The sequence below is a fragment of the Streptococcus mitis genome, assembly GCF_005144795.1.
Classification (GTDB): Bacteria; Bacillota; Bacilli; order Lactobacillales; family Streptococcaceae; genus Streptococcus; species Streptococcus mitis_BB.
This window is the reverse complement of record NZ_SWFJ01000013.1, coordinates 1-46,013: the sequence shown is the minus strand read 5'-3', so window position 1 is coordinate 46,013 and position 46,013 is coordinate 1. Positions and strand designations below refer to the sequence as shown.

Sequence of the window (46,013 nt, the reverse complement as noted above, 5' to 3'; positions counted from 1 at the left end):
ATATGATTCTTTCTAATGAGTTGTTTAGTCGCTTTTCATTATAGGTCATATGGGACTTTTTTTCTACACAAAAATAGGCTCCATAATATCTATAGGGGATTTACCCACTACGAATATTATAGAGCCTAAAAAGAAAGCCTAGGAATACCTAGGTTTTTCTTTTTATTCTAGTATCCAACTCTTCGAAAAAGCGTTATAATGATAGTAAAGAGTGACTTGTTTATAAGAAAGAGAGAAGGACGATGGCTTATATTGAAATGAAACACAGCTACAAGCGTTACCAGGTTGGGGATACGGAGATTGTGGCTAATCGCGATGTGAATTTTGAAATTGAAAAAGGGGAGCTGGTCATTATTCTTGGCGCTTCAGGTGCTGGAAAATCAACCGTTCTCAATCTCCTAGGAGGTATGGATACCAATGACGAGGGGGAAATCTGGATTGATGGTGCCAATATTGCAGACTACAATTCCCACCAGAGAACCAATTACCGCCGCAATGATGTCGGTTTTGTTTTTCAGTTTTATAATCTAGTTTCCAATCTGACAGCTAAGGAAAATGTGGAGTTGGCTTCAGAAATCGTGACAGATGCCTTGAATCCCGAGCAAGTTCTGACAGATGTGGGTCTTGCTCATCGGATGAATAATTTTCCAGCCCAGCTTTCTGGAGGGGAGCAACAGCGAGTCTCCATTGCACGCGCAGTAGCCAAAAATCCTAAAATTCTCCTTTGTGATGAACCAACTGGAGCCTTGGATTATCAGACAGGCAAGCAAGTCTTGAAGATTCTCCAAGACATGTCTCGTCAAAAGGGAGCGACGGTGATTATCGTGACTCACAATAGCTCGCTAGCTCCTATCGCAGATCGGGTGATTCACATGCGTGATGCCACTGTTATGAGAGTAACAATCAATGAGCATCCACAGGCTATCGATACATTGGAGTATTAGCATGAAAAAAACATACCGAAAAGACTTGCTCCAGTCGGTGACTGCTTCCAAGGGACGCTTTTTATCTATCTTGACCTTGATGATGCTGGGGTCTTTAGCTCTAGTAGGTCTCAAAGTGACTAGCCCAAATATGGAACGTACAGCTGAGGATTATCTCCGTAAAGCAAATACCTTGGATCTGGCAGTGATAGCTGATTATGGATTGGATAAAAAGGATCAAGACGAACTAAAGACCCTTCAAGGAGCAAGTGTTGAGTTTGGCTATATGGCAGACCTAACCGTTGAAAATAGTGAAGAAGCGGTTCGACTTTATTCCAAGCCGGAGGGAATTTCAACCTTCCAAGTGACAGAAGGGCGACTTCCAGAGGCTGATGGGGAAATTTCCTTGGCAGATTTCTGGAAAGACCGCTATCAGATTGGGCAGACAATTACCTTTAGCAAGAAAGAAGAAGGGAAGACCGTCATAAAATCCCAATCTTTCACCATTACTGGATTTGTTCAGTCGGGTGAGATACTTTCTCAAGAAGACTTGGGAGGGGCTAGTAGTGGAAATGGAAGCTTGGCTGGCTATGGAGTGATTTTACCCAGTCAGTTTGCCTCAGATGTTTATAGCATTGCGCGTGTGCGCTATGACGATTTTAAAAATTTGGATGCCTTTTCATCAGACTATAGAAGCAAACGAGATCAACATCAGGAAGCATTGCAAGACTTGCTAGCTGATAATGGTCAAAAACGATTAGAAAGTATCAAAACAAATGGGCAAAAGAGCTTGGAAGATGGAAAAGAACAGCTCCAAACAGCTGAAAGTAACCTTCAAAAAGGCAAGAGTCAGTTAGAACAGGCTGAAAGTCGATTGAAAACTCAAGAAGAACAAGTGACCGCTTTGCCTGAGCCTCAAAAGAGTCAAGCCAAGGAGCAATGGACAAAAGCTAAGGAAGAATTGGCTACAGAAAAAGAAAAAATGGCTCAGACAGAGAGTAATCTAGCCAAGGAAAAAGAGAAGCTTGAACAACACCAGAAAGAGCTTGATGAACTGGCAGAGCCTACTTACCATGTATACAACCGCCAAACCATGCCAGGCGGTCAAGGCTATCTCATGTACAGTAACGCTTCAGCAAGTATTCGTTCTGTCGGGAATATCTTTCCCGTGGTGCTTTTTATGGTTGCTGCAATGGTAACCTTTACAACTATGACTCGCTTTGTGGATGAAGAGCGCACCAATGCTGGTATTTTCAAGGCTCTAGGTTATAAGAATAAAGATATTGTTGCCAAGTTTGTCCTCTATGGTTTTCTTGCAGGAACTGTAGGAACCGTTTTAGGAACGCTTTTAGGACATTATCTCCTTGCAGGCGTGATTTCGGATGTTATAACAGCTGGAATGGTCGTTGGGAAAAGTCAGGAGTATTTCTACTGGTCTTATAGCCTTCTTGCCCTGGCCTTAAGTTGGGTATCCAGTGTCTTGCCAGCTTATCTAGTGGCACGGAGGGAATTGCACGATGAAGCAGCCAAACTTTTGCTGCCCAAACCTCCCGTTAAAGGATCAAAGATTTTGCTGGAACGCCTGAGTTTTATTTGGAGTCGTTTGAGCTTCACTCATAAGGTTACGGCGCGAAATATTTTCCGTTATAAGCAACGGATGTTGATGACCATTTTTGGAGTTGCGGGTTCGGTTGCTCTCCTATTTGCAGGTCTTGGCATTCAGTCTTCTGTGGAAGGAGTTGTCAATCGTCAATTTGAACAAATCCAGCAATATCAGATGATTGTAGCGGAAAAGAGCAGTGTAACGGAGCAAGAAAAAGCAGCCCTAGAAAGTGCCTTGCAATCTGAGCCTATCCATGCTTACCAAAAAATCTACTCTAAATCCATTGAAAAAGATTTCAAAGGAAAAGCAGGACTTCAGACTATTACCATAATGGTTACAAGCCGAGAAAATTTCAAACCCTTTATCGCATTAGAGGAAAATGGCCAAGAGGTGGAGATCAGTGATGGAGCAGTCGTAAGTCAAAAACTAGCTCAACTAGCAGATGTTACGGTTGGAGACAAGCTGGAGCTTGATGGGAAAGAAATCAAGGTATCGGCTATTTCTGAAAACTATGTTGGACACTTTGTTTATCTCAACCGAGCGACATACGAACAAGTCTACGGTACCAGTCCGAAAGACAATACCTACCTAGTAAAATTAAAAGAGCCAACACCATCCAATACGGAGAAAGAAGCTGCGGCCTTTATGAAAAAAACTGCTGTTTCTGGGGTGGTCCAAAATGCAACGGCTATCCACCTCTTTGAATCTGTAGCCAATTCTCTCAATAAAACCATGGCAATCCTTATCCTTGTTTCCGTCTTGCTAGCCATTGTCATTCTTTACAATCTCACCAATATTAATGTGGCAGAACGTATCCGTGAACTTTCGACCATAAAGGTTCTCGGTTTCCATAATAAAGAAGTGACCCTCTATATCTACCGCGAAACCATGGTGCTGTCCTTTGTGGGGATTGTTCTCGGTTTGGTAGCCGGCTACTATTTACATCAATTTTTGATTCAAATGATCTCACCTGCCACCATACTTTTTTATCCACGAGTCAGCTGGGAAGTCTATGCTCTTCCAATCGTCGCAGTGACTGTGATCTTAGCCTTACTGGGTCTCTTTGTCAATCACTACTTGAGAAAGGTGGATATGCTTGAAGCCCTGAAATCAGTAGAGTAGGTCAAGTTTTTAAAAAGTAAATCAGTTGACAAAGTCCCTGCTTCTTGGTAGAATAAGAACTGTCGTAAAGACAAATAACTTCTTCTTGGTTACAGGCATGCCAACCTGTCACTCGGATGAAGCCAAATAAAAAGGAGAAACATCATGGCAATCTCAAAAGAGAAAAAAAATGAAATCATCGCACAATATGCACGTCACGAAGGTGATACAGGTTCAGTAGAGGTTCAAGTTGCTGTCCTTACTTGGGAAATCAACCACCTTAACGAACACATCAAACAACACAAAAAAGACCACGCTACTTACCGTGGATTGATGAAAAAAATCGGTCGCCGTCGTAACTTGCTTGCATACTTGCGTAAAAACGACGTTAACCGTTACCGTGAGTTAATCAACTCTCTAGGACTTCGTCGTTAATCTTGCGTCTAAACCGTTTCTATACTTCGTTGGCTTCGGCTCGATGTACCATTAGTACAACCTTCGCCTCGTCGCCTAGTCTATAAACGGTTTATACAGCAAGACTGGAGCTCTCTGATTTTCAGAGGGCTTTTTTATTGAGGTTTTATCGGTCACAATTTTGGAGACTACAAAAACCTCAAATGGTATCAGCTAATTACACCATAAAGGTGCGCAGCTACTCGGCTTGAAAAGCCGAGTAGCTGTCTGCAAGCCCCCTCGGAGAGCCCACACTTTACGAAGTAAAGTATAGTATGTTATACTTTACATGGAAGTAGTCACCGAATTCCAGTTAGAAATTACTTTGTAACTACATTTTGAGGAGGAGTAAAATGCTTTCCTACGTTCGACATTACCCACTAGCGATAGCTAAATTAATGTGTCTGTGCTTCCCTAAAATCTGCTGATTTATTACTGACTAATACAGGAGTTTTTTTATGGTACAGACAATCATATCTGCTATTGGTGTTTATATTTCTACCAGTATCGATTATTTAATTATTTTAATTATTTTATTTGCACAGCTATCACAGAATAAACAAAAATGGCATATTTATGCGGGGCAATATCTAGGCACAGGTTTACTTGTAGGGGCGAGTTTAGTTGCTGCTTATGTCGTTAATTTCGTGCCTGAAGAATGGATGGTTGGATTGCTTGGTTTAATCCCTATCTATTTAGGGATTCGCTTTGCAATTGTTGGAGAAGGTGAGGAAGAAGAGGAAGAAATTATTGAAAGATTAGAACAAAGCAAGGCAAATCAACTGTTTTGGACAGTTACATTGCTGACAATTGCGTCTGGCGGAGATAATTTAGGTATCTATATACCTTATTTTGCTTCGTTAGATTGGTCACAGACCCTCGTGGCGTTGCTTGTGTTTGTAATCGGCATAATTATCTTATGCGAGATTAGTCGGGTGTTATCCTCTATTCCGTTAATATTCGAGACAATTGAAAAATACGAGCGAATCATTGTGCCCTTAGTATTCATTCTACTTGGACTATACATCATGTATGAAAATGGCACGATAGAGACTTTTCTGACCGTGTAGATTTTTTTGTTTCACTAGGATTTTAGCCCGAGCTCAAATCAGCTCTCTGATTTTCAGAGGGCTTTTTACGTTGTCACCTTACCTCGATATACTCAAGTATTATCTTTACTTACGGTTCCTAGCACTATAAAACCAACTATATTCATTTGTTCTCATCTTGTTCCATTGTTGAAAATATGGTATACTTTTCATGAGAATTTTCTAAATTTTTAAGATTCTATCAAAGGAGGTTTGCATGCTTTCCAAATTTTCTGGAAGCCGACAAGACCAGCAATTTGTGTTACTTTTAGTTGTTTTGCTAGGTATTTTAGGGATTTCTCTCTTTCTAGCAGTTTCAATGGGATCTGTTGCGATTGATCTAGGAGATACCTATCGGATTGTTTTGAGCAGGTTGGGATTTCCTCTTGAGATAGGAGAGGTTTCCAAGTCTACTCTTGCCATTGTATGGAACATGAGATTCCCCCGAGTATTGTTAGGTTTGATAGTGGGGGCTGGTCTTTCTATGTGTGGTAGCGTGATGCAGTCTACAGTGAACAATCCCATCGCAGAGCCTTATGTCTTAGGAATATCTGCGGGTGCAACTCTAGGGGCAACCTTGAGCATCATTCTTGGTTTAAAAGTGATGATTAGCCTTGGAGCTTTTCTTGGCGCTACTTTGGCAACAATTGCTGTCCTCATCATTGCCTCTATGCAGGGAAGGATGACGACTTCTAGTCTAATCTTATCGGGAACGGTGGTCAACGCTTTCTTTCTGGCTTTTTCCAACTTTATTATCTCAGTTGGAGCTAATGCGGATAGTGTGATGACCATTAAGTTTTGGACCATGGGCTCGCTCGCTGGGACTTCCTGGTCTGACTTGGTCCTGCCAACTATAGTGGTAGGAATAGCCTTTCTATTTTTCTCTACCCAGTATCGTGTTTTCAATGCGATGATGATGGGAGATGAGGCTGCTTTAACTTTGGGGATTCCCTTACGCTTTTATTGGTATCTTTATGTGACAATGGTGGCTGTGCTGACAGCAGTCTTAGTGGCAACCTGTGGGATTATTGGATTTGTCGGTCTGATTACTCCACATTTAGCTCGAGGGTTAGTAGGAACGAATTACAAGAGGCTTTTCCCCGTTGCAACCTTGCTGGGTGCCCTCTTTGTCATTTGGGCAGACGTATTCTCTCGTATCATCATTCCAAACGCAGAGCTTCCTATTGGTATTTTCACAGCCTTAGTAGGTGCTCCCTTCTTTATCTATATTGTTGGAGGTAGGCGAAGGGAGGTGAGGGTCTGATATGGACTTGATTTGTCAGGATATCCATTTTGGACTAGGAGAGAAAAAAATCCTCAAAGGAGTCTCTCTTAAGGTTGAAGGGCATCAATTTCACACGATATTAGGACCAAATGGAAGTGGAAAAACCAGCCTACTTAAACTCCTCTATCGTCAGGAAAAGGCGGACAAAGGCTTGATAAGCCTAGATGGAAAGCCTCTGGAACAATGGACGCTCAAAGAAACAGCCAAGCAAATGGCAGTTGTGACCCAGTTTAACCAGCTACAGTTTGATTGTACAGTTGAAGAAATTGTCTTGCTGGGAAGAACCCCCCACCTCTCTTTTTTACAGAAGGAAAGGGAAAGGGATTATGCCCTCGTTCAAGATGCCCTCGTTAAGGTGGATATGCTTGAGAAGAAAACTCGTCTCTATTCGTCTCTATCAGGGGGGGAGAAGCAGCGAGTTTTGTTAGCCCGCGCCTTGGCGCAAGAACCGACTCTCTTGCTCCTTGACGAACCAACCAATCACCTGGATATCAGGTATCAGCTAGACTTGTTAGCCATTGTAAAGGAGCTCAATATCAATGTTCTAGCTGTCCTGCATGATATTCAACTTGCTTGTCGCTATTCGGATTATCTCTATCTGATGAAAGAGGGAGAAATCCTTTACCAAGGGACTCCAAAGGAGACCATCACCCCTGAGTCATTGCAAACTGTATATGGAGTTCAAAGTCAGGTGACTTGGACCGAGGATCAGCAAGCCATGATTCACTATTTATAAAAATGAAAAGGAAAATAAGATGAAAAAAACACTAAGCATTTTACTGGTAACAGTAGCTACCTTAACCATGGTAGCTTGTGGTAACACTACTACAGAAAAAGCTACCACACAATCTAGCACAGAAACAAGTCAAAAGGCGAGCACAGAGACGACTTATCCACTAACGATTAAGACCTATGATGCTAAAGGGAATGAAGTTGAACAAGTTTTTGACAAGGCACCTGAAAAAGTTATCACCAACAATCTTTCAACCACTGAAATCTTATTGGAGTTAGGCTTGAAGGATAAAATTGCTGGTATGCTCAACCCTGATAATGCTGTGACGGACAAATACAAGGAGGCGATTGCGACTATTCCTCAAATTGGGGATAAAAAAACAGTCTCACAAGAGACAGTCCTTTCTTATGAGTCAGACGCTGTGATGGGTCGAAACATGATGTTTTCTGAAAAATCCTTGGGGACAGTTAGCACTTGGAATGAAAACAAAATCCCAGTTTATACACAAAAAGCTTCTCTCTCAACAATTCAGCAAGATTTGGGGAATATCGTAGAAGATGTCAAAAATCTTGGAATGATTTTTAATGTGCAGGACAAGGCCAATGAATACGCAACCCAATTACAAACTAAAATTGACGCTGTTAAGAAAGCAAATCCAGCAAGCCAAGGTGAAAAGAAAAAGGCTTTGGTTATGGTTGCTTATAATGATGAAACCTTCGGTGCCTACAAGTCTGCTTTGCAAGAAAGTTTGCTGAACCAACTTGGTTATACAAACGTTGCTACGGGGACGTCAGGCTTGACCTTGGAAAATCTCGTGTCAATGGATCCTGAATTGATTATCTATGTAACCAGCGATCGCAATAAAAAATTGGATGAAAAAGCAGTAGAGTTGATGAAGGCAAATGCTGTTTTGGAAAGCGTTCCTGCTATTAAGAATCAAAAAATCATGACCATCTCTTACGATGAGTTGATGGATTATGGTCCAGCAGTGATTGATTCCCTTGAGAAAATCAATGACTTTATCAATAAATAATGAGTTTGATTGGGAAGGAATCCAAGTTAAGGTCAGCCTTCCTTCGATCTATGATCCCAATCAAACCTATCCAGTTATTCTCTTGAATGATGGAAACTTGGATTTTCTATCTTCCCTTTCCGAATCTGTGATTTTAGTGGGCTTGACCTCTAAAAATCGCCTAGACGACTACACTCCCTGGAAGGCATCTGCTCTGAGAGATAGGGCTCCAAATTTTGGTGGTCAGGCAAATGCCTATCATGGTCATTTATTTGGTGATCTTTTAGAAAGGTTGCAGTCGCTTTATCGCCTGGACAAAAATCGCCTTGCCTATGGGGGTTACTCACTAGGTGGATTGGCTGCTGTATACAGTCTTTTCCGTTTTGATAAGGTCTCCTGTATCTTCTCTATCTGTGGTTCCTTTTGGTATCCTGATTTTGTGACTTACTGCAAGGAAGAAAATGTGAAAAATTTGGACTGTTTGCTGTATTTACAGAACGGTCAAACAGAAGGAGTCAATCATAGCAATCGCTTGGCTCAAGCACCAGTCTATGCTGAGCAGATCCATACCGGTCTTCAGAAATGCTATCCGAACGGCCAGTTTGTCTTTGATCCTTATGGACACCATGAACAAGTAGCTGAACGATTTCTAGCTTTTTCTAGCTGGTTGGCCCAAGAATGGGGAATCAAATAAAAGAAATATCCCTTGGTAAAAGCCAAGGGATAATTGTATTTTTTAACCAAGAGACTCTCTCTTCTTATCTGGATTCCAGATAAAGCTTGCGATAAAGCTAAAGATGATGGTTAGGATAGCGAGGATAATGGCAAGGATGAGGGCAGGAATGCGGATAAACCACCAGAGTGGATTTGGTTTTTTATCATTGTGCCATTGTTTCGTTTCTTGGTCCAGACGTTGGAATTCTGTTTGGATACGATTGGCGACTGTTTCAATGCCTTCATCATTCATTTTCTTGATATCTGAGATATCGACTGGATTCCCAAAGTTCATATCGACACGCTCGCGGCTAACCAAGCCCTTCAAGGTCATGGGACCTGTATAGGTAACCGGCATGATACGAACCTTGGCCATTTTGGCAATCAGAGCTACGCCCCCCTTGACATCGTTTGAGTGACGGCTCCCACTTGGAAACATGATGAGAGAGCGGTCGCTTTTTTTGAGAACATTGATAGGGTATTTGATGGCTGAGGCGCTAGGATTTTCACGGTCAATAGGAAAAGCCCCACACATACGAATCCACCAGCCAAAGATACGGTTGGTAAAGAGCTCTTTTTTGGCCATAAAGATAAACTGTTTTGGCTTGGTCGCAAAAGCCATGTAAACTGGATCCCACCAGGTGCGGTGAGGTGCAACCAGAATATAATTTTCATCTTGATTAGGAATTTTATCAGTATTATGATAGTGGGCATTGCCATTGATGGACCATAGGAGCAAGACAACCAATCCACGTAAATAAGTATAAAACATGCGGTCTCCTTCGATTATTTTCTTGTTATTATTATACCTTATCAAAGGAGGGCTGGCAAACTTTTCCCTTAACTAGGTGTATATTTGGGATGAGATTAGAATTCTTTTAGAAAAAATGATATGATAGAATTTATGGATAAAAATAAGATTATGGGATTAACCCAAAGAGAAGTCAAGGAAAGACAGGCTAAGGGCTTGGTCAATGATTTTACTGCATCGGCCAGTACCAGCACTTGGCAAATCGTTAAACGAAATGTCTTTACCCTTTTTAACGCTTTGAACTTTGCCATTGCTTTGGCCCTTGCCTTTGTGCAGGCTTGGAGCAATCTGGTCTTCTTTGCCGTTATCTGCTTTAACGCTTTTTCTGGAATTGTGACTGAGCTACGGGCTAAACACATGGTGGACAAGCTTAATCTCATGACCAAGGAAAAGGTCAAGACTATTCGTGATGGTCAGGAAGTTGCTCTTAATCCTGAAGAATTAGTTCTAGGAGATGTCATTCGTCTGTCTGCTGGAGAGCAGATTCCCAGTGATGCCTTGGTTTTGGAAGGCTTTGCGGAAGTCAATGAAGCCATGTTGACGGGGGAAAGTGATTTGGTGCAAAAGGAAGTGGATGCCTTGCTTTTGTCAGGAAGTTTCTTGGCTAGTGGGTCAGTTTTAGCTCGTGTCCATCATGTCGGTGCAGACAACTATGCTGCCAAACTTATGCTGGAAGCCAAGACCGTTAAACCAATCAACTCTCGTATCATGAAATCGCTGGACAAGTTAGCTGGTTTTACTGGGAAGATTATCATTCCTTTTGGTCTAGCTCTCTTGCTAGAAGCCTTGCTTTTAAAAGGCCTGCCTCTCAAGTCATCCGTTGTAAATTCGTCAACAGCTCTTTTGGGAATGTTGCCCAAGGGAATCGCCCTGTTGACCATCACCTCTCTCTTAACTGCTGTTATCAAGCTTGGGTTGAAAAAGGTTTTGGTGCAGGAGATGTATTCTGTTGAGACCTTGGCGCGCGTGGATATGCTCTGTCTGGACAAGACGGGTACCATCACCCAAGGAAAGATGCAGGTGGAGGCTGTTCTTCCTTTGACCGAAGAGTATGGAGAGTCAGCACTTGCTAGCATCTTGGCCAGCTATATGGCCCATAGTGAGGATAAGAATCCAACAGCCCAAGCTATTCGAAAGCGTTTTGTGGGAGAAGTTACTTATCCTATGATCTCGAATCTGCCTTTCTCTAGCGACCGTAAGTGGGGAGCCATGGAATTGGAAGGTCTGGGGACAGTTTTCTTAGGGGCGCCTGAGATGTTGCTGGACTCTGAAGTCCCAGAAGCCAGAGAGGCCTTGGAGAGAGGGTCACGTGTCTTGGTCTTGGCCCTCAGTCAGGAAAAACTAGACCATCACAAACCACAAAAACCTTCTGACATTAAGGCTCTGGCTTTGCTGGAGATTTTGGACCCCATTCGAGAAGGAGCAGCTGAGACGCTGGACTATCTCCGTTCTCAGGAAGTGGGACTCAAGATTATATCTGGTGACAATCCAGTTACGGTGTCCAGCATTGCCCAAAAGGCTGGTTTTGCAGACTATCACAGCTATGTCGATTGCTCAAAAATCACGGATGAGGAATTGGTTGCTATGGCTGAGGAGACAGCTATTTTCGGACGTGTTTCCCCTCATCAAAAGAAACTCATCATCCAAACGCTGAAAAAAGCGGGTCATACAACAGCTATGACTGGGGATGGAGTTAATGATATCCTGGCTCTTCGTGAGGCGGATTGTTCTATCGTGATGGCTGAAGGAGACCCTGCGACTCGTCAGATTGCCAATCTGGTTCTCTTGAACTCAGACTTTAATGATGTTCCTGAGATTCTCTTTGAAGGTCGTCGTGTGGTCAATAACATTGCCCACATCGCCCCGATTTTCTTGATAAAGACCATCTATTCTTTCTTGCTCGCAGTTATCTGTATTGCCAGTGCTTTACTAGGTCGGTCTGAGTGGATCTTGATTTTCCCATTCATTCCAATCCAGATTACCATGATTGACCAGTTCGTGGAAGGTTTCCCGCCATTCGTTCTGACTTTTGAGCGAAATATCAAGCCTGTCGAGCCAAACTTCCTCAGAAGATCCATGCTTCGTGCTCTACCAAGTGCACTCATGGTCGTCTTCAGCGTTCTCTTTGTGAAAATATTTGGCGCGAGTCAAGGTTGGTCTGAAATAGAAATCTCAACCCTCCTCTATTATCTCCTTGGGTCAATTGGTTTCTTATCCGTATTTAGAGCCTGCATGCCATTTACCCTATGGCGTGTCCTCTTGATTGTTTGGTCGGTAGGAGGCTTCCTAGCCACAGCTCTCTTCCCAAGAATTCAAAAACTGCTTGAAATTTCAACCTTAACAGGACAAACTTTACCTGTTTATGGTGTCATGATGTTGGTCTTTACCGTGATTTTCATCCTGACTAGTCGCTATCAAGCCAGAAAATAAAGAAAGGCTGCAATCTGTGGATTGCGGTCTTTTTAGGTACAAGATTGCCAGCTGAAATGTGGTATAATAAGAGGTAATAGAGTTTTGAAAGTGAGAGAAGATGATTTCAAAGAGATTAGAATTAGTGGCTTCCTTTGTGCCCCAAGGGTCCATTTTACTAGATGTGGGGAGTGATCATGCTTATCTGCCTATCGAGTTAGTCGAAAGAGGCCATATTGAAGGTGCCATTGCAGGTGAGGTCGTAGAAGGCCCCTACCAGTCCGCGGTTAAAAATGTTGAAAGTCACGGGTTAAAGGAGAAAATTCAAGTCCGTTTAGCAAATGGCTTGGCAGCCTTTGAAGAGACAGACCAAGTGTCTGTCATTACCATTGCTGGTATGGGTGGTCGTTTGATTACTAGGATTTTAGAAGAAGGCTTGGACAAGTTAGCTAATGTAGAACGATTGATCCTCCAGCCCAATAATCGTGAAGACGACTTGCGTATTTGGTTGCAAGACAATGGTTTTCAGATTGTGGCAGAAAGCATTCTAGAAGAAGCTGGTAAGTTTTATGAGATTTTGGTGGTGGAAGCGGGACAAATGAAGTTATCAGCCAGTGATGTTCGCTTTGGACCTATCTTGTCTAAAGAAGTCAGTCCGTTTTTTGTACAAAAATGGCAAAAAGAAGCTGTTAAGCTAGAGTTTGCCCTCGGACAAATCCCAGAAAAAAATCTGGAGGAACGTCAAGTTCTAGTAGATAAAATTCAAGCCATCAAGGAGGTTCTCCATGCTAGCAAGTGAAGTAATTAACGCATATGAAGCCTTTTGCCCTCAGGAATTTTCAATGGAGGGAGACAGTCGTGGCCTGCAAATTGGAACTTTGGCCAAGGATATCCAAAGGGTCATGGTTGCTCTGGATATTCGTGAAGAAACGGTGGCTGAAGCTATTGAAAAGGGTGTGAATTTGATTATCGTCAAGCATGCGCCTATTTTCCGTCCCATCAAGGACTTGGTAGCTAGCCGTCCACAAAATCAGATTTACATTGATCTCATTAAGCATGACATCGCAGTTTATGTCAGCCATACCAATATTGACATCGTTGAAAATGGCCTCAATGACTGGTTCTGCCAGATGCTAGGAATCGAGGAGACGACTTATCTACAGGAGACAGGTCCAGAACGTGGAATTGGTCGTATTGGAAATGTTCAGCCTCAGACATTTGGGGAATTGGCCCAGAATGTCAAGCAAGTCTTTGGTTTAGATAGCCTTCGATTGATGCATTATCAAGAGAGTGATTTGCAGAAGCCTATCTCAAGAGTGGCCATCTGTGGTGGTAGCGGGCAGTCTTTCTATAAGGATGCTTTAGCTAAAGGAGCGGATGTCTATATCACTGGTGATATTTACTACCATACTGCTCAGGATATGCTGTCTGATGGTTTGTTGGCATTGGACCCAGGCCACTATATTGAAGTGCTTTTCGTGGAAAAAATTGCAGAGCTTCTTAATCAATGGAAAGAGGAAAAAGGCTGGACAATCGATATTGTACCTAGTCAAGCATCGACCAATCCTTTCCACCATATCTAGTTAGAAAGTGAAAACAATGAAAAAAGTTGCCATTATCGGAGCAGGGATTGTAGGTGCAACAGCTGCCTACTACCTCTCTAAAGAAAGTGACCTAGAAGTAACCGTCTTTGACCATGGACAAGGTCAGGCTACCAAGGCCGCAGCAGGAATTATCAGTCCTTGGTTTTCCAAACGCCGCAATAAGGCCTGGTATAAGATGGCACGCTTGGGGGCTGATTTTTATGTGGATTTGTTGGCTGATTTAGAGAAATCAGGGCAGGAAGTTGACTTTTACCAGCGTTCGGGAGTCTTTCTCCTGAAAAAGGATGAAACTAAGTTGGAAGAACTCTATCAACTAGCCCACCAGCGCAGGGAAGAATCTCCTTTGATAGGGCAATTAGCCATTCTGGATCAAGCATCAGCTAATGAATTATTCTCTGGCTTGCAGGGATTTGATCGCTTGCTCTATGCTTCTGGTGGAGCGAGAGTAGATGGTCAACTCTTAGTGACTCGTTTGTTAGAAGCTAGTCAGGTAAAGCTGGTCAAAGAAAAAGTAACTCTGATACCTTTAGCATTAGGTTACCAGATTGACGAAGAGGTATTTGATCAGGTTATTTTAGCGACGGGAGCTTGGTTGGGTCACATATTAGAACCCTTGGGTTATGATGTAGATGTTCGTCCTCAGAAAGGGCAATTACGAGATTATCAGCTTGCCCAAGATATGGAATCATACCCTGTTGTTATGCCAGAAGGGGAGTGGGATTTGATTCCTTTTGCAGGTGGTAAATTGTCCCTAGGAGCTACTCATGAAAATGACATGGGATTTGATTTGACGGTAGATGAAACCTTGCTCCAACAAATGGAGGAGGACGCCTTGCCTCACTACCCAACCTTGGCTAAGGCGATTTCTAGAGCTGAGCGTGTGGGAATCCGTGCTTATACCAGTGATTTCTCTCCTTTTTTTGGGCAGGTGCCAGAATTGGCAGGCGTCTATGCTGCTAGTGGACTAGGTTCATCAGGCCTCACAACTGGTCCTATCATTGGTTACCATCTAGCTCAACTGATCCAAGGCAAGGAGTTGACCTTGGACCCTCTAAACTATCCAATTGAAAACTATGTCAAACGAGTAAAAAGCGAATAAAAATTTTACTGAAATTTTAGCTTCTCCTCTAGGATGGCAAATGACATTCCCTATCAAAAATGATAAAATAAGAAAAAATAATCCGAGAATCGAGGAAAAAAGATGCAAGAAAAGATTTTGGTAACGGGTGGAGCAGGTTTTATCGGGACCCACACAGTTATTGAGTTAATCCAAGCAGGTCATCAAGTTGTTGTGGTGGATAACCTTGTTAATAGTAACAGAAAAAGTTTAGAAGTTGTTGAGAGAATTACAGGAGTTGAAGTGCCTTTCTATGAGGCAGATATCCGTGATACAGATACTCTTCGTGACATTTTCAAACAAGAAGAACCAACAGGGGTCATTCACTTTGCTGGTTTGAAGGCTGTTGGCGAATCAACACGTATCCCTCTTGCCTACTATGATAACAATATCGCTGGAACTGTTAGTCTTTTGAAGGTCATGGAAGAAAACAACTGTAAAAACATCATTTTCAGTTCTTCTGCGACAGTTTACGGAGATCCGCACACAGTACCCATCTTGGAAGATTTCCCACTTTCAGTGACCAATCCATATGGCCGCACTAAACTCATGTTAGAGGAAATTTTGACGGATATCTACAAGGCAGACTCAGAATGGAATGTGGTCTTGTTGCGTTACTTTAACCCAATCGGAGCTCATGAGAGCGGAGATTTGGGAGAAAATCCAAACGGTATTCCAAATAACCTTTTGCCATATGTGACTCAAGTAGCCGTTGGGAAATTAGAGCAAGTGCAAGTGTTTGGAGACGATTACGATACGGAAGATGGAACTGGTGTTCGTGACTATATCCATGTTGTCGATTTGGCCAAAGGTCACGTTGCAGCTCTGAAAAAAATCCAAAAGGCTTCAGGACTAAACGTTTATAACCTTGGAACAGGTAAAGGTTACTCAGTTCTTGAAATTATCCAAAATATGGAAAAAGCAGTGGGACGTCCAATTCCTTACCGCATCGTAGACCGTCGCCCAGGGGATATCGCAGCCTGCTATTCAGATCCTGCAAAAGCCAAAGCAGAACTGGGCTGGGAAGCAGAATTAGGTATCACCCAAATGTGTGAAGACGCATGGCGTTGGCAAAGTAAGCATCCAAATGGATTTGAAGACTAAGATGGTGATGTCAATCATTGTCCCCTGTTTAAACGAAGAGGAAGTACTTCCTCTTTTTTATCAGGCTTTGGAAGCTTTACTTCCAGATTTGGAAACAGAAATCGAGTATGTATTTGTCGACGATGGATCAAGTGATGGGACCTTGGAACTCTTAAAGACCTATCGGGAGCAAAATCCGGCAATTCATTATATTTCTTTCTCGCGAAATTTTGGCAAAGAAGCAGCTCTGTATGCAGGATTGCAATATGCGACAGGGGATTTGGTGGTGGTGATGGATGCAGACCTCCAAGATCCTCCTAGTATGTTGCTTGAGATGAAAGCCTTACTAGACCAGAATACAGACTTGGACTGTGTTGGGACCAGGAGAATTAGTCGAGAGGGGGAACCCTTCTTTCGCAGTTTTTGTGCTAATCTCTTTTATGGCTTCATGAAAAAAATTAGTCCAGTAGCCTTGCCGTCAGGTGTCCGTGATTTTCGCATGATGAGAAGATCTGTAGTGGATGCCATTTTAAGCCTGACCGAGTCCAATCGTTTTTCAAAGGGGCTCTTTGCCTGGGTAGGCTTTAAAACTCACTATCTGGACTATCCAAATGTCGAAAGGCAGGCTGGCAAGACCAGTTGGAGTTTTAGGCAACTCTTTTTCTACTCTATTGAAGGGATTGTTAACTTTTCAGATTTTCCCTTGATTATCGCCTTTGTGGCTGGTCTCCTATCTTGTTTTATTTCTCTGCTTATGACCTTTTTTGTTGTGGTTCGGACCCTTATTTTGGGCAATCCGACATCAGGTTGGACCTCTTTGATGGCTGTTATTCTCTTCCTTGGAGGCATTCAACTTTTGACCATTGGGATTCTCGGCAAGTATATCAGTAAGATTTATCTGGAGACTAAAAAAAGACCACTTTATCTCGTCAAAGAAAAAAGTGACCTTACTGATTTTACAGAAAAAAATAAAGAGAAAAGACTATAATTTTGCATGGAAATATGCTAAACTATAAGGAGTGGAACGTTCTTGTTGATATTAGAGTTAATCTTTAATCAAGGCACGAGTTGGACAGTTTCTAACAGCTTCTACGACGTCCTGACTAGGAGAGATTTCTTTTTCTAGTTGGTCAGGGTCATCGTAAAAACGCACGATTCCATTATCGTGGTAATCAAATAATTCAGAATAAGTTTGGCAAAGCCCACAGGCGATGCAACGTTCAGGTATAAGTGTGATTTTCATATTTATATTGTAATAAGAAAAGTAAAAAAAAACAAGGAGTAAGGTATGGCAAAAGAACTGTGGCAAGAAGATATTTATGAGAATCAGGAAGAACAGACGAGAACGGAACGACGTCAACGTAATCAAAAAGGTACAGGCGTTGTTGCAAATCGTGTTTTGACGATTCTAGCTAGTCTCTTTTTCGTGATTGTTGTAGCAATGATAATAGTATTGATTTACCTCTCAAGCGGAGGGAGTAATCGCACAGCAGCCTTGAAAGATTTTTATGACTCATCTGCCCCTGCTTCAACATCTGTAACAGAAGAATCGTCTTCTTCATCTAGCAAGACTGAAGAAGCAACTTCTACAGAGAGCTCCTCTAGTGAGAGTCATTCTGAAGAACATGCTGCTAGTGAAGGAACAATTACAGTTCAGGCTGGTGAGGGTGAAGCTGTCTTGGCGCAACGTGCAGGTATTTCAATTGCTCAATTAGAAGCATTGAATCCTGGACATATGGCTACAGGATCTTGGTTTGCAAATCCTGGAGATGTGATTAAGACTAGATAGGAGTCATAAATGAAGACGATTCAAATTGCTATCGATGGTCCAGCTTCAAGCGGTAAGAGTACGGTTGCTAAGATTATTGCTAAAAATTTTGGGTATACCTATCTAGATACAGGTGCCATGTATCGTGCGGCGACCTATATGGCTCTGAAACACCAGTTAGGAGTGGAAGAGATTGAGGAACTTTTAGCCTTATTGGACCAGCATCCAATCAGCTTTGGGCGTTCAGAAACTGGAGAACAGCTTGTCTTTGTAGGAGATGTGGATATTACCCATCCTATTCGTGAAAATCAAGTGACCAATCATGTTTCTGCTATTGCGGCAATTCCTGAAGTACGTGAGAAACTAGTTTCTCTTCAACAAGAGATTGCCCAGCAAGGTGGGATTGTCATGGACGGTCGCGATATTGGGACTGTTGTATTGCCACAAGCAGAATTGAAAATTTTTCTAGTAGCTTCTGTTGATGAAAGAGCAGAGCGTCGTTACAAAGAAAATATTGCCAAGGGAATTGAAACAGACCTTGAAACCCTAAAAGAGGAAATTGCTGCGCGTGACTACAAGGATAGCCATCGTGAGACTTCTCCTCTCAAACAAGCAGAGGATGCAGTTTACCTTGATACAACTGGACTAAGTATTCAAGAAGTAGTTGAAAAAATTGAATCAGAAGCAAAAGAACGCATGTCCTAGGGACCGGAGAAGCAGGCTAAAGCTAGCCTGCTTCTTTTTTATCAAACTGAACGCATTCCAAACCAGTCTTTTTTTGAGTTTTTTGATAAAATAGTACTATCAGTGAAAAGGATGGAAGCATGACTAAGAAAATTGTAGCTATTTGGGCCCAGGATGAAGAGGGTGTGATTGGTAAGGACAATCGTCTGCCTTGGTATTTACCAGCAGAATTGCAACATTTCAAAGAAACAACCCTGAATCATGCTATCTTGATGGGGCGTGTGACCTTTGATGGAATGGGACGTCGTCTGCTTCCAAATCGGGAGACCTTGATTTTGACACGTAACCCGGAAGAAAAGATAGATGGTGTTGCTACTTTTCACGATATCCAGTCTGTCTTAGATTGGTATCAGGCTCAAGATAAGAATCTTTATATTATCGGTGGGAAGCAAATTTTTCAGGCTTTTGAACCCTACCTTGACGAAGTGATTGTGACTCAAATTCATGCTCGGGTGGAGGGAGATACCTATTTCCCTGAGGAGTTTGATTTGTCTCTTTTTGAGACTGTTTCAAGCAAATCCTACGCCAAAGATGAGAAAAATCCTTATGATTTTACCATCCAATACCGCAAGAGAAAGGAAGTCTAATGGAACGTAGTATATTTGGTTTTTTCACAGCCATGCTGTGTTTGGTCTGCTTGCTTGCTGGGGCACAGGCTTTTCGTAAAAAGCGCTATGGACTTTCTGTCCTGCTCTGGTTAAATGCCTTTACCAATTTGGTCAACAGTATCCATGCTTTTTACATGACCTTATTTTAGATAGAATGACAGTATAGAATAGAACGGAAGGAAATCATGCCTACAACTAGGAATAATGATATGATGGTTTATTGCTCATTTTGTGGCAAAAGCCAAGAAGAAGTACAAAAGATAATCGCAGGCAACAACGCATTTATCTGTAATGAATGTGTGGAGTTGGCCCAGGAAATCATTCGTGAGGAGTTGGCGGAAGAAGTTTTGGCCGACTTGTCTGAAGTTCCAAAACCAATCGAACTCCTTCATATCTTGAACCACTACGTAATCGGTCAAGATCGTGCCAAACGTGCCTTGGCAGTAGCTGTTTACAACCACTACAAACGCATTAATTTCCACGATACGCGTGAGGAGTCAGAAGATGTGGATTTGCAGAAGTCAAACATCTTGATGATTGGCCCTACTGGTTCAGGGAAAACTTTCCTTGCTCAGACCTTGGCTAAGAGCTTGAATGTGCCTTTTGCCATTGCGGATGCGACAGCTCTGACTGAGGCTGGTTATGTGGGTGAGGACGTGGAAAATATCCTCCTCAAACTCTTGCAGGCTGCTGACTTTAACATTGAACGTGCAGAACGTGGCATTATCTACGTAGATGAAATTGACAAGATTGCTAAGAAGAGTGAGAATGTGTCTATCACACGTGACGTTTCTGGTGAAGGGGTGCAACAAGCTCTCCTCAAGATTATCGAGGGAACTGTTGCCAGTGTACCGCCTCAAGGTGGACGTAAACATCCACAACAAGAGATGATTCAAGTGGATACTAAAAATATTCTCTTCATCGTGGGTGGTGCCTTTGATGGTATTGAAGAAATCGTCAAACAACGTCTGGGTGAAAAAGTCATCGGATTTGGTCAAAACAATAAGGCGATTGACGAAAACAGCTCTTACATGCAAGAAATTATCGCAGAAGATATTCAAAAATTTGGTATTATCCCTGAGTTGATTGGACGCTTGCCAGTCTTTGCAGCTCTTGAGCAATTGACTGTTGATGACTTGGTTCGTATTTTGAAAGAGCCAAGAAATGCCTTGGTCAAACAGTACCAAACCTTGCTATCTTATGATGATGTCGAGTTGGAATTTGACGACGAAGCCCTTCAAGAGATTGCCAATAAGGCCATTGAACGCAAAACGGGTGCGCGTGGTCTTCGCTCGATTATCGAAGAAACCATGCTAGATGTCATGTTTGAAGTACCGAGTCAGGAAAATGTGAAATTGGTTCGTATCACAAAAGAAGCTGTCGATGGAACGGATAAACCAATCCTAGAAACAGCCTAGAGGTGACTATGGAACTTAATACACATAATGCTGAAATCTTGCTCAGTGCGGCCAATAAGTCCCACTATCCGCAGGATGAACTGCCAGAAATCGCTCTTGCAGGGCGTTCAAATGTTGGCAAGTCTAGCTTTATCAATACCATGCTGAACCGTAAGAATCTGGCTCGTACATCGGGGAAACCTGGTAAAACTCAGCTTCTTAACTTCTTTAACATTGATGACAAGATGCGCTTTGTGGATGTGCCTGGTTATGGCTATGCCCGTGTTTCTAAAAAGGAACGTGAAAAGTGGGGGCGCATGATAGAGGAGTACTTAACGACTCGGGAAAATCTCCGTGCAGTGGTCAGTCTAGTTGACCTTCGTCATGACCCGTCAGCAGATGATGTGCAGATGTACGAATTTCTCAAGTATTATGAGATTCCAGTCATCATTGTGGCAACCAAGGCGGACAAGATTCCTCGTGGTAAATGGAATAAGCATGAATCAGCAATCAAAAAGAAATTAAACTTTGACCCAAGTGACGACTTCATCCTCTTTTCATCTGTCAGCAAGGCAGGGATGGATGAGGCTTGGGATGCAATCTTAGAAAAATTGTGAGGAAAAGAAAATGGCAAAAACAATTCATACAGATAAGGCCCCAAAGGCTATCGGGCCTTATGTTCAAGGAAAAATCGTTGGCAACCTTTTGTTTGCTAGCGGTCAAGTGCCCCTATCTCCTGAAACTGGGGAAATCGTTGGAGAAACGATCCAAGAACAGACAGAACAGGTCTTGAAAAACATCGGTGCTATTTTGGCAGAAGCAGGAACAGATTTTGACCATGTTGTCAAAACTACTTGCTTCTTGAGCGATATGAACGACTTTGTTCCTTTTAACGAGGTTTACCAAACGGCCTTTAAAGAGGAATTTCCAGCTCGTTCAGCTGTGGAGGTAGCTCGTCTTCCTCGTGATGTAAAAGTCGAAATTGAAGTCATCGCAGAGATTGGATAAGTTAGTTGAAGTTTGGTGTTGCCAAACTTCTTTTGATATAAGGAGAAAAAGATGACAAAGAAACAACTTCACTTGGTGATTGTAACAGGGATGAGTGGCGCAGGGAAAACAGTTGCCATTCAGTCCTTCGAGGACTTGGGATATTTCACCATTGACAATATGCCGCCAGCTCTCTTGCCTAAGTTTTTGCAGTTGGTGGAAACAAAGGAAGACGACCATAAGTTGGCCTTGGTAGTGGATATGCGTAGCCGTTCTTTCTTCTCAGAGATTCAAGCTGTTTTGGATGAGCTGGAAAATAAGGAAGAACTGGACTTTAAAATTCTCTTTTTGGACGCAGCAGATAAGGAATTGGTCGCTCGTTACAAGGAAACCAGACGGAGTCACCCACTAGCAGCAGACGGTCGTATTTTAGACGGAATCAAGTTGGAACGTGAACTCTTGGCACCTTTGAAAAATATGAGTCAAAATGTTGTGGATACGACAGAACTTACTCCACGTGAGCTGCGCAAAACCCTTGCAGAGCAGTTTTCAGATCAGGAACAAGCCCAGTCTTTCCGTATCGAAGTCATGTCTTTTGGCTTTAAATATGGAATTCCGATTGATGCAGACTTGGTTTTTGATGTCCGTTTCTTGCCAAATCCCTATTATCTACCAGAACTGCGAAACCAAACGGGTGTGGATGAACCTGTTTATGACTATGTCATGAATCATCCTGAGTCAGAAGACTTCTATCAACATTTATTGGCCTTGATTGAGCCGATTTTGCCAAGTTACCAAAAGGAAGGGAAGTCCGTTTTGACCATTGCCATGGGTTGTACGGGTGGGCAACACCGTAGTGTGGCCTTTGCTAAACGCTTGGCGCAGGACTTATCCAAGACTTGGCCTGTTAATGAAGGGCATCGCGACAAAGACCGAAGAAAGGAAACGGTAAACCGTTCATGAGAAAACCAAAGATAACGGTGATTGGTGGAGGTACTGGGATCCCTGTCATTCTTAAGAGTCTGCGGGAAAAAGATGTGGAAATCGCAGCTATCGTAACGGTGGCGGATGATGGCGGTTCTTCAGGTGAACTCCGAAAAAATATGCAGCAGTTGACACCGCCAGGCGATCTCCGCAATGTCCTTGTAGCCATGTCAGATATGCCAAAATTTTATGAAAAAGTCTTTCAATATCGCTTCTCTGAGGATGCGGGAGCCTTTGCTGGCCACCCATTGGGCAATCTCATTATCGCGGGCCTGTCAGAAATGCAGGGTTCGACTTATAATGCCATGCAGTTGCTGAGCAAATTTTTCCATACCACTGGGAAGATTTATCCTTCCAGTGACCATCCCTTGACCCTTCATGCAGTCTTTCAGGATGGGACAGAAGTGGCTGGAGAGAGCCATATTGCAGACCATCCAGGCATGATTGACCACGTCTATGTGACCAATACCCTCAATGATGATACGCCTCTGGCTAGCCGTCGAGTAGTGCAGACCATTCTTGAAAGTGACATGATTGTCCTCGGACCTGGTTCCCTCTTTACCTCGATTTTGCCCAATATCGTGATTAAGGAAATCGGGCAGGCACTTTTGGAAACCAAGGCAGAAATCGCTTATGTCTGCAATATCATGACCCAACGTGGGGAGACAGAACACTTTACAGATAGTGACCACGTGGAGGTCTTGCATCGTCACCTTGGCCGACCTTTTATTGATACTGTTTTGGTGAATATCGAAAAAGTGCCTCAGGAATATATGAATTCCAACCGTTTTGATGAATACTTGGTGCAGGTGGAACATGATTTTGCTGGTCTTAGTAAGCAGGTTCCGCGTGTGATTTCATCCAACTTCCTGCGTCTGGAAAATGGGGGTGCCTTTCACGATGGGGATTTGATCGTGGATGAGTTGATGCGGATTATACAGGTGAGAAAATGAGTTTCACAGTAGCAGTTAAAGAAGAAATCCTAGGTCAGCACCATCTGAGCCGGCATGAATTATCTGCCATTATCAAGATGTCTGGCAGTATCGGTCTCTCGACTTCGGGCTTGACATTGTCCGTCGTGACAGAAAACGCTAAGCTAGCCCGTCACCTCTATGAGTCCTTTCTCCATTTCTACGAAATCAAATCAGAAATTCGTCACCACCAGAGGAGTAATCTTCGTAAGAATCGGGTCTATACTGTCTTTACTGATGAAAAGGTGCAGGACTTGTTAAGTGATTTGCACTTGGCAGACTCCTTCTTTGGCCTAGAAACAGGTATTGATGAGGAGATTTTATCAGACGAGGAAGCAGGGCGTGCCTATCTCTGTGGTGCTTTCTTAGCGAATGGGAGCATTCGTGACCCTGAATCAGGTAAGTACCAGTTGGAAATCAGTTCTGTTTATCTGGATCACGCGCAAGGGCTTGCCTCCCTCCTCCAGCAATTTTTATTAGATGCCAAAGTACTTGAGCGCAAAAAGGGTGCTGTGACCTACCTCCAGCGTGCCGAAGATATTATGGACTTCTTGATTGTCATCGGAGCCATGCAGGCACGTGATGATTTTGAGAGAGTAAAGATTTTACGAGAAACCCGTAATGACCTCAATCGGGCCAATAATGCCGAGACAGCCAATATCGCTCGGACAGTTTCTGCCAGTATGAAGACCATCAACAATATTAGCAAAATCAAAGATATCATGGGATTAGAAAATCTGCCAGTGGACTTGCAGGAGGTAGCGCAGTTGCGGATTCAGCACCCAGACTACTCTATCCAGCAGTTGGCAGATAGCCTCAGTACTCTCCTTACCAAGAGTGGTGTTAACCACAGACTCAGAAAAATCAACAAGATAGCGGATGAACTATAAAACCACGAATCGTAGGACTCGTGGTTCTTTTATTATAAACTAGTAGAGTGTTTTGGTTGTACTTTTTGCTCTGGGTCAATGTAGTTGATGGCATTGTTGACAGCGGTTGGTGCTTCTCCGAGGCCTGTCGCAATCAGATCAATTTTTCCGTCATAATAGCAACAGTCACCGATAGCATAGATACCTGCTTGGCTGGATTCCTGTTTGCTGTTGACGATAATCTTGTGGCGGTTGAGGTCCAGACCCCAGTTTTTAAGGTTACCGACAGAAGATTTGAAACCATAGTTGACAAAGAGGTGTTCTAAGTCAATAGTTTCTGCTTCATCAGATTTGACTTTTGTGATTTCAAGTTTATCGAGCGTTTTTCCATCTCCAAGGAGTTGGCTAGGGACGAATGGTGTCTTGATGGTCACAGATGATTCCTGTAAGGCTTGGACACTGTGTTCCAAGGCGCGGAAATTATCTCTGCGGTGAACAAGGGTAGTTGGCGCAATTTTTTCAAAAGCCAAAGCCCAATCAACAGCTGAGTCCCCACCACCCAGAATCGTCACTTTCTTACCAGCATATTGCTGGATGTTGGAAACGTGGTAGTGGATATTTTCATAACCCTCAACGCCTTCTAGTTCCAGCGGACGTGGTTTAAAGGCACCGCCACCCATAGCGATGATAACTGTTTTAGACAGGTGACTTCCTTTAGAAGTTGTGATGACAAATCCTTCCTCTTGTTTTTCAATCTCAAGAACCGTTTCATTGAGATGAATAGGGGTATCAAAGCCGTTTAGTTGTTCAATCAAGCGGTTGGTCAATTCTTCTCCAGTCAGGTTTGGGAAACCTGGAACGTCGAGGATTTCCTTTTCAGGATAGAGAATAGCAGGTTGTCCACCTAGTTGTGGAAGGGAGTCGATGATTTGGACCTTGGCTTGGCGTAGGTGGGCATAGAAGGCTGCAAAAAGTCCGACGGGACCACCACCTACAATGGTAATATCATAGAGTTGAGACATGGTTTCTCCTTTGTTTTTTCTAGTCAGTTTATTTTATCATATTTTTTCTTTAATTTAAAATGAAGTAGGATAGGGAAAAAAATGTCAGAAAAATGGTATAATAGAAAGGAACGTGTTTGGACAGAGAGGAGACAGCAGATGAACTTTCAACAATTATCCAACCTGCAATATTGGACTAGCTTGTTTTCTAGTCCTTGGAGTATTGCTATCAATCTGTTTGATATTTTGATTGTGGCCTATATTTTATATCGTTTTACAAAAGCGATAGCTGGCACCAAGATTATGATTTTGGTGCGTGGGGTCGTGATCTTTGTATTAGCCCAGGTTGTGGCCAATATCCTTGGTTTAACAACGATTTCTTGGTTGATTAATCAAATTATCACCTATGGGGTTATTGCTGCGGTTGTTATCTTCTCTCCAGAGATTCGGACTGGTTTGGAACGTTTGGGAAGGGCGACAGATTTCTTTTCTACTGCTCAAATTAGTGCAGAGGAGCAAATGATCCGTGCCTTTGTCAAGTCGGTTGAATATATGAGTCCTCGTAAGATTGGTGCTCTGGTTGCCATCCAACGAGTTCGGACCTTGCAAGAATACATTGCGACAGGGATTCCTTTGGATGCCAATATTTCAGCTGAACTCCTTATTAATATCTTTATCCCCAACACTCCTCTACATGACGGTGCTGTGATTATCAGAGAAAATCGGATTGCGGTAACTTCTGCCTATCTGCCCTTGACAGAAAGCACAGGGATTTCCAAGGAATTTGGAACCAGACACCGGGCAGCTATCGGTTTGTCAGAAGTATCCGATGCCTTGACCTTCATCGTCTCAGAGGAAACAGGTGGCATTTCTATTACCTATAACGGTGTTTTCAAGCACGACTTGACGATTGAAGAATTTGAAGCAGAGCTACGAGCAATTCTTTTGCCAGCTGTTGAGGAAAAAGTCAGTTTCAAGGACCGTTTGCTAGGAGGTTGGAAATATGAGAAAAAATAGTCTATATATCATTTCATCTCTTTTTTTTGCTTGTATCTTATTTATCTATGCAACGTCAACCAACTTTCAAAATAGCAATACTGCAAGGCAGGTCAAATCAGAAACCTACACCAATACGATAACGAACGTTCCTATCGATATTCACTATGATGATGACCAGTATTTCATTAGCGGATTTGCATCAGAGGTTTCAGTTGTGCTGACAGGTGCCAATCGTGTGACCTTGGCCAGCGAAATGCAGGAAAGTACTCGTAAGTTTAAGGTCACAGCGGATTTGACGGATGTCAGTGTTGGAACGATTGAAGTTCCCTTGAATATTGAAAATCTTCCAAGCGGATTGACCGCTGTGGCAACGCCACAAAAGATCACAGTGAAAGTTGGGAAGAAGGTTAAGCGAGATGGGATGATTGTTGTGCCACAAGTTGACCAAAGCCAGATTGATCCCAAGCTACAAATTGATAGTGTAACCGTGTCAAACGAACGAGTTTCTGTCACAACTGACCAAGAAACACTAGCTAAAATTGATCGTATTATTGCGCTTTTACCAACCAGCGAACGCATAACAGGTAACTACAGTGGTTCAGTACCTTTGCAGGCAATCGACCGTAATGGTGTTGTCTTACCGGCAGTTATTACTCCGTTCGACACAACAATGAAGGTCACTACAAAACCAGTAGCACCAAGTTCAAGCACATCAAATTCAACTACAAGTAGTTCGTCGGAGACGTCTTCGTCAACGAAAGCAACTAGTTCAAAAACGAATTAAAAATAGAAAAAGGATTTTATAAAAATGGGTAAATATTTTGGGACTGATGGAGTCCGTGGAGAAGCTAACGTAGAACTAACGCCAGAATTGGCCTTTAAGTTGGGACGTTTTGGAGGCTATGTTCTTAGCCAACATGAAACGGAAGCACCGAAAGTCTTTGTAGGGCGTGACACACGTATTTCAGGAGAAATGCTAGAATCGGCCTTGGTGGCAGGTCTACTGTCTGTGGGGATTCACGTATATAAACTAGGCGTTTTGGCAACACCAGCAGTAGCTTACTTGGTTAAAACTGAAGGGGCAAGTGCCGGTGTCATGATTTCTGCTAGCCACAACCCAGCCCTTGATAACGGAATTAAGTTCTTTGGCGGTGATGGCTTCAAACTAGACGATGAAAAAGAAGCAGAAATTGAAGCCTTGCTAGACGCTACGGAAGATACTCTTCCTCGTCCAAGTGCAGAAGGCTTGGGAACCTTAGTAGATTATCCAGAAGGCTTGCGTAAGTATGAAGGATACCTTGTTTCAACTGGAACTCCTCTTGATGGAATGAAGGTTGCCTTGGACACAGCAAACGGTGCGGCGTCTACAAGTGCCCGTCAAATCTTTGCAGACCTTGGTGCTCAATTAACTGTTATCGGGGAAACACCAGATGGTCTTAACATCAACCTTAATGTTGGTTCAACTCACCCAGAAGCTCTTCAAGATGTGGTCAAAGAAAGCGGCTCAGCTATTGGTTTGGCCTTTGACGGAGACAGTGACCGTTTGATTGCTGTTGATGAGAATGGTGAGATCGTTGATGGTGATAAAATCATGTACATCATCGGGAAATACCTTTCTGAAAAAGGACAATTGGCGCAAAATACAATTGTGACAACTGTTATGTCCAACCTTGGCTTCCACAAGGCCTTGGATCGTGAAGGCATTAACAAGGCAGTCACTGCAGTTGGCGACCGCTACGTTGTTGAAGAAATGAGAAAATCAGGCTACAACCTCGGTGGTGAACAGTCTGGTCACGTCATCTTGATGGATTACAATACCACAGGTGATGGTCAATTGTCTGCCGTCCAATTGACTAAAATTATGAAGGAAACTGGTAAGAGTTTGTCAGACTTGGCAGCAGAAGTAACCATCTATCCACAAAAATTAGTCAATATCCGAGTGGAAAATGCCATGAAGGAAAAGGCTATGGAAGTGCCAGCTATTAAGGCTATCATCGAGAAGATGGAAGAAGAAATGGCAGGGAATGGCCGTATCCTTGTTCGCCCAAGTGGAACAGAGCCCCTCTTGCGTGTTATGGCAGAAGCGCCTACAACAGAAGAAGTAGACTACTATGTTGATACTATCGCAGACGTAGTTCGAGCTGAAATTGGGATTGACTAAATCCTAGAAAACTAGATGAAAATAAAAAATTATGGTACAATAGCTTATAATATTGTAGCCGAGGGAGAAAGACATGAATCTTAAACGTGAACAAGAATTTGTCAGTCAGTATCATTTTGATGCGCGTAATTTTGAATGGGAAAATGAAAATGGAACTCCTGAAACTAAGGTGGATGTGAACTTCCAATTACTCCAACATGACCAAGAAAATCAAGTGACATCTTTAGTGGTTGTCTTAAGTTTTATGATTGTCTTTGACAAATTTGTTATCAGTGGAACGATTTCCCAAGTTAACCATGTGGAAGGTCGTATTGTCAATGAACCAAGTGAGTTTAATCAAGAGGAAGTTGAAACTTTGGCTCGTCCATGTTTGAACATGCTCAACCGTTTGACTTACGAAGTAACTGAAATTGCATTAGACTTACCAGGAATCAATTTGGAGTTCTAATATGAAATTAGCTGTTATCACAGATTCCTCTGCCTATCTCAGTGCAGAGACCTTGCAAAGAGAAGATTTGTATGTCTTGGATATTCCTGTCAATATTGATGGTGAGGAGTATGTTGAAGGTGTTAATCTGACTGCTGAGGAATTTTACCAAAAAATGGCTCAGGATTCTGAATTGCCTAAGACCAGTCAACCAAGTATTGCAAAGTTAGATGAAATCTTAACTTCGCTCAAAGAACAAGGTTATACACATGCTTTGGGGCTTTTTCTATCTTCTGGAATTTCAGGTTTTTACCAAAATATCCAGTACATGGTCGATGATTATGAGGGCTTAACCATTGCCTTCCCAGACACTTTGATTACAAGTGCTCCTCTGGGTATCATGGTTGAAAGTGTCTTTAACTGGCGAGACCAGGGCGATGACTTTGCCATCATTCAGGATAAGCTAGCTATTCAAATTAGTCACACATCTGCTTTCATCATGGTGGATGACTTGGACCACTTGGTGAAAGGGGGACGCCTTTCAAATGGAGCTGCGATTTTGGGCAATCTGCTAAGCATTAAGCCAATCCTTTATTTCAACGACCAAGGTGTGATTGAAGTGTACGAAAAAGTTCGTACTGAAAAGAAAGCAACCAAGCGTTTAATTGAGATTATCAAGGATGCCACAGCTTCAGGCCAATACCGTATCATTGTCATTCACGGAAATGCTCCTGAGAAGGCTGAAGAATTGCGTCAGCACTTACTTGAATCTGGAGTGGGTACGGATATTTCACTTGCTACATTTGGTAGTGTCATTGGGACCCACCTAGGAGCAGGAAGTATTGCTCTAGGTTATATTCCAGTGATTTAGTTGGCGTTTCTAGGCTAGTTAAGAAATCTTATATCATAGAAATTGAACACGGACTACCTGCCTCTTGAAAAAAGATACCTGTCTTGCCTTTCATGGAAAGTCAGCGCTATTCCTTATTTTTCATGGGCAGCTAACGTCCTTTGTATCTTAGTCAGGAGTAGAGATGAGTATTCGAGTAATTATTGCTGGTTTTAAGGGAAAGATGGGCCAGGCTGCTTGTCAGATGGTCTTGGCTGATCCAGACTTGGACTTGGTAGCAGTTTTGGATCCTTTTGAGTCTGAGTCAGAATGGCAAGGAATTCCTGTTTTCAAGAATAAGACTGATTTAGCAGGCTTTAAAGCGGATGTTTGGGTAGATTTTACAACTCCAGCTGTTGCCTATGAAAATACACGCTTTGCTCTTGAAAATGGCTTTGCTCCAGTAGTTGGAACAACAGGTTTCACGAGTGAAGAAATTGTAGAGCTAAAATCATTTTCTCGTGCCCAAGATTTGGGTGGCTTGATCGCTCCTAACTTTGCCTTAGGTGCTGTTTTACTCATGCAATTTGCAAGGCAGGCTGCTAAATATTTCCCAAATGTGGAGATTATTGAGTTACATCATGACAAGAAAAAGGATGCTCCGAGTGGAACAGCTATTAAAACAGCTGAGTTAATGGCAGAAGTTCGAGAGTCAACCCAGCAAGGTGCTCCTGATGAAGAAGAGCTGATTGCAGGTGCCCGTGGTGCTGACTTTGATGGCATGCGGATCCACTCAGTTCGTTTGCCAGGCTTGGTAGCTCATCAGGAAGTCATCTTTGGCAATCAAGGAGAAGGATTGACACTCCGTCATGACTCCTATGATCGTAGCTCCTTCATGACAGGGGTGAATTTGGGAATTAAAGAAGTTGTCAAGCGTCATGAGCTTGTCTATGGATTAGAACACTTATTATGAGATTAACGCAAATGCCTTCTGAATTTCAGAAGGCTTTACCAGTATTAGAAAAAATTAAAGAAGCAGGCTTTGAAGCCTATTTTGTTGGGGGATCTGTTCGAGATGCCCTCCTCAATCGTCCCATCCATGATGTGGATATCGCGACTTCTTCTTATCCAGAAGAGACCAAGCAGATTTTTCCGCGAACAGCCGATATCGGAATCGAGCATGGAACTGTCTTGGTCTTAGATGGGGACGAGGAGTATGAGGTGACTACTTTTCGGACAGAAGATGTCTATGTTGACTATCGCAGACCTAGTGCGGTTTCCTTTGTTCGCTCGCTAGAAGAAGACCTCAAACGCCGTGATTTCACAGTCAACGCCTTTGCCTTGGACGAGACAGGGGAAATCATTGACTTGTTCCATGGTTTAGAAGATTTGGAAAATCAAGTCTTGCGAGCAGTTGGGGAGCCTAGTGAGCGTTTCAACGAAGATGCTTTGCGGATTATGCGTGGCTTCCGTTTTCAGGCCAGTCTTGGCTTTGAACTTGAGCCAGAAACCTTTAAAGCAATGAAGACCTTGACGCCACTTTTGGAGAAAATTTCTGTGGAGCGTACCTTCGTTGAATTTGATAAACTCTTGCTGGCTCCATTTTGGAGAAGGGGCTTGGCTTCCATGATTGAGAGTCAAGCTTATGACTATCTCCCTGATATGGCAGCTAGCCAGGACAAGCTCAATAGACTGTTTGATTTGGAGACTGATTTCACCTTTGAATCTTCAGAGCAAGCCTGGGCGGCTCTACTGTGGGCTTTGGAGATTGAAAATGCGCAGCCATTTTTGAAGGCTTGGAAGACCTCACGCCAGTTTGCTAAGCATGTACAAGATTTGCTGACTATTTTGGCCTTGCGTGAAAAGGGAGAATTGAGCAAGCGCGATTGTTACCGCTTTGACTTGGATTTACTTTTACAGGCTGAAAATCTTCGTCAGGCCCAAGGAAAAGAAGTCAATCCACAAGCAATCACAGAAACCTATCAGAGCTTGACCATTCATGACAAGAAAGAAATTCAGATTAATGGTGGTATTTTGATCAAGGAATATGGCTATCACCCAGGACCTGACTTAGGAGAGATTTTAACAGAGATTGAGTATGCCATTGTCGATGGAGAATTGGAAAATGACCGTCAAGCCATCCATGCTTATCTGAGGGAGAAAAAATGAGTGATTTTATCGTTGAAAAACTAAGTAAATCCGTCGGTGACAAGACCGTTTTTAAGGATATTTCCTTTATTATCCATGACCTAGACAGAATTGGTCTGATTGGTGTCAATGGAACGGGGAAGACCACCCTTTTAGATGTTCTTTCTGGTGTTTCTGGCTTTGATGGGGATGTCAGTCCTTTTTCAGCTAAAAATGATTACCAGATTGGTTACTTGACTCAGGACCCTGATTTTGATGATAGCAAGACAGTTTTGGATACGGTCCTCTCCAGCGACCTCAAGGAAATCCAGCTCATTCGTGAGTACGAATTGATCATGCTCAACTATAGTGAGGACAAGCAGGCACGTTTGGAACGTGTCATGGCAGAAATGGACTCTCTCCAAGCTTGGGAAATTGAGAGTCAGGTCAAGACGGTTCTTAGCAAGCTGGGGATTCAGGACTTATCTACTCCTGTTGGGGAATTGTCAGGTGGTCTAAGAAGACGGGTCCAGTTGGCGCAAGTTCTTCTTGGTAATCACGACCTCTTGCTGCTGGACGAGCCGACCAACCATCTGGACATTGCGACCATCGAGTGGCTGACCCTCTTTTTAAAAAATTCCAAGAAGACCGTCCTTTTTATCACCCACGATCGCTATTTCCTAGATGCACTGTCAACACGTATTTTCGAGTTGGATCGAGCAGGTTTGACAGAGTATCAGGGGAATTATCAGGACTATGTTCGCCTTAAGGCTGAACAGGGTGAGCGCGACGCGGCTCTTCTTCACAAAAAAGAACAACTCTATAAGCAAGAATTGGCTTGGATGCGTAGACAACCGCAGGCGCGTGCGACCAAGCAACAGGCTCGTATCAATCGTTTCCACGACCTGAAAAAGGAAGTTTCAGGCGGCGTTGCTGAGACAGACTTGACCATGAACTTTGAAACCAGTCGGATTGGGAAGAAAGTCATCGAGTTTCAGGATGTTTCCTTTGCCTATGAAAATAATCCTATTTTGCAAGATTTTAATCTCTTGGTGCAGGCCAAAGATCGTATCGGAATCGTTGGGGATAACGGTGTTGGGAAATCAACTCTGCTCAATCTGATTGCAGGAAGTCTTGAGCCAACTGAAGGACAAGTTGTGATTGGGGAAACTGTTCGCATCGCCTATTTCTCTCAGCAAATTGAGGGATTGGATGAAAGCAAGCGAGTGATCAATTACCTGCAGGAAGTGGCAGAAGAAGTCAAGACCAGCGGTGGTTCTACGACTTCCATTGCTGAGTTACTGGAGCAGTTTCTTTTCCCACGTTCAACGCATGGAACCTTGATTGAGAAATTGTCTGGTGGAGAGAAAAAGCGTCTTTATCTCCTCAAATTGCTCTTGGAAAAACCAAATGTTCTTCTCTTGGATGAGCCGACAAATGATTTGGACATTGCGACCTTGACAGTTTTGGAGAATTTCTTGCAAGGCTTTGCTGGGCCTGTCTTGACAGTTAGCCATGACCGCTATTTCTTGGATAAGGTAGCGACCAAGATTCTCGCATTTGAAGATGGCAAGATACGTCCATTCTTTGGTCATTACACCGACTACCTTGATGAAAAAGCCTTTGAAACAGATATGGTCAATCAAGTGCAAAAGACCGAAAAAGAAAAAGTGGTCAAGGTCCGTGAAGACAAGAAACGCATGACCTACCAAGAAAAGCAGGAGTGGGCAAGTATTGAAAGCGATATTGAAGCCTTGGAAAATCGTATCGCTGCGATTGAAGAGGAAATGCAGGCCAATGGTTCTGATTTTGGTAAGCTAGCGACTCTTCAAAAAGAATTGGATGAGAAAAACGAAGCACTCCTTGAAAAATACGAACGCTATGAATATCTAAGTGAATTTGATAGCTAGAAGAATAGAAAAATCCCGTCTCATGACAGGATTTCTCTATTCTTTTTTGGTTTCTTGATGAAAGATATTTTGCCAAGTTTCGTGACGGCGCCAGATACTGGTATGGACAATTCCGTCCAACTCATAGCAGATGAGTTTGGTTTTCTGACTGATGGAAGTAATTTGAATATCCTTGATAGCAGAATTCAAGTCTTTTTCGGCTTTATAGGCCTCTTTATCCATCTGCTCCCCATCTTGGCGAATATAGACAAAATCATCAGCCAAGAGTTCTTCCAGTTGATTTCCCTGATCAATCAATTGCTCGCGCATCAGCAATTTTTTATAGACATTGTCTAAAATTTCGTCCTCAGGGATAGGTGCTGGCTCGATATGGACATCGGTATCAAAGACTCCAAAACGTTCCTCCAGCATAGACTCGACTTGATCCGCGATTTCATGACTCTCAAAAACAGACAAGTCAGGATTCATTTCTAGCGTAATATCAAGGTAAATGTTGCTACCGTAGGTGCGACCTCTTTGAGATTTAACCTTGCTAATTTTGGGAATTTCCATAATGGCCTTTTGATAGTCCTCAAGCAGACGGTCGTCAAAGCCATCTGAAAGACTAAAGGAAGACTCGATAAAGATATCATAGGCAGTCTTCAAGATAAAGAAAGTGATGATAATGGCAACCAGTTTATCCACAATGGGATAATTGAAACTGCTAGCTAGGATGGCAATAGTAGTACCAAGTGAGGTAAGAGCATCAGAAAGATTGTCCTTGGCGGCAGCCCTCAGTGCTTTGGAGTTGGATTTCTTACTGAGGCGAGTATTGTAGAGATAAACTAGAAACATAATCGCTGCAGAAATGATTCCTAGGGTTGCACCAAGAGGGTCAATGACCGTTTCTTCATGACTGAGAATTTTTTGAATGGTATCCCGAAGTACATCGAAACCGACATAAAACATGATGATGGAAGTGATTAAGCTTGCCAAATCCTCAATCTTCCAGTGGCCAAAACGGTGGTCACGGTCTGCAGGCTGGCGCGCCATCCGAATCCCTATCAAGAGGGCCACATTTCCAATGATGTCCGAGACGTTGTTAAAACCATCAGCTACCAAACTGGATGAATGAAGAAGATGACCAGTTGCCAATTTGGCCGTAGACAAGAGCAGGTAGGTCGAAATACTGATAATGGCCCCACGCTCAGCTAACTTGAGGTTTGAGATAGATTGCTTCATTCAACTTCCTTTCTAGTCACATAGCATTCTACCATTATACTGGTTTTCAAGGGAAAATTCAAATAAGGCAGTTTTTACTCTTTGAAAACTTTTCAAAATTTGGTATAATAGTACTACTCAAGGGAGTAGCTGGCAGAAACCTGTGATAGTGTCGTCATTCCGAATTTTATACTGAAAAGTATGCTTTCCGGCACTATCTTAAACAGCGAGACTTGTTATGATTAACAGGTCTCTTTTTGTTTGTCGTGAAAAGATGCGATGAGGGAAAAGAGAGTCTGTTTTGCACACAATGTCAAGGAGGAGACACATGTCAAAAGAACAAAAACGCCAAGCGTTTTACACTCAGAGTCCTGAAGAGGTCTTGAATGCTGTAGATGCGACCGAGCAAGGTTTGTCATCAAGTGAGGCGGAAAAGCGCCTTGCAGAATTTGGCCACAATGAACTCGAAGAAGGCGAGAAACGATCAATCCTGGTCAAATTTATCGAGCAATTTAAGGATTTAATGATTATCATACTAGTTGCGGCAGCAATCTTGTCAGTTGTGACTTCTGGTGGGGAAGATATCGCAGATGCCATTATCATTTTAGCCGTGGTTATCATTAACGCTGCCTTTGGTGTTTACCAAGAAGGAAAAGCAGAAGAAGCCATCGAAGCCCTCAAGTCTATGTCTAGTCCAGCTGCTCGCGTTATTCGTGATGGACACATGACTGAGATTGATTCCAAAGAATTGGTGCCAGGTGATATCGTCGCCCTCGAAGCTGGTGACGTCGTACCAGCAGACCTACGTTTGCTAGAAGCTAATTCTCTTAAAATCGAAGAAGCAGCATTGACAGGTGAGTCTGTTCCAGTTGAAAAAGATTTGACTGTAGAACTCGCTGCAGATGCTGGTATTGGTGACCGTGTCAATATGGCCTTCCAAAACTCAAACGTGACCTACGGTCGTGGTCTTGGTGTTGTTGTCAATACAGGTATGTATACTGAAGTGGGTCATATCGCTGGCATGCTCCAAGATGCTGATGAGACAGATACGCCACTAAAACAAAACTTGAACAACCTTTCTAAGGTTTTGACCTATGCTATCTTGGTCATTGCCCTTGTTACTTTTGTTGTTGGAGTCTTCATTCAAGGTAAAAATCCACTTGGTGAGTTGATGACCTCTGTTGCGCTTGCTGTTGCAGCCATCCCAGAAGGACTTCCTGCTATCGTGACCATCGTTCTTGCCCTTGGTACTCAAGTTTTGGCCAAACGAAACTCAATCGTTCGTAAGTTGCCAGCAGTAGAAACACTTGGTTCAACTGAAATCATCGCTTCTGATAAAACTGGTACGCTAACTATGAACAAGATGACAGTTGAAAAAGTCTTCTACGATGCTGTCCTACATGACTCAGCTGATGACATTGAACTGGGTCTTGAAATGCCCCTACTTCGTTCAGTTGTCTTGGCAAACGATACGAAAATCGATGTGGAAGGAAACCTGATTGGTGACCCAACCGAAACAGCCTTCATCCAGTATGCCTTGGACAAGGGCTATGATGTTAAAGGATTTTTAGACAAATATCCTCGTGTAGCTGAATTGCCATTTGACTCTGACCGTAAGCTCATGTCAACGGTTCACCCATTGCCAGATGGTCGTTTCCTTGTAGCGGTCAAGGGTGCTCCAGACCAACTTTTGAAACGTTGTGTTCTTCGTGATAAGGCTGGGGATATTGCTCCCATTGATGAGAAGGTTACAAACCTCATTCAGACAAACAACTCTGAAATGGCCCACCAAGCCTTGCGTGTCCTTGCAGGAGCTTATAAGATTATCGATAGCATTCCAGAAAATCTCACTTCTGAAGAACTTGAAAATGATTTAATCTTCACTGGTTTGATTGGGATGATTGACCCGGAACGTCCTGAAGCTGCTGAGGCTGTTCGTGTAGCCAAGGAAGCTGGAATCCGTCCAATCATGATTACAGGTGACCACCAAGACACTGCAGAAGCGATTGCCAAACGTTTGGGAATCATTGACGCAAACGATACAGAAGGCCACGTTTTGACAGGTGCTGAACTCAACGAACTGTCAGATGAAGACTTTGAAAAAGTAGTTGGTCAATACTCTGTTTATGCCCGTGTGTCTCCAGAACACAAGGTTCGTATCGTCAAGGCCTGGCAAAAACAAGGTAAGGTCGTTGCCATGACAGGTGACGGTGTTAATGACGCTCCAGCTCTGAAAACAGCCGATATCGGTATCGGTATGGGCATCACAGGTACAGAGGTTTCTAAAGGGGCTTCAGACATGATTCTTGCTGACGACAACTTTGCGACTATCATCGTCGCAGTGGAAGAAGGACGTAAGGTCTTCTCAAACATTCAAAAGACTATTCAATATCTTCTTTCTGCCAATACTGCTGAAGTACTAACTATCTTCCTATCAACCTTGTTTGGTTGGGATGTCTTGCAGCCAGTTCATCTCTTGTGGATCAACTTGGTAACCGATACCTTCCCAGCTATCGCTCTAGGTGTTGAACCTGCGGAGCCAGGTGTTATGACCCATAAACCACGTGGACGCAAGGCAAGCTTCTTCTCAGGTGGTGTTTTCAGTTCTATCATCTATCAAGGTGTACTCCAAGCAGCTCTTGTTATGAGTGTTTATGGTCTTGCGATTGCTTACCCAGTACATGTGGGTGACAATCATGCCATTCACGCAGATGCTCTTACTATGGCCTTTGCAACCCTTGGTTTGATTCAGCTATTCCATGCCTACAATGTTAAATCTGTCTACCAATCCATCTTGACAGTTGGTCCGTTCAAGTCTAAGACCTTCAACTGGTCTATCCTAGTATCCTTCATTCTTCTTATGGCAACTATTGTTGTAGAGCCTCTTGAAGGTATCTTCCACGTAACCAAACTAGACTTGTCTCAATGGGCAATTGTTATGGCAGGAAGTTTCTCAATGATTCTTATTGTAGAAATTGTCAAGTTTATGCAACGAAAACTCGGCTTTGATAAGAATGCGATTTAAAGAAATGTATGAAAGTCATCCTCGGATGGCTTTTTGTTACAGTTGAGGGAAAGGGCTTGCAGTTATCGGCTTTTGTGCTATAATTGCTATAATATAGTAAAGATTAAGAGGAGGGTGAGGAAGTGGAAAAGAAAATTGTGAAGGATATTTTGTTTTTATCTCAAGTATCTCAGCCGGCAAGTCAGGAGGATCTGTATCTTGCCAGAGATTTGCAGGATACCCTGCTGGCTAATCGTGAGATCTGTGTTGGTCTGGCTGCCAATATGATTGGGGTGCAGAAGTGCGTGATTATCTTTAATCTGGGCATGGTTCCCATGGTCATGTTTAACCCAGTGCTCCTGTCCTCTGAAGGAGCTTATGAGACAGAGGAAGGCTGTTTGTCCTTGATAGGTGTGAGACCTACTAAGCGTTATGAAACCATAAGGGTTGCTTATCGTGATAGCAAGTGGCAGGAACAGACCATTACCTTGACAGGCTTCCCAGCTCAGATTTGCCAGCATGAACTGGATCACTTGGATGGACGTATCATATAGGAGGAAAGCAAATGAAACGAATAGTCTTTGAACTTATTTTTATCGCAACGACCTGGTATATCTTTTTACCGCCTCTTAACCTGACCAGCTGGGAATTTCTCTTTTTCCTATGTGGGCATTTGCTGGTTGTGGCAATCTTATTTGGCTTTGGCAAGGGAATAAATCTGGTTAAAACGGTTCATGTGCGCCACGGCAAGGCGGAAGCCGTCTTAAATCTAGAGGATTTCAAAATCAATCGGTTAGGGAAAGTTCTTTTAGCTTCTATTGGAGGAATTTTTCTCTTGGCAGCTTTGATTTCCTTGGTGACTTCCAGCATTTTTCAAGCTAAAAATTATGCCAATGTAGTTACGGTTACGGAAAAAGAGTTTACGGAATTTCCTAAGAGTGATACCAGTAAGGTTCCTATTCTAGATAGAAGTACTGCTGAAAAAATTGGCGATCGCTATCTGGGATCACTTACAGATAAAGTGTCCCAATACGTAGCAGCAGATACTTATACTCAGTTAACTATTGGTGGCAAGCCCTATAGGGTAACCCCTTTGGAGTATGCTGATCCTATCAAGTGGTTTAACAATCAAGCTAAGGGAATAGGAGAGTATATCAAGGTGGACATGGTAACTGGAAATGCTAACTTGGTGGACTTGAAGACACCAATCAAATATTCAGACTCGGAGTATTTTAACCGTGATGTCAAGCGTCACCTGCGCTTTAAGTACCCAACCAAAATCTTCAAAACACCTTCTTTTGAAGTAGATGATGAGGGTCATCCTTTCTATGTTGCAACCGTCTATCAAAAAAAATTTGGCTTAGCAGTGCCTCGTCCGGCTTCTGTTATTATCTTAGATGCTACCAATGGAGAAAGTCAGGAATACAGTTTGGCTGATGTTCCAGAATGGGTGGACAGAGTCTATCCAGCTGAGGAAACCATCGAGCAAATCAACTACAACGGCAAGTACAAGGACGGTTTTTGGAATGCCTTGATTTCCAAGAAAAATGTGACCCAGACTACCAAGGGATATAACTACTTGTCTATAGGCAATGACATCTACCTCTACACAGGTGTAACTTCTGCTAATGCGGATGAAAGTAATCTTGGTTTCATTCTTGAAAATATGCGAACAGGAGAAATCACTAAGTATAGCTTGGCTTCTGCGACCGAAGAGTCAGCTCGTGAATCAGCCGAAGGTGCTGTTCAGGAGAAATCCTACAAGGCAACCTTCCCAATTCTCATCAACCTCAATGACAAACCTCTCTATATCATGGGCTTGAAGGACAATGCTGGCTTGGTCAAAGAGTATGCCCTGGTAGACGCAGTCGAGTACCAAAATGTTATTGTAGCCACCACTGTGGAAGAATTGCTCAGCAAGTACGCCAATAAAAACGACCTTGAGATTGACAATGCAACAACAGAAAGCATCAAGGGTGTGGTAGCAGACCTCAAATCAGCTGTTATCAAGGGAGATACCGTCTACTTCTTTAAAGTTGATGGCAAGATTTACAAGGTTAAGGCCTCTGTATCTGATGAACTCCCTTACCTTGAAAATGGTAAAACCTTCGAAGGTCAAGTAGGAAAAGATAACTATCTCAAGATCTTTAAAGTGAAGTAAGAGGAGAGGTTGGGCAAAAACTCAATTTCATTAAAAAATGAAGTAAATCTTTTCATAATAAAACGCATAGTATCAAGGTTTCAACACCTGATATTATGCGTTTTTATGATTTTTAAGACTTTTCCCAGTCTCTTTTCAGATGAATTTTTTGGTAGTAGCTAAAAAATATGCTACACTATTAATATGAAAATTTTAATCCCAACAGCAAAAGAAATGAACACAGACTTGCCAAGTATTGAAGCTGCTCCTTTAAAACCAGAAAGTCAGCCTGTGCTTGATGCCTTGGCTCTCTATTCTGTTAGTCAATTGGAGAGTTTTTACAAAGTTTCAGCCGAGAAAGCTGCGGAAGAATTTCAAAATATCCAAGCTTTAAAAAAACAAACTGCTCAATACTATCCAGCCTTGAAACTTTTTGATGGGCTTATGTACCGCTACATCAAGCGAGACAAATTGACCGAGGTAGAACAAGCCTATCTTGAAAATCATGTCTTCATTACCTCGGCTTTGTACGGAGTCGTTCCAGCCTTGTCACCTATGGCTCCTCACCGTTTGGATTTTTTGATGAAATTAAAGGTCGCAGGTAAGACTTTGAAGAGCCATTGGAAGGCAGACTATGATGAAGCTCTGAAGCGGGAAGAAGTGATTTTCTCTCTCTTGTCATCCGAGTTTGAGACCGTATTTTCTAAGGAAATCAGAGAAAAAATGGTGACCTTCAAATTCATGGAGGACAGAGGTGGTCAGTTGAAGATTCATTCAACTATTTCTAAGAAAGCGCGTGGTGCCTTCCTAACGGCCCTGATAGAAAATCAAGTACAGACGGTGGAGGAAGCTCGTCGCTTAAGCTTTGCAGGATTTGTTTACAGAGAAGATCTGTCCCATCAACAAGAATTGGTTTTTGTTAAGGAAGTATAAATAAGGATAAAAGAAGAAAACCCAGCATGGAAAGTCGTGCTGAGTTTTTTTAGTTTATAAAGTATTGGATAAATGAATTTCATTTGACAAGGTGTTAAGATGATTGACCAAATCCATGATTGACAGATGGTTTCGACAAATAAACTTCTTGGTAATCCCTGGAATATAGAAATTAGACACGATGATATCGTAATCTGTCTGATTTAAAATCTCAGGACTTGTTTTCAATTCATCCCAAGTATCGAAGGTAAAGCGGTTATTACAGTAATAGGAAAGCATATCAACAAAGGTAAGGGATATAGCATGGTCAAAGTTACTGATAATTAAAACCTTGATAGGTGGTCGATTTTCTAACAACTGAGTAGAGAGGTTTTCAGCATGGGTTAAGATGGTATACATCAGGTGTTCCAACTGTTCAGGATGGTCATGCTGTCCAATTGCCTGACGATATTGGGCCAGTTCTTGACGTGCACTTCCTATAAAGTCTGGGAAGTAAACTTCAAATTTTTTAATCGTCAATGCTTTTTGTTCAAATAAGATTGGGGTAGAAAAGATTTCCTGTCTTTCAAAGAAAGCAGTGTTGTGTAAATGCCAAATCAGCTCATCGTAGTTAGTAAAAGTAATCTTATATTGTTTTGATAGGCGTTCTAATATTTGACTCAGTAATTGGTGAGAGTATCTTGCTTCACTGTTCTCTTCTAAAGAGTTGAAGAATTCTTGAGGATCTAAGAAAATGTTACTTTGAATAAAGGAAATAAAAATTTGTGCAATGATATTTGGAGTGATTTCAAGTTCAAATACTTGAGAAAAATAGCCTAGTATCTCTTCAAAATTTGGAATACTTTCCAAAATAGGATAGTATTCATCATAGAAATGATTTGGTAAGTCGATAAAATGACCATCTTTGATGCGGTAAATACTGATAGCTATCATCAGTTTGTACATTCTATAAATTGAAAATCGCATTGGATAATTCGTGATCTTATAGAAGAAGTCAGCAAATTCTGTTAGCTCCTCTTCAGGAAGGTCAGGAAAAGGCCAGTCTAGGAAATAATATCTCTCAGAGAAGTATTGGGCAAAAAAATAGCGAATATCAATTTCATTTCCACGTATCGCGGATGGAGTAAAGGATAGTTCAATTTGGAATTGAGCTGACAGAGTTTTTGTAATATTCCGCCCTAAACGATAGAGGTTTGCATTACTAGAGTGAAGATTTTCTACCGTTCGATAAATAGGTAGCCCCTCATTGAAGAACAGATATTCTAGTAATTGAAAAGATTGCGAATTAGCAAGAAAATATTGATAAATATCTTCTACACTAGTGTTAACTTCTAAATCTATCATGACTCCGTTAACAGAAGATTGGATGTCAATAGATGGAAAGGCAATACGTAATTCATTTAAATCACTTTTTAAGATTCGTTCTGTACATTCTAACTTTTCGGCAAGTTCATGTAATTTCATCCAGTTACGATGCTGAATTAGGGTTTCCATTAAGCGTAATTGTCTTTGATCTTTTGTAGATAAAAGGTTTCTCATACGGGTATTTTCCTCCTTGAAATATTATATCATATTTTTGTACTAAAGAAACAAGGGAAATAGAATCAAAAAAATGTTCAAATAGTTCAAAAAAAAGAGAGTATAATAAATGACCATGGTAATCAGAAATACGATATAGTAATTCCTTGGATAATATTGATTTATATATTAAATAGTTGTAGAGTAGGAACTATAAAATACTATCTAGGAGTTTAAAATGAAACATTCACATAAGAAATCATTTGACTGGTATAGCATGCAACAACGATACTCTATTCGTAAGTATCACTTTGGTGCAGCTAGTGTCTTGCTCGGTACAGCCTTAGTCTTGGGAACTGCTGCCAATACGCAATCAGTACAAGCGGAGGAACAATATCCTGAGGCAACTAATAGTGTCTCTGTTGATAAGGTAGAAGAAACTACTAAACCAGCAGAAGTTTCTACACCTAAAAAAGAAACAACTTATGCAGCTCCAACTGTTGCTAACCCGGTAGAAGTAACTCCAGCTAAAACTGAAGAAGCTACTAGACCAGCAGAAAAAGTTGAAGAAGCAAAAGACAAAAAAGAAGCAAGTCATCAAGATGCTGTTGACAAGTCAAAATTGTTAACAGCTCTTTCGCGTGCTAAAAAGTTAGAAAGTAAGTTATATACAGAAGCAAGTGCTGCTAAGTTGCAAGCAAGTATCCAAGCTGGTCAAAGTTTGCTTGGGAAAGCAGATGCAACTGAAGCTGAATTATCAGCAGCAGAGTCATCTATTCAATCAGCTATTATTGGGCTAGAACTTCGTTCTAACACTGATAAAGGAACTGTATCAGAAACTCCTGTAGCGAAGAAAGCTGATATAGTTGAAGCGAAGGAAGAGACTAAACCAGCTGCAACAACTGATCGTTCAGCTGTTGATAGTAGCGTTTTAGCAACTAATGCACCTGCTAAAGTAGAAACAACTTCAGTTCCAGCATCTACTAATGAAATCTTGAAACCAGGTTTGAGCCTTTCTGATGCTCGCCAAAATCCAGCTATCCGTAAAGAAGACTTGGATAAAGGGCATAGTGGCTTTAGAGCTTCTAGCAATCCAGCCAACCCAATCGTCTCAGGTTCTGGCAACACAGTTGCGTTTTCAGACATCAGTCAAGCTGGTCGTAGTTATAGTTTCCGCGGCTACGGGAACTCACGTGGTGGGAATTCAATCCATTACGATGTAACAACAGTACGTCAAGGTAATAGATTGAATTTCACAATTGAATATTCTGGTCCAGGTGAATTTGTTAATAATAACTTTATCTTGGACAAAGGGGATGGATTTGGAAATCCTTCCAATGCAACTATCACAACCCCAAGATTGAGAGAACAATCAAAACCTATTAGCCAGGGTGCCAACTACGTATCTCACTCAGGATACAGTATGACTTCTGCTACTTCAACAAGTGAGAGACAAACAATCAGATTTAGTTTGCCTATCATTAATCCAAATGGTGACTTGTCTGTACGTTTGAAACCAGTTACTTTTAACGTAAACCAAGGTGGAGGTAGTGCAGCAACAAGTAATGACCCGTATAGTAACTCTAACTATTATTATAGAGCAACCCCACTATACTTGGATGCAAACCCTTATGGCGGTACTAATAACAAGACTGTTTCAGAAGATATTGACTTCCAAACTGTCTATCTTCCAACTAGTAAGTTACCAGAAGGTCAAACTAGATTAGTTCGAGAAGGTGAAAAAGGACAACGTCAAATTACCTATAAAGTCCATCGATTTGGTAACGAAACACTTTTAGGATTGCCAATTAGTAATTCTGTTACTAAAGAAGCCAAGCCACGTATTATGCAAATTGGTGTGGCTAAAGAGCTAATCGATACAGTAAAACCACGTGTTGATCAAAATAAAGTTGGTGATACAAATAACCTCACTTTCTATCTTGATAACGATGGCAACGGTGTTTATACTGAAGGTGTAGACGAACTTGTTCAAAAAATTGCTATTAAAGATGGAGCCAAAGGTGAAAAAGGAGACCAAGGTGAACGCGGTTTAACTGGAGCTAAAGGTGAAAAAGGAGACCAAGGCGAACGTGGTCTCACTGGAGCTAAAGGTGAAAAAGGAGACCAAGGCGAACGCGGTTTAACTGGAGCTAAAGGTGAAAAAGGAGACCAAGGTGAACGCGGTCTAACTGGAGCTAAAGGTGAAAAAGGAGACCGAGGCGAACGTGGACTCACTGGAGCTAAAGGTGAAAAAGGAGACCAAGGCGAACGCGGTCTAACTGGAGCTAAAGGTGAAAAAGGGGACCAAGGCGAGCGCGGTTTAACTGGAGCTAAAGGTGAAAAAGGAGACCGAGGCGAACGTGGTCTAACTGGAGCTAAAGGTGAAAAAGGTGACCAAGGTCAGGCAGGTCGTGACGGTGTAACTCCAACCGTAACCGTTAAAGATAATAAAGATGACGGCACTCATACTATCACTATTAACGACGGTAGAGGTAATGTTACAAGTACTGTTGTAAGAGATGGTTTCGATGGAGCAAGTCCATTAGTTGCGACTCAACGAAATGACGCAGATAAAACAACGACCGTTATCTTCTATTATGACCAAAATGATAACAACGAATTTGATGCAGGCGATACAAAACTAAAAGAAGTTGTCATTGCAGATGGAGCCAAAGGTGAAAAAGGTGACAAGGGTGCAACTCCTAAAGTGACAACTGCTCGTGGAGCAGATGGTCATAGTACTGACATTACATTTACAGTTCCTGGAGAAGAGCCTGTAACAGTTAACATTAAAGATGGTAAAGATGGACGTACACCAACTATTGACTTAAATGCCTTAGCTGAAGCAGCAGCAAGATTAAACAATCAAAGAAGCGGAAGAGTAAGAAGAGCTTTAGCAGACGCCCCATCTACAGCACCAGCAGAAAAACCAAGAGAAGGTACTCTTATTACAGCGTACTTTGATAACAATGGTAATGGTCGATACGATGAAGGTATAGATGAATTAATTGCTAAACAACCAATTTATAATGGTACAGACGGTGCCAATGGTGCAGCAGGTGCAGCCGGACGTAATGGTGCTGAACTATTAAGTGGACCTAAACCACCAACATCAAATGATGGTAAAGATGGTGACACTTATATCGATGCAACTACAGGTGATGTTTACAAAAAAGAAGGTGAAAACTGGAACCAAATTGGTAACATTCGTGGACCTCAAGGTCTAAAAGGTGAAGCCGGAGTTGCAGGACCACAAGGACCTAAGGGAGATCAAGGTGCCCAAGGTCTTCAAGGACCAGCGGGACGTGATGGAGCGCAAGGACCAGCAGGACGCGACGGACGTGAAGGTGTACCAGGACCAGCGGGACGCGACGGACGTGATGGAGCGCAAGGACCAGCAGGACGTGATGGCCGCGACGGAAAAGACGTCTTGAACGGCAAAGTCAACCCAACTACAGAAGGTAAAGACGGCGATAAATACGTTAACACAGAAACAGGTG

Annotated in this window: 42 protein-coding genes; 37 read left to right on the top strand and 5 right to left on the bottom strand. The window is 42.4% G+C overall.

Annotation, left to right across the window (positions count from 1 at the left end; translation table 11 throughout):
* The first annotated feature begins 242 nt into the window (after window positions 1–242).
* The 8 genes from FBF73_RS08995 to FBF73_RS08960 all read left to right on the top strand — a co-directional run bounded on the left by FBF73_RS08995 (window position 243) and on the right by FBF73_RS08960 (window position 8,892).
* The gene (locus tag FBF73_RS08995; RefSeq protein WP_136937611.1) at window positions 243–944 is read left to right on the top strand and encodes an ABC transporter ATP-binding protein; all 702 of its coding nucleotides are present in this window, start codon (window positions 243–245) and stop codon (window positions 942–944) included.
* Entirely contained in the window at window positions 940–3,648 is a 2,709-nt protein-coding gene (locus FBF73_RS08990; RefSeq protein WP_169435209.1) for an ABC transporter permease, read from the top strand. The genes FBF73_RS08995 and FBF73_RS08990 overlap by 5 nt, the downstream gene beginning before the upstream one ends.
* Window positions 3,649–3,792: 144 nt before the next feature.
* The gene (rpsO, locus tag FBF73_RS08985; RefSeq protein ID WP_001018251.1) at window positions 3,793–4,062 is read left to right on the top strand and encodes a 30S ribosomal protein S15; all 270 of its coding nucleotides are present in this window, start codon (window positions 3,793–3,795) and stop codon (window positions 4,060–4,062) included.
* 476 nt (window positions 4,063–4,538) lie between these two features.
* Complete coding sequence (locus FBF73_RS08980) at window positions 4,539–5,150, top strand: CadD family cadmium resistance transporter (RefSeq protein WP_000250865.1); 612 nt, start codon at window positions 4,539–4,541, stop codon at window positions 5,148–5,150.
* Window positions 5,151–5,385: 235 nt separating this feature from the next.
* Window positions 5,386–6,432: a FecCD family ABC transporter permease gene (locus FBF73_RS08975; RefSeq protein WP_136937609.1), complete on the top strand. Its 1,047-nt coding sequence runs from the start codon at window positions 5,386–5,388 to the stop codon at window positions 6,430–6,432.
* A 1-nt stretch (window position 6,433) separates the two neighbouring features.
* Window positions 6,434–7,189 (top strand): ABC transporter ATP-binding protein, encoded by a 756-nt coding sequence (locus FBF73_RS08970; protein ID WP_136937608.1) that lies wholly within the window; start codon window positions 6,434–6,436, stop codon window positions 7,187–7,189.
* 19 nt (window positions 7,190–7,208) lie between these two features.
* The gene (locus FBF73_RS08965; RefSeq protein WP_136937607.1) at window positions 7,209–8,219 is read left to right on the top strand and encodes an ABC transporter substrate-binding protein; all 1,011 of its coding nucleotides are present in this window, start codon (window positions 7,209–7,211) and stop codon (window positions 8,217–8,219) included.
* Window positions 8,200–8,892: an alpha/beta hydrolase gene (locus tag FBF73_RS08960; protein WP_136937606.1), complete on the top strand. Its 693-nt coding sequence runs from the start codon at window positions 8,200–8,202 to the stop codon at window positions 8,890–8,892. Before FBF73_RS08965 ends, FBF73_RS08960 begins: the two co-directional genes overlap by 20 nt.
* Before the next feature lie 42 nt (window positions 8,893–8,934).
* Here FBF73_RS08960 and FBF73_RS08955 read toward each other — a convergent pair whose 3' ends face one another.
* The gene (locus FBF73_RS08955; RefSeq protein ID WP_136937605.1) at window positions 8,935–9,684 is read right to left on the bottom strand and encodes a lysophospholipid acyltransferase family protein; all 750 of its coding nucleotides are present in this window, start codon (window positions 9,682–9,684) and stop codon (window positions 8,935–8,937) included.
* A 132-nt stretch (window positions 9,685–9,816) separates the two neighbouring features.
* Between FBF73_RS08955 and FBF73_RS08950 the strand changes: the two genes are divergently transcribed.
* From FBF73_RS08950 to FBF73_RS08925, 6 genes are all read left to right on the top strand, one after another.
* Window positions 9,817–12,153, top strand: a complete 2,337-nt coding sequence (locus FBF73_RS08950) for a cation-translocating P-type ATPase (RefSeq protein WP_136937613.1) — start codon at window positions 9,817–9,819, stop codon at window positions 12,151–12,153.
* A 100-nt stretch (window positions 12,154–12,253) separates the two neighbouring features.
* Complete coding sequence (locus FBF73_RS08945) at window positions 12,254–12,931, top strand: tRNA (adenine(22)-N(1))-methyltransferase (RefSeq protein ID WP_136937604.1); 678 nt, start codon at window positions 12,254–12,256, stop codon at window positions 12,929–12,931.
* Window positions 12,918–13,715: a Nif3-like dinuclear metal center hexameric protein gene (locus FBF73_RS08940; RefSeq protein ID WP_136937603.1), complete on the top strand. Its 798-nt coding sequence runs from the start codon at window positions 12,918–12,920 to the stop codon at window positions 13,713–13,715. Before FBF73_RS08945 ends, FBF73_RS08940 begins: the two co-directional genes overlap by 14 nt.
* 16 nt (window positions 13,716–13,731) lie before the next feature.
* Window positions 13,732–14,835, top strand: a complete 1,104-nt coding sequence (locus tag FBF73_RS08935; protein ID WP_169435208.1) for an NAD(P)/FAD-dependent oxidoreductase — start codon at window positions 13,732–13,734, stop codon at window positions 14,833–14,835.
* A gap of 102 nt (window positions 14,836–14,937) precedes the next feature.
* Window positions 14,938–15,957 carry a UDP-glucose 4-epimerase GalE gene (gene galE / locus FBF73_RS08930; RefSeq protein WP_136937601.1) on the top strand — a complete coding sequence of 340 codons (1,020 nt, stop codon included), beginning with the start codon at window positions 14,938–14,940 and terminating at the stop codon, window positions 15,955–15,957.
* Between the two features lies 1 nt (window position 15,958).
* The gene (locus tag FBF73_RS08925; RefSeq protein WP_136937600.1) at window positions 15,959–16,924 is read left to right on the top strand and encodes a glycosyltransferase family 2 protein; all 966 of its coding nucleotides are present in this window, start codon (window positions 15,959–15,961) and stop codon (window positions 16,922–16,924) included.
* Window positions 16,925–16,981: 57 nt separating this feature from the next.
* On the opposite strand, the gene FBF73_RS08920 is transcribed toward FBF73_RS08925, so the two are convergent.
* Window positions 16,982–17,179, bottom strand: coding sequence for a ferredoxin (locus FBF73_RS08920; RefSeq protein WP_004235080.1), 198 nt, complete (start codon window positions 17,177–17,179; stop codon window positions 16,982–16,984).
* A gap of 45 nt (window positions 17,180–17,224) precedes the next feature.
* Between FBF73_RS08920 and FBF73_RS08915 the strand changes: the two genes are divergently transcribed.
* From FBF73_RS08915 to whiA, 10 genes are all read left to right on the top strand, one after another.
* On the top strand, window positions 17,225–17,725 hold the full coding sequence (locus tag FBF73_RS08915) for an SAG1386/EF1546 family surface-associated protein (protein WP_136937599.1): 501 nt from the start codon (window positions 17,225–17,227) through the stop codon (window positions 17,723–17,725).
* Window positions 17,726–17,734: 9 nt separating this feature from the next.
* Complete coding sequence (gene cmk / locus FBF73_RS08910; protein WP_136937598.1) at window positions 17,735–18,409, top strand: (d)CMP kinase; 675 nt, start codon at window positions 17,735–17,737, stop codon at window positions 18,407–18,409.
* 119 nt (window positions 18,410–18,528) lie between these two features.
* Window positions 18,529–19,035, top strand: a complete 507-nt coding sequence (locus tag FBF73_RS08905; RefSeq protein ID WP_136937597.1) for a dihydrofolate reductase — start codon at window positions 18,529–18,531, stop codon at window positions 19,033–19,035.
* Window positions 19,035–19,205 carry a hypothetical protein gene (locus FBF73_RS08900; RefSeq protein WP_000442260.1) on the top strand — a complete coding sequence of 57 codons (171 nt, stop codon included), beginning with the start codon at window positions 19,035–19,037 and terminating at the stop codon, window positions 19,203–19,205. The genes FBF73_RS08905 and FBF73_RS08900 overlap by 1 nt, the downstream gene beginning before the upstream one ends.
* Window positions 19,206–19,241: 36 nt before the next feature.
* Window positions 19,242–20,474, top strand: a complete 1,233-nt coding sequence (gene clpX / locus FBF73_RS08895) for an ATP-dependent Clp protease ATP-binding subunit ClpX (RefSeq protein ID WP_025169664.1) — start codon at window positions 19,242–19,244, stop codon at window positions 20,472–20,474.
* A gap of 8 nt (window positions 20,475–20,482) precedes the next feature.
* The gene (gene yihA / locus FBF73_RS08890) at window positions 20,483–21,070 is read left to right on the top strand and encodes a ribosome biogenesis GTP-binding protein YihA/YsxC (protein ID WP_000422605.1); all 588 of its coding nucleotides are present in this window, start codon (window positions 20,483–20,485) and stop codon (window positions 21,068–21,070) included.
* Window positions 21,071–21,080: 10 nt separating this feature from the next.
* Window positions 21,081–21,461, top strand: a complete 381-nt coding sequence (locus tag FBF73_RS08885) for a RidA family protein (protein ID WP_001140420.1) — start codon at window positions 21,081–21,083, stop codon at window positions 21,459–21,461.
* Window positions 21,462–21,512: 51 nt separating this feature from the next.
* Window positions 21,513–22,403, top strand: coding sequence for an RNase adapter RapZ (gene rapZ, locus FBF73_RS08880; RefSeq protein WP_023943686.1), 891 nt, complete (start codon window positions 21,513–21,515; stop codon window positions 22,401–22,403).
* Complete coding sequence (locus FBF73_RS08875) at window positions 22,400–23,377, top strand: YvcK family protein (RefSeq protein WP_001231077.1); 978 nt, start codon at window positions 22,400–22,402, stop codon at window positions 23,375–23,377. The genes rapZ and FBF73_RS08875 overlap by 4 nt, the downstream gene beginning before the upstream one ends.
* Window positions 23,374–24,285 (top strand): DNA-binding protein WhiA, encoded by a 912-nt coding sequence (gene whiA, locus FBF73_RS08870; protein ID WP_136937596.1) that lies wholly within the window; start codon window positions 23,374–23,376, stop codon window positions 24,283–24,285. Before FBF73_RS08875 ends, whiA begins: the two co-directional genes overlap by 4 nt.
* A 32-nt stretch (window positions 24,286–24,317) precedes the next feature.
* Here whiA and FBF73_RS08865 read toward each other — a convergent pair whose 3' ends face one another.
* The gene (locus FBF73_RS08865; RefSeq protein WP_136937595.1) at window positions 24,318–25,286 is read right to left on the bottom strand and encodes an NAD(P)/FAD-dependent oxidoreductase; all 969 of its coding nucleotides are present in this window, start codon (window positions 25,284–25,286) and stop codon (window positions 24,318–24,320) included.
* Window positions 25,287–25,424: 138 nt separating this feature from the next.
* Here FBF73_RS08865 and cdaA point away from each other — a divergent pair, with 138 nt between their 5' ends.
* From cdaA to FBF73_RS08825, 8 genes are all read left to right on the top strand, one after another.
* On the top strand, window positions 25,425–26,282 hold the full coding sequence (gene cdaA, locus FBF73_RS08860) for a diadenylate cyclase CdaA (RefSeq protein ID WP_049491656.1): 858 nt from the start codon (window positions 25,425–25,427) through the stop codon (window positions 26,280–26,282).
* Window positions 26,269–27,048 carry a YbbR-like domain-containing protein gene (locus tag FBF73_RS08855; RefSeq protein ID WP_136937594.1) on the top strand — a complete coding sequence of 260 codons (780 nt, stop codon included), beginning with the start codon at window positions 26,269–26,271 and terminating at the stop codon, window positions 27,046–27,048. Before cdaA ends, FBF73_RS08855 begins: the two co-directional genes overlap by 14 nt.
* 24 nt (window positions 27,049–27,072) lie before the next feature.
* Window positions 27,073–28,425: a phosphoglucosamine mutase gene (glmM, locus tag FBF73_RS08850; protein ID WP_136937593.1), complete on the top strand. Its 1,353-nt coding sequence runs from the start codon at window positions 27,073–27,075 to the stop codon at window positions 28,423–28,425.
* A 73-nt stretch (window positions 28,426–28,498) separates the two neighbouring features.
* Window positions 28,499–28,873 carry a DUF1149 family protein gene (locus tag FBF73_RS08845; RefSeq protein ID WP_136937592.1) on the top strand — a complete coding sequence of 125 codons (375 nt, stop codon included), beginning with the start codon at window positions 28,499–28,501 and terminating at the stop codon, window positions 28,871–28,873.
* 1 nt (window position 28,874) lies between these two features.
* Complete coding sequence (locus tag FBF73_RS08840; RefSeq protein WP_136937591.1) at window positions 28,875–29,723, top strand: DegV family protein; 849 nt, start codon at window positions 28,875–28,877, stop codon at window positions 29,721–29,723.
* A gap of 163 nt (window positions 29,724–29,886) precedes the next feature.
* Window positions 29,887–30,654, top strand: a complete 768-nt coding sequence (gene dapB, locus FBF73_RS08835; RefSeq protein WP_136937590.1) for a 4-hydroxy-tetrahydrodipicolinate reductase — start codon at window positions 29,887–29,889, stop codon at window positions 30,652–30,654.
* Entirely contained in the window at window positions 30,651–31,850 is a 1,200-nt protein-coding gene (locus FBF73_RS08830) for a CCA tRNA nucleotidyltransferase (protein WP_136937589.1), read from the top strand. Before dapB ends, FBF73_RS08830 begins: the two co-directional genes overlap by 4 nt.
* Complete coding sequence (locus FBF73_RS08825) at window positions 31,847–33,718, top strand: ABC-F family ATP-binding cassette domain-containing protein (RefSeq protein ID WP_136937588.1); 1,872 nt, start codon at window positions 31,847–31,849, stop codon at window positions 33,716–33,718. The genes FBF73_RS08830 and FBF73_RS08825 overlap by 4 nt, the downstream gene beginning before the upstream one ends.
* Before the next feature lie 36 nt (window positions 33,719–33,754).
* Here the strand turns inward: FBF73_RS08825 and mntE are convergent, their stop codons facing one another.
* Window positions 33,755–34,939, bottom strand: a complete 1,185-nt coding sequence (gene mntE / locus FBF73_RS08820; protein WP_136937587.1) for a CDF family manganese efflux transporter MntE — start codon at window positions 34,937–34,939, stop codon at window positions 33,755–33,757.
* Window positions 34,940–35,246: 307 nt separating this feature from the next.
* Here mntE and FBF73_RS08815 point away from each other — a divergent pair, with 307 nt between their 5' ends.
* The 4 genes from FBF73_RS08815 (at window position 35,247) to yaaA (ending at window position 40,995) form a co-directional block, all read left to right on the top strand.
* Window positions 35,247–37,943 (top strand): cation-translocating P-type ATPase, encoded by a 2,697-nt coding sequence (locus FBF73_RS08815; RefSeq protein ID WP_136937586.1) that lies wholly within the window; start codon window positions 35,247–35,249, stop codon window positions 37,941–37,943.
* A 122-nt stretch (window positions 37,944–38,065) separates the two neighbouring features.
* Window positions 38,066–38,476 carry a peptide deformylase gene (locus FBF73_RS08810; protein ID WP_136937585.1) on the top strand — a complete coding sequence of 137 codons (411 nt, stop codon included), beginning with the start codon at window positions 38,066–38,068 and terminating at the stop codon, window positions 38,474–38,476.
* Between the two features lie 11 nt (window positions 38,477–38,487).
* Window positions 38,488–40,083: a hypothetical protein gene (locus tag FBF73_RS08805; RefSeq protein WP_136937584.1), complete on the top strand. Its 1,596-nt coding sequence runs from the start codon at window positions 38,488–38,490 to the stop codon at window positions 40,081–40,083.
* A gap of 183 nt (window positions 40,084–40,266) precedes the next feature.
* Window positions 40,267–40,995, top strand: a complete 729-nt coding sequence (yaaA, locus tag FBF73_RS08800; RefSeq protein ID WP_136937583.1) for a peroxide stress protein YaaA — start codon at window positions 40,267–40,269, stop codon at window positions 40,993–40,995.
* A 54-nt stretch (window positions 40,996–41,049) separates the two neighbouring features.
* Here the strand turns inward: yaaA and FBF73_RS08795 are convergent, their stop codons facing one another.
* Window positions 41,050–42,534, bottom strand: a complete 1,485-nt coding sequence (locus tag FBF73_RS08795; protein ID WP_136937582.1) for a M protein trans-acting positive regulator PRD domain-containing protein — start codon at window positions 42,532–42,534, stop codon at window positions 41,050–41,052.
* Window positions 42,535–42,751: 217 nt separating this feature from the next.
* On the opposite strand from FBF73_RS08795, the gene FBF73_RS08790 reads away from it, so the two are divergent.
* On the top strand, window positions 42,752–46,013 hold a 3,262-nt coding region (locus FBF73_RS08790), incomplete at its 3' end, for a G5 domain-containing protein (protein ID WP_136937581.1).

Excerpts from the sequence above, each read along its gene's own strand:
- FBF73_RS08815 (WP_136937586.1), top strand. The coding sequence starts at position 35,247 with ATGTCAAAAGAACAAAAACGCCAAGCGTTTTACACTCAGAGTCCTGAA.
- FBF73_RS08905 (WP_136937597.1), top strand. The coding sequence starts at position 18,529 with ATGACTAAGAAAATTGTAGCTATTTGGGCCCAGGATGAAGAGGGTGTG.
- rpsO (WP_001018251.1), top strand. The coding sequence starts at position 3,793 with ATGGCAATCTCAAAAGAGAAAAAAAATGAAATCATCGCACAATATGCA.
- dapB (WP_136937590.1), top strand. The coding sequence starts at position 29,887 with ATGAGTATTCGAGTAATTATTGCTGGTTTTAAGGGAAAGATGGGCCAG.
- FBF73_RS08915 (WP_136937599.1), top strand. The coding sequence starts at position 17,225 with ATGGCAAAAGAACTGTGGCAAGAAGATATTTATGAGAATCAGGAAGAA.
- FBF73_RS08885 (WP_001140420.1), top strand. The coding sequence starts at position 21,081 with ATGGCAAAAACAATTCATACAGATAAGGCCCCAAAGGCTATCGGGCCT.
- cdaA (WP_049491656.1), top strand. The coding sequence starts at position 25,425 with ATGAACTTTCAACAATTATCCAACCTGCAATATTGGACTAGCTTGTTT.
- mntE (WP_136937587.1), bottom strand. The coding sequence starts at position 34,939 with ATGAAGCAATCTATCTCAAACCTCAAGTTAGCTGAGCGTGGGGCCATT.
- FBF73_RS08830 (WP_136937589.1), top strand. The coding sequence starts at position 30,651 with ATGAGATTAACGCAAATGCCTTCTGAATTTCAGAAGGCTTTACCAGTA.
- FBF73_RS08855 (WP_136937594.1), top strand. The coding sequence starts at position 26,269 with ATGAGAAAAAATAGTCTATATATCATTTCATCTCTTTTTTTTGCTTGT.
- FBF73_RS08920 (WP_004235080.1), bottom strand. The coding sequence starts at position 17,179 with ATGAAAATCACACTTATACCTGAACGTTGCATCGCCTGTGGGCTTTGC.
- rapZ (WP_023943686.1), top strand. The coding sequence starts at position 21,513 with ATGACAAAGAAACAACTTCACTTGGTGATTGTAACAGGGATGAGTGGC.
- FBF73_RS08960 (WP_136937606.1), top strand. The coding sequence starts at position 8,200 with ATGACTTTATCAATAAATAATGAGTTTGATTGGGAAGGAATCCAAGTT.
- FBF73_RS08805 (WP_136937584.1), top strand. The coding sequence starts at position 38,488 with ATGAAACGAATAGTCTTTGAACTTATTTTTATCGCAACGACCTGGTAT.
- FBF73_RS08980 (WP_000250865.1), top strand. The coding sequence starts at position 4,539 with ATGGTACAGACAATCATATCTGCTATTGGTGTTTATATTTCTACCAGT.
- FBF73_RS08940 (WP_136937603.1), top strand. The coding sequence starts at position 12,918 with ATGCTAGCAAGTGAAGTAATTAACGCATATGAAGCCTTTTGCCCTCAG.
- FBF73_RS08865 (WP_136937595.1), bottom strand. The coding sequence starts at position 25,286 with ATGTCTCAACTCTATGATATTACCATTGTAGGTGGTGGTCCCGTCGGA.
- FBF73_RS08975 (WP_136937609.1), top strand. The coding sequence starts at position 5,386 with ATGCTTTCCAAATTTTCTGGAAGCCGACAAGACCAGCAATTTGTGTTA.
- FBF73_RS08935 (WP_169435208.1), top strand. The coding sequence starts at position 13,732 with ATGAAAAAAGTTGCCATTATCGGAGCAGGGATTGTAGGTGCAACAGCT.
- FBF73_RS08875 (WP_001231077.1), top strand. The coding sequence starts at position 22,400 with ATGAGAAAACCAAAGATAACGGTGATTGGTGGAGGTACTGGGATCCCT.
- glmM (WP_136937593.1), top strand. The coding sequence starts at position 27,073 with ATGGGTAAATATTTTGGGACTGATGGAGTCCGTGGAGAAGCTAACGTA.
- clpX (WP_025169664.1), top strand. The coding sequence starts at position 19,242 with ATGCCTACAACTAGGAATAATGATATGATGGTTTATTGCTCATTTTGT.
- FBF73_RS08795 (WP_136937582.1), bottom strand. The coding sequence starts at position 42,534 with ATGAGAAACCTTTTATCTACAAAAGATCAAAGACAATTACGCTTAATG.
- galE (WP_136937601.1), top strand. The coding sequence starts at position 14,938 with ATGCAAGAAAAGATTTTGGTAACGGGTGGAGCAGGTTTTATCGGGACC.
- FBF73_RS08970 (WP_136937608.1), top strand. The coding sequence starts at position 6,434 with ATGGACTTGATTTGTCAGGATATCCATTTTGGACTAGGAGAGAAAAAA.
- FBF73_RS08925 (WP_136937600.1), top strand. The coding sequence starts at position 15,959 with ATGGTGATGTCAATCATTGTCCCCTGTTTAAACGAAGAGGAAGTACTT.
- FBF73_RS08965 (WP_136937607.1), top strand. The coding sequence starts at position 7,209 with ATGAAAAAAACACTAAGCATTTTACTGGTAACAGTAGCTACCTTAACC.
- FBF73_RS08845 (WP_136937592.1), top strand. The coding sequence starts at position 28,499 with ATGAATCTTAAACGTGAACAAGAATTTGTCAGTCAGTATCATTTTGAT.
- FBF73_RS08995 (WP_136937611.1), top strand. The coding sequence starts at position 243 with ATGGCTTATATTGAAATGAAACACAGCTACAAGCGTTACCAGGTTGGG.
- FBF73_RS08900 (WP_000442260.1), top strand. The coding sequence starts at position 19,035 with ATGGAACGTAGTATATTTGGTTTTTTCACAGCCATGCTGTGTTTGGTC.
- yaaA (WP_136937583.1), top strand. The coding sequence starts at position 40,267 with ATGAAAATTTTAATCCCAACAGCAAAAGAAATGAACACAGACTTGCCA.
- whiA (WP_136937596.1), top strand. The coding sequence starts at position 23,374 with ATGAGTTTCACAGTAGCAGTTAAAGAAGAAATCCTAGGTCAGCACCAT.
- FBF73_RS08955 (WP_136937605.1), bottom strand. The coding sequence starts at position 9,684 with ATGTTTTATACTTATTTACGTGGATTGGTTGTCTTGCTCCTATGGTCC.
- FBF73_RS08945 (WP_136937604.1), top strand. The coding sequence starts at position 12,254 with ATGATTTCAAAGAGATTAGAATTAGTGGCTTCCTTTGTGCCCCAAGGG.
- cmk (WP_136937598.1), top strand. The coding sequence starts at position 17,735 with ATGAAGACGATTCAAATTGCTATCGATGGTCCAGCTTCAAGCGGTAAG.
- yihA (WP_000422605.1), top strand. The coding sequence starts at position 20,483 with ATGGAACTTAATACACATAATGCTGAAATCTTGCTCAGTGCGGCCAAT.
- FBF73_RS08825 (WP_136937588.1), top strand. The coding sequence starts at position 31,847 with ATGAGTGATTTTATCGTTGAAAAACTAAGTAAATCCGTCGGTGACAAG.
- FBF73_RS08950 (WP_136937613.1), top strand. The coding sequence starts at position 9,817 with ATGGATAAAAATAAGATTATGGGATTAACCCAAAGAGAAGTCAAGGAA.
- FBF73_RS08840 (WP_136937591.1), top strand. The coding sequence starts at position 28,875 with ATGAAATTAGCTGTTATCACAGATTCCTCTGCCTATCTCAGTGCAGAG.